Origin of the sequence: Tsukamurella pulmonis, from assembly GCF_900103175.1 — a bacterium.
In the GTDB taxonomy this organism is placed as follows: domain Bacteria; phylum Actinomycetota; class Actinomycetes; order Mycobacteriales; family Mycobacteriaceae; genus Tsukamurella; species Tsukamurella pulmonis.
Genome location: NZ_FNLF01000002.1, coordinates 2205157 through 2262544, shown reverse-complemented (window position 1 = coordinate 2262544; position 57388 = coordinate 2205157). Strand labels below are relative to the sequence as shown.

51 protein-coding genes (1 of these 51 cut by a window edge) are annotated in these 57388 nt (G+C 72.0%); 16 read left to right on the top strand and 35 right to left on the bottom strand.

Features of this window, described 5'->3' with window-relative positions; translation table 11 throughout:
- On the top strand, positions 1-918 hold the full coding sequence (locus BLQ62_RS11085) for an ABC transporter substrate-binding protein (RefSeq protein WP_068565449.1): 918 nt from the start codon (positions 1-3) through the stop codon (positions 916-918).
- A 1-nt stretch (position 919) separates the two neighbouring features.
- Positions 920-1924: an LLM class flavin-dependent oxidoreductase gene (locus BLQ62_RS11080; protein ID WP_068565452.1), complete on the top strand. Its 1005-nt coding sequence runs from the start codon at positions 920-922 to the stop codon at positions 1922-1924.
- Here BLQ62_RS11080 and BLQ62_RS11075 read toward each other — a convergent pair.
- From BLQ62_RS11075 to BLQ62_RS11055, 5 genes are all read right to left on the bottom strand, one after another.
- The gene (locus tag BLQ62_RS11075; RefSeq protein ID WP_068565454.1) at positions 1921-3546 is read right to left on the bottom strand and encodes a class I adenylate-forming enzyme family protein; all 1626 of its coding nucleotides are present in this window, start codon (positions 3544-3546) and stop codon (positions 1921-1923) included. The two genes, BLQ62_RS11080 and BLQ62_RS11075, sit on opposite strands and share 4 nt — an antisense overlap.
- Positions 3547-3601: 55 nt before the next feature.
- Positions 3602-4954 (bottom strand): LLM class flavin-dependent oxidoreductase, encoded by a 1353-nt coding sequence (locus BLQ62_RS11070; RefSeq protein WP_068534896.1) that lies wholly within the window; start codon positions 4952-4954, stop codon positions 3602-3604.
- A complete protein-coding gene (locus tag BLQ62_RS11065) occupies positions 4939-5967 on the bottom strand; it encodes an MsnO8 family LLM class oxidoreductase (RefSeq protein WP_068565455.1) in 1029 nt (342 codons plus the stop codon). The genes BLQ62_RS11070 and BLQ62_RS11065 overlap by 16 nt, the downstream gene beginning before the upstream one ends.
- Positions 5967-7061 carry an LLM class flavin-dependent oxidoreductase gene (locus tag BLQ62_RS11060; RefSeq protein WP_068565456.1) on the bottom strand — a complete coding sequence of 365 codons (1095 nt, stop codon included), beginning with the start codon at positions 7059-7061 and terminating at the stop codon, positions 5967-5969. Before BLQ62_RS11060 ends, BLQ62_RS11065 begins: the two co-directional genes overlap by 1 nt.
- 74 nt (positions 7062-7135) lie before the next feature.
- Positions 7136-7597, bottom strand: a complete 462-nt coding sequence (locus tag BLQ62_RS11055) for a cupin domain-containing protein (RefSeq protein WP_068565457.1) — start codon at positions 7595-7597, stop codon at positions 7136-7138.
- A gap of 83 nt (positions 7598-7680) precedes the next feature.
- Between BLQ62_RS11055 and BLQ62_RS11050 the strand changes: the two genes are divergently transcribed.
- Positions 7681-8181, top strand: coding sequence for a MarR family winged helix-turn-helix transcriptional regulator (locus tag BLQ62_RS11050; RefSeq protein ID WP_231857592.1), 501 nt, complete (start codon positions 7681-7683; stop codon positions 8179-8181).
- Here the strand turns inward: BLQ62_RS11050 and BLQ62_RS11045 are convergent.
- The 9 genes from BLQ62_RS11045 to BLQ62_RS11005 form a co-directional block, all read right to left on the bottom strand.
- Positions 8158-8586: a prepilin peptidase gene (locus BLQ62_RS11045; RefSeq protein WP_231857593.1), complete on the bottom strand. Its 429-nt coding sequence runs from the start codon at positions 8584-8586 to the stop codon at positions 8158-8160. The genes BLQ62_RS11050 and BLQ62_RS11045 overlap by 24 nt on opposite strands.
- A 12-nt stretch (positions 8587-8598) precedes the next feature.
- Positions 8599-9012, bottom strand: coding sequence for an acyl-CoA thioesterase (locus tag BLQ62_RS11040; RefSeq protein WP_068534906.1), 414 nt, complete (start codon positions 9010-9012; stop codon positions 8599-8601).
- On the bottom strand, positions 9009-9830 hold the full coding sequence (locus BLQ62_RS11035) for a shikimate dehydrogenase (protein WP_082756432.1): 822 nt from the start codon (positions 9828-9830) through the stop codon (positions 9009-9011). The genes BLQ62_RS11040 and BLQ62_RS11035 overlap by 4 nt, the downstream gene beginning before the upstream one ends.
- Entirely contained in the window at positions 9827-11086 is a 1260-nt protein-coding gene (locus BLQ62_RS11030) for an endolytic transglycosylase MltG (RefSeq protein ID WP_068534909.1), read from the bottom strand. Before BLQ62_RS11030 ends, BLQ62_RS11035 begins: the two co-directional genes overlap by 4 nt.
- The gene (gene ruvX / locus BLQ62_RS11025) at positions 11083-11571 is read right to left on the bottom strand and encodes a Holliday junction resolvase RuvX (protein WP_068534912.1); all 489 of its coding nucleotides are present in this window, start codon (positions 11569-11571) and stop codon (positions 11083-11085) included. The genes BLQ62_RS11030 and ruvX overlap by 4 nt, the downstream gene beginning before the upstream one ends.
- Positions 11572-11573: 2 nt before the next feature.
- Positions 11574-14246 carry an alanine--tRNA ligase gene (alaS, locus tag BLQ62_RS11020; protein WP_068565458.1) on the bottom strand — a complete coding sequence of 891 codons (2673 nt, stop codon included), beginning with the start codon at positions 14244-14246 and terminating at the stop codon, positions 11574-11576.
- Positions 14247-14359: 113 nt separating this feature from the next.
- Positions 14360-15730, bottom strand: coding sequence for a replication-associated recombination protein A (locus BLQ62_RS11015; RefSeq protein WP_068565459.1), 1371 nt, complete (start codon positions 15728-15730; stop codon positions 14360-14362).
- A gap of 25 nt (positions 15731-15755) precedes the next feature.
- A complete protein-coding gene (locus BLQ62_RS11010; RefSeq protein ID WP_133298861.1) occupies positions 15756-16862 on the bottom strand; it encodes a hypothetical protein in 1107 nt (368 codons plus the stop codon).
- Between the two features lie 10 nt (positions 16863-16872).
- Positions 16873-17193 carry an ArsR/SmtB family transcription factor gene (locus BLQ62_RS11005; RefSeq protein WP_068565461.1) on the bottom strand — a complete coding sequence of 107 codons (321 nt, stop codon included), beginning with the start codon at positions 17191-17193 and terminating at the stop codon, positions 16873-16875.
- 53 nt (positions 17194-17246) lie between these two features.
- On the opposite strand from BLQ62_RS11005, the gene BLQ62_RS11000 reads away from it, so the two are divergent.
- Genes BLQ62_RS11000 through BLQ62_RS10980 form a run of 5 tightly spaced genes read left to right on the top strand, consistent with a single transcriptional unit; the run spans position 17247 to position 22024 of the window.
- Positions 17247-18824, top strand: coding sequence for an ABC transporter substrate-binding protein (locus BLQ62_RS11000; protein ID WP_068565462.1), 1578 nt, complete (start codon positions 17247-17249; stop codon positions 18822-18824).
- Positions 18797-19819: an ABC transporter permease gene (locus BLQ62_RS10995; RefSeq protein ID WP_082756552.1), complete on the top strand. Its 1023-nt coding sequence runs from the start codon at positions 18797-18799 to the stop codon at positions 19817-19819. Before BLQ62_RS11000 ends, BLQ62_RS10995 begins: the two co-directional genes overlap by 28 nt.
- Positions 19816-20619: an ABC transporter permease gene (locus BLQ62_RS10990; protein WP_082756435.1), complete on the top strand. Its 804-nt coding sequence runs from the start codon at positions 19816-19818 to the stop codon at positions 20617-20619. Before BLQ62_RS10995 ends, BLQ62_RS10990 begins: the two co-directional genes overlap by 4 nt.
- A complete protein-coding gene (locus tag BLQ62_RS10985) occupies positions 20616-21350 on the top strand; it encodes an ATP-binding cassette domain-containing protein (RefSeq protein ID WP_068566234.1) in 735 nt (244 codons plus the stop codon). Before BLQ62_RS10990 ends, BLQ62_RS10985 begins: the two co-directional genes overlap by 4 nt.
- Positions 21347-22024, top strand: a complete 678-nt coding sequence (locus tag BLQ62_RS10980) for an ABC transporter ATP-binding protein (RefSeq protein ID WP_068565464.1) — start codon at positions 21347-21349, stop codon at positions 22022-22024. The genes BLQ62_RS10985 and BLQ62_RS10980 overlap by 4 nt, the downstream gene beginning before the upstream one ends.
- Here the strand turns inward: BLQ62_RS10980 and BLQ62_RS10975 are convergent.
- The 3 genes from BLQ62_RS10975 to aspS all read right to left on the bottom strand — a co-directional run bounded on the left by BLQ62_RS10975 (position 21964) and on the right by aspS (position 27203).
- The gene (locus BLQ62_RS10975) at positions 21964-22878 is read right to left on the bottom strand and encodes a transglutaminase family protein (RefSeq protein WP_068534934.1); all 915 of its coding nucleotides are present in this window, start codon (positions 22876-22878) and stop codon (positions 21964-21966) included. The two genes, BLQ62_RS10980 and BLQ62_RS10975, sit on opposite strands and share 61 nt — an antisense overlap.
- Positions 22869-25325 (bottom strand): circularly permuted type 2 ATP-grasp protein, encoded by a 2457-nt coding sequence (locus BLQ62_RS10970; RefSeq protein ID WP_068565465.1) that lies wholly within the window; start codon positions 25323-25325, stop codon positions 22869-22871. Before BLQ62_RS10970 ends, BLQ62_RS10975 begins: the two co-directional genes overlap by 10 nt.
- Before the next feature lie 75 nt (positions 25326-25400).
- Positions 25401-27203, bottom strand: coding sequence for an aspartate--tRNA ligase (aspS, locus tag BLQ62_RS10965; RefSeq protein ID WP_068565466.1), 1803 nt, complete (start codon positions 27201-27203; stop codon positions 25401-25403).
- 97 nt (positions 27204-27300) lie between these two features.
- Between aspS and ypfJ the strand changes: the two genes are divergently transcribed.
- Both ypfJ and BLQ62_RS10955 read left to right on the top strand, forming a co-directional pair.
- Positions 27301-28200 (top strand): KPN_02809 family neutral zinc metallopeptidase, encoded by a 900-nt coding sequence (gene ypfJ, locus BLQ62_RS10960; protein WP_068565467.1) that lies wholly within the window; start codon positions 27301-27303, stop codon positions 28198-28200.
- 123 nt (positions 28201-28323) lie between these two features.
- Positions 28324-29958: a DUF885 domain-containing protein gene (locus BLQ62_RS10955; RefSeq protein WP_068565468.1), complete on the top strand. Its 1635-nt coding sequence runs from the start codon at positions 28324-28326 to the stop codon at positions 29956-29958.
- A 35-nt stretch (positions 29959-29993) separates the two neighbouring features.
- Here the strand turns inward: BLQ62_RS10955 and BLQ62_RS10950 are convergent, their stop codons facing one another.
- Positions 29994-30875, bottom strand: a complete 882-nt coding sequence (locus tag BLQ62_RS10950) for a diacylglycerol/lipid kinase family protein (RefSeq protein ID WP_082756437.1) — start codon at positions 30873-30875, stop codon at positions 29994-29996.
- Positions 30872-32461, bottom strand: a complete 1590-nt coding sequence (locus BLQ62_RS10945) for an FAD-binding oxidoreductase (RefSeq protein WP_068565470.1) — start codon at positions 32459-32461, stop codon at positions 30872-30874. The genes BLQ62_RS10950 and BLQ62_RS10945 overlap by 4 nt, the downstream gene beginning before the upstream one ends.
- A gap of 15 nt (positions 32462-32476) precedes the next feature.
- Here BLQ62_RS10945 and BLQ62_RS10940 point away from each other — a divergent pair, with 15 nt between their 5' ends.
- The gene (locus tag BLQ62_RS10940) at positions 32477-33085 is read left to right on the top strand and encodes a TetR/AcrR family transcriptional regulator (protein WP_068565471.1); all 609 of its coding nucleotides are present in this window, start codon (positions 32477-32479) and stop codon (positions 33083-33085) included.
- Positions 33082-34632, top strand: a complete 1551-nt coding sequence (locus BLQ62_RS10935; RefSeq protein WP_082756439.1) for a glycerol-3-phosphate dehydrogenase/oxidase — start codon at positions 33082-33084, stop codon at positions 34630-34632. The genes BLQ62_RS10940 and BLQ62_RS10935 overlap by 4 nt, the downstream gene beginning before the upstream one ends.
- Here BLQ62_RS10935 and BLQ62_RS10930 read toward each other — a convergent pair.
- The 6 genes from BLQ62_RS10930 to BLQ62_RS10905 form a co-directional block, all read right to left on the bottom strand.
- Positions 34626-35780, bottom strand: a complete 1155-nt coding sequence (locus BLQ62_RS10930; protein ID WP_068565472.1) for a GTP-binding protein — start codon at positions 35778-35780, stop codon at positions 34626-34628. The two genes, BLQ62_RS10935 and BLQ62_RS10930, sit on opposite strands and share 7 nt — an antisense overlap.
- Before the next feature lie 48 nt (positions 35781-35828).
- A complete protein-coding gene (locus tag BLQ62_RS10925) occupies positions 35829-36314 on the bottom strand; it encodes an SRPBCC family protein (protein ID WP_068534956.1) in 486 nt (161 codons plus the stop codon).
- 75 nt (positions 36315-36389) lie between these two features.
- The gene (locus BLQ62_RS10920; protein WP_068565473.1) at positions 36390-37430 is read right to left on the bottom strand and encodes an Rv2578c family radical SAM protein; all 1041 of its coding nucleotides are present in this window, start codon (positions 37428-37430) and stop codon (positions 36390-36392) included.
- A gap of 54 nt (positions 37431-37484) precedes the next feature.
- Positions 37485-38177 (bottom strand): hypothetical protein, encoded by a 693-nt coding sequence (locus BLQ62_RS10915; RefSeq protein ID WP_068534961.1) that lies wholly within the window; start codon positions 38175-38177, stop codon positions 37485-37487.
- 5 nt (positions 38178-38182) lie between these two features.
- Positions 38183-39481 carry a histidine--tRNA ligase gene (hisS, locus tag BLQ62_RS10910; RefSeq protein WP_068565474.1) on the bottom strand — a complete coding sequence of 433 codons (1299 nt, stop codon included), beginning with the start codon at positions 39479-39481 and terminating at the stop codon, positions 38183-38185.
- Complete coding sequence (locus BLQ62_RS10905) at positions 39478-40215, bottom strand: MBL fold metallo-hydrolase (protein ID WP_068534967.1); 738 nt, start codon at positions 40213-40215, stop codon at positions 39478-39480. Before BLQ62_RS10905 ends, hisS begins: the two co-directional genes overlap by 4 nt.
- A 108-nt stretch (positions 40216-40323) precedes the next feature.
- On the opposite strand from BLQ62_RS10905, the gene BLQ62_RS10900 reads away from it, so the two are divergent.
- Positions 40324-41454 (top strand): peptidylprolyl isomerase, encoded by a 1131-nt coding sequence (locus tag BLQ62_RS10900; protein WP_068534970.1) that lies wholly within the window; start codon positions 40324-40326, stop codon positions 41452-41454.
- A gap of 82 nt (positions 41455-41536) precedes the next feature.
- Here BLQ62_RS10900 and BLQ62_RS10895 read toward each other — a convergent pair whose 3' ends face one another.
- From BLQ62_RS10895 to BLQ62_RS10870, 6 genes are all read right to left on the bottom strand, one after another.
- The gene (locus tag BLQ62_RS10895) at positions 41537-43879 is read right to left on the bottom strand and encodes a RelA/SpoT family protein (RefSeq protein ID WP_068565479.1); all 2343 of its coding nucleotides are present in this window, start codon (positions 43877-43879) and stop codon (positions 41537-41539) included.
- Positions 43880-43918: 39 nt separating this feature from the next.
- The gene (locus BLQ62_RS10890) at positions 43919-44479 is read right to left on the bottom strand and encodes an adenine phosphoribosyltransferase (RefSeq protein WP_068534976.1); all 561 of its coding nucleotides are present in this window, start codon (positions 44477-44479) and stop codon (positions 43919-43921) included.
- Entirely contained in the window at positions 44472-45608 is a 1137-nt protein-coding gene (gene secF, locus BLQ62_RS10885) for a protein translocase subunit SecF (RefSeq protein ID WP_170842908.1), read from the bottom strand. The genes BLQ62_RS10890 and secF overlap by 8 nt, the downstream gene beginning before the upstream one ends.
- A 2-nt stretch (positions 45609-45610) precedes the next feature.
- The gene (secD, locus tag BLQ62_RS10880; protein WP_068534982.1) at positions 45611-47167 is read right to left on the bottom strand and encodes a protein translocase subunit SecD; all 1557 of its coding nucleotides are present in this window, start codon (positions 47165-47167) and stop codon (positions 45611-45613) included.
- 85 nt (positions 47168-47252) lie between these two features.
- On the bottom strand, positions 47253-47591 hold the full coding sequence (yajC, locus tag BLQ62_RS10875) for a preprotein translocase subunit YajC (protein ID WP_068534984.1): 339 nt from the start codon (positions 47589-47591) through the stop codon (positions 47253-47255).
- Between the two features lie 96 nt (positions 47592-47687).
- On the bottom strand, positions 47688-49796 hold the full coding sequence (locus BLQ62_RS10870) for a DEAD/DEAH box helicase (protein ID WP_068565481.1): 2109 nt from the start codon (positions 49794-49796) through the stop codon (positions 47688-47690).
- Between the two features lie 85 nt (positions 49797-49881).
- Between BLQ62_RS10870 and BLQ62_RS10865 the strand changes: the two genes are divergently transcribed.
- The 3 genes from BLQ62_RS10865 (at position 49882) to BLQ62_RS10855 (ending at position 53698) form a co-directional block, all read left to right on the top strand.
- Positions 49882-50304, top strand: a complete 423-nt coding sequence (locus tag BLQ62_RS10865) for a hypothetical protein (RefSeq protein ID WP_068565482.1) — start codon at positions 49882-49884, stop codon at positions 50302-50304.
- A 167-nt stretch (positions 50305-50471) separates the two neighbouring features.
- Positions 50472-51728 (top strand): glycosyltransferase, encoded by a 1257-nt coding sequence (locus BLQ62_RS10860; RefSeq protein ID WP_068565483.1) that lies wholly within the window; start codon positions 50472-50474, stop codon positions 51726-51728.
- Positions 51725-53698 (top strand): glycosyltransferase family 39 protein, encoded by a 1974-nt coding sequence (locus tag BLQ62_RS10855; protein WP_068565484.1) that lies wholly within the window; start codon positions 51725-51727, stop codon positions 53696-53698. Before BLQ62_RS10860 ends, BLQ62_RS10855 begins: the two co-directional genes overlap by 4 nt.
- A 1-nt stretch (position 53699) precedes the next feature.
- Here the strand turns inward: BLQ62_RS10855 and ruvB are convergent, their stop codons facing one another.
- The 4 genes from ruvB to BLQ62_RS10835 all read right to left on the bottom strand — a co-directional run.
- Positions 53700-54737, bottom strand: coding sequence for a Holliday junction branch migration DNA helicase RuvB (ruvB, locus tag BLQ62_RS10850; protein WP_068566250.1), 1038 nt, complete (start codon positions 54735-54737; stop codon positions 53700-53702).
- A 55-nt stretch (positions 54738-54792) separates the two neighbouring features.
- Positions 54793-55392, bottom strand: a complete 600-nt coding sequence (ruvA, locus tag BLQ62_RS10845) for a Holliday junction branch migration protein RuvA (RefSeq protein ID WP_068565485.1) — start codon at positions 55390-55392, stop codon at positions 54793-54795.
- Positions 55389-55976 carry a crossover junction endodeoxyribonuclease RuvC gene (locus BLQ62_RS10840; RefSeq protein WP_068535003.1) on the bottom strand — a complete coding sequence of 196 codons (588 nt, stop codon included), beginning with the start codon at positions 55974-55976 and terminating at the stop codon, positions 55389-55391. Before BLQ62_RS10840 ends, ruvA begins: the two co-directional genes overlap by 4 nt.
- Before the next feature lie 91 nt (positions 55977-56067).
- Positions 56068-57388 carry the 3' portion of a VanW family protein gene (locus BLQ62_RS10835; RefSeq protein WP_068565486.1) on the bottom strand. It continues 383 nt past the right edge of the window, so the window shows 1321 of its 1704 coding nt (coding positions 384-1704); its start codon lies off the right edge, out of view; it ends in the stop codon at positions 56068-56070.

The window sequence follows — 57388 nt, the reverse complement described above, 5'->3', positions numbered from 1 at the left end:
ATGCGCAGCCGCGCCCTGCTCGCCCTGCCCCTGATCGCCGCCGCGACCGTTCTCGCGGCGTGCGGCGGCTCGTCCGATCCCGCCGCGGAGAGCTCGAGCTACCCGATCCCGACGCAGGACGTGGTCTCGTCCGTGGCCGCGGATCCCACCGCCCAGGCACTGCTTCCGGCCGGCACGAAGGAACTGACGCTCGGGCTCACCCGGCAGCCCGGCATCAACAATCTTCCGCACGGCGGCGAGGTCCCGGACGGCAACCCGGTGGGCCTCGACGTGGACCTGCGCAACGCCGTCGCGAGGGCACTCGGCGTGACGTGGAAGCAGGAGATCGGCACGTTCTCCACCATCATCCCCGGCGTGCAGAACGGCCGGTACCAGGTGGGGCAGGGCAACTTCGGTGTCACCAAGCCCCGGCTGGAGATCGTCGACTTCGCGACGTACCTCAACGACGGCCAGTCCTTCGTCGGCTCCTCGAACTCCGGCCTGACGAACGTGAAGACGCTCGAGGACCTGTGCGGTAAGCGGATCGTCACCGGCTCGGGCACCACCTTCCAACAGATCCTGGAGAAGGGGACGCAGCAGTGCACGGCGAAGGGCAAGCGCGCGTACACGGTGCAGTACCTCGACGATCAGGGCGCCGTCATCCTGAGCCTGCAGAACAACAAGGTGGACGCCTACTTCGGGCCGACGCTCTCGCTGCGCTACCTGGTGGACAAGGTGCCGGGCACGAAGTTCCTCGGCGAGTACTCCACGACCGTCGTCGGTTTCGTCACCGCGAAGGGCTCCCCCATCGCGCCCGCGATCACGCAGGCGATCAACACGCTCATCGCGCGCGGCGAGTACCAGAAGCTGTTCGAGAAGTGGAACGTCCCGACCTCGGCGCTGCCGAAGTCCGAGATCAACCCGGCCGCGGGGTTCTGACGTGACGATCGCATCGCTGGCCTTCCTCACCCCCGGCAACTACGCCGACGACGATCCCGCCTCCGGACTCGAGGACACGCTGCGGCTCATCGAGTTCGGCGAACGCCTCGGCTATCGCGGTGCCTGGGTGCGCCAACGCCACCTGGAGCACGGGATCTCCTCCGCCGCCGTCTTCCTCGGAGCGGCCTCCCAGCGCACCGCGACCATCGAGCTGGGCACGGCCGTCATCCCGATCGGCTACGAGAACCCGTTCCGGCTCGCGGAGGATCTTTCGCTCGCGGACGCCCTCTCCCGCGGGCGGATCCAGGCCGGGTTCTCCACCGGCAAGCCGCACGCCGACCTGCTCGAGGATCTCGTCTTCGAGCACCGCCCGACCGAGACCGGGCACGCGCGGGTGGCGCGCACGGTCGAGCACCTGCGCGGCGCGTACCTCGGCGACGAGGAGACCCGGATCGAGTCGCCGGGCAACGTGCAGCGCCCCCGGCTGCAGCCGCACAGCCCGGAGCTGGCGGACCGCTCCTGGTACGGCGGAACATCGCTCGGTTCGGCGCGGTGGACCGGCGAGGCCGGCCTGCACCTGCTGACCGGCAACATCGTCTCCGCGGCCGGCATCGACTCCGACGACTTCGGCACGGTCCAGGCCACCCTGATCGACGCCTTCCGCGCCGCGGGCGGAACCGGCAAGCGGGTCGCGGTCGGCCGGGTGATCGTGCCGACGGACAGCGCCGACCGGGCCACCGCCGCGCGGTACCGGGAGTACGCCCGGTCCCGCTACGACCGCACGCTCGCGGCGCACGGCGAGAAGCGCACCCTGTTCGCCGAGGATCTCGTGGGGCCGATCGCGGAGATCGCCGAGCGGCTGGCCGCCGACCCCGCGTTCACCCCGGATTCCGGGCCCGTCACCGAGTTCCGGCTCGAACTGCCCTACGAGTTCGACGTCCGCGACTACGAGCAGATCCTCACCGACGCGCGCGGGCTACTGCCGGCGCTGTCCTCGGCGGCCTAGGTCCGGGTCTCGCGCAGCGTCCGGACGAGGTTCTTCTGGATCTTGCCGGTCGCGGTCTTCGGGAGGGCCTCGACGAAGACGATCTCCTTGGGCGCCTTGAATCCCGCGAGGTTCTGGCGGGCGTACTCGAGCAGCGCCTCCCCGTCGGGCTCCCCCGCCGGGGTGGTCACGACGAACGCGGTCACGGCCTCGCCCCAGCGCTCGTGCGGGGTGCCGACGACCGCGACCTCCGCGACGATGTCGTGCCCGAGCAGTACCCGCTCGACCTCCACCGAGGAGACGTTCTCACCACCGGACTTGATGATGTCCTTGGCGCGGTCGGTGAAGTAGACGACGCCCTCGTCGTCGAGGTAGCCGATGTCGCCGCCGTGGAACCAGCCGTGCGCGAAGGCCTCTGCGTTCGCGGCCGCGTTGTTCCAGTAGCCCTCCATGAGCTGCGGTGCCCGGTAGACGATCTCGCCGATCTCGCCGTGCGGGAGCAGGGCGCCGTCGTCTCCCATGATCGCGATGTCGGTGGAGACGGTGGCCGGCCCCCAGGAATCGTCCTTGACGCCCTGATGCCCCGCCCACTGCAGCTCGGAGGCGGGGGTGGTCTCGGTCTGGCCGGAGCCGAGAATGATCGCGGCCGAGGCGAACCGGGAGCGCAGTGCGGACAGCAGCTCGGCGGGCATGGGCGCCATCGCGTACATGCCCGCCACCAGCGACGAGGTGTTCTCGTCGTTCAGTTCCGGGCGGGCCAACAACGCCGCCCACATCATCGGCAGCAGGGTGATGTGGGTGACCCGGTGGTCGACGAAGGCGCGCGCCAGCTTCTCGGGGTCGAATCCCCGCAGCAGCACCGCGGTCCCGCCGGTGATGAGCGTCGGCATGAGCAGTGCGTCGAGTGCGGTGACGTGGAAGAGCGGCAGCGCGATCGGCTGGATCACGGGTTGCACGTCGGGCCGCAGGCCCAGACCCAATGCGGACGACAGGGCTGAGATGTGCACCGCGACATGGCTGGTGACCACGCCCTTCGGCCGGGCGGTGGTGCCGGAGGTGTAGAGGCAGTGCAGGATGTCGCGGTCCTCGACGATGGTCTCCACCACGGCGTCGTCGGCATCGGCGAGGTCGGTGAAGGCGATCGACGGGACGCCGCCCACCTCCGGCGGGATCGCGCCGTCGGCGTTGGCGACCACGAAGACCTCCCCCACCTCGTGGTCGGCGGCGCCGAGCGCCGCGGTCAGGGCGGGCGTGAAGACGTCCTCGGTGATGATGCCGCGCACCCCGCTGTCCCCGAGCTGGTACGCCACGTCGCCGGGGGCGAGCAGCAGGTTCAGCGGCATCGCCACCACGCCGAGCTTGGCGCACGCGAACACCGAGACCACGAATTCCCAGCGGTTCTGCATCTGCAGCGCCAGGGCGTCCCCGCGCTGGTAGCCGCGCGCCTGCAAGCCACGGGCAACGGCGTTGGCGCGGCTCTCGAGTTGCCGGTAGGTGACCGAGTGGTCACCGTCGACCAGCGCGACCCGATCACCGAAGGAACGGGCGCCGCGCGTGGGCAGATCGCCCAGGCACACGCGGTGGGTGAGGTTGACCACGAGGGGGTCGACACCGGACAGATCGGGGCGCATCGCTCGGCTCATGGCCGCACCGTAGCCCGTTCGCCGCGGGTGCGCGGACGGAACCGGTGAAGACGGCCTAACCGACCCGGCGGGCGCCCTCGGCGTCCCCCGGAATCGGCAGTCCGAGGTGCTCCCGGAGCGTCGTGCCCTCGTATTCGGTGCGGAAGGCGCCGCGCTCCTGGAGCAGCGGGACGACACCGTCGATGAACTCGTCGAGACCGGTCGGTGTCAGGTGCGGCACCAGGATGAAGCCGTCCGCGGCGTCGGCCTGGATGAAGGTGTCGATCTCGTCGGCCACCTGCTGCGCCGTGCCCACGAACTGCGGCCGGGTGTTGAGCTCGATCACCAGCTCGCGGATCGACAGACCACCGGCCTCGGCGCGGGATCGATAGGCGGCGACGATCTCCCGCGGATCGGCATGCAGCACCCGGCCCTTGACCGCCGGGGCGTCGTAGACCGGATCCACGTCGGGCAGCGGACCGTCGGGGTCGAAGGACTGCAGCTCGCGTCCCCAGACCTGTTCGAGGAAGTTGAGCGCGGTCTGCGGGCTCACCTGGCGCCGACGGATGTCGCGCGCCTTCTCCCGCGCCTCGTCGGGCGTATCGCCGATGACGGCCGCGGCGCCGGGGAACACCTTGAGGTGCTCCGGATTCCGGCCGCGATCGGCGGCACGGCGTTTGACGTCGGCGTAGAAGGTGCGACCGCTGTCGAGGGAGCCGTGGCGGGTGAAGATCGCATCGGCCTGCGCGGCGGCGAAGTCCCGCCCCTCACCGGAGTCACCCGCCTGCAACAGGACCGGATGCCCCTGCGGAGACGGCGGCAGGGGTGCGTCGCCGCGGACGTCGAACTGCGCGCCGTGGTGCACCACTTCGCCGCGCCCCCATCCGTCCCAGAACTTCCGTGCGACGGTGATGAACTCGTCGGCCCGGCGGTACCGGTCGGCGTGCGCGAGGAAGCCACCGCGCCGGAAGTTCTCCCCGGTGAAGGCGTCCGAGCTGGTGACCATGTTCCACGCCGCACGCCCGGCACTGAGGTGATCGAGCGTCGCGAACTGCCGCGCCACGTCGAAGGGCTCGTTGAAGGTCGTGTTGATGGTGCCGGCCAGGCCGATCCGCTCGGTGACCGCGGCCAGCGCCGAGAGCACCGTGAACGTGTCCGGGCGGCCGACGACGTCGAGGTCGTGGATGCGCCCGAGGTGCTCGCGCAGCCGCAGCCCCTCGGCGAGGAAGAAGAAGTCGAACTTCGCGCGCTCGGCGACCCGTGCGAGGTGTACGAACGACTCGAAGTCCACTTGGCTGCGCGCCGCGGGGTCCGACCACACGGTGTTGTGGTTCACGCCCGGGAAGTGCGCGGCCAGGTGGATCGGCTTGCGCTGCGCGCCCTCCCGCACCGGGACATCGGAGAAGCGATCCGTCACAACAGTCCCCATTCCTTGGCCAGGAGTTCGTGGCTGCGCAGGCGCGCGGCGTGATCGTGCGTCACCGATGTGATCACGAGCTCATCGGCGCCGGTGCGCTCGACGAGTGCCCGGAGTCCGTCGGCGACGCGGCCGGGCTCGCCGACGAACTGGGTGTCGGTGCGGTCGGCGACCCGGGCCCGTTGCGCGTCGGTGAGCGTCGCGCTGTCATGCGGGTAGGCGATCGCGCCGGTGCCGTAGCGGATCGAATGCACCCACGCTGGAAATCCCGCCGCCAGCTCGCGGGCCTGGGTGTCGCTCTCGCCCACCACGACGTCGGCGCTCACCACCAGGTGGGGTGCGGCGAGTCGCTCGGAGGGCCGGAAGGCCTCGCGGTACGCCTGCGCCGCCTCGACCGTGGTCGCGGGGCTGACGTGGTAGTTCGCGACGAAGGGCAGTCCGCGGGCACCGGCGAGCCGGGCGCTCTCACCCGCGCTGCTGCCGAAGATCCATACGGGCGCCTCGGTCGCCGCCTCGGCGACCGGGGATCGCAGGGCGTGCCCGTCGGCGGAGAACGTGCCGCCGATCAGCGCGAGCACGTCGTCGACCTGCTGGGTGTAGCTCGGCGGCTCGGCGTTCGGGTGGTAGAGCTGCTCGTAGCCCGCGACGATCGCCGGATTGGGTGCGGGCGCTCCGGCCGGCGGCGTGCGCAGGCGTTGGCCGGTACGGCCGAGGCCGATGTCCACGCGGCCGGGGTGCAGTGCCGCGAGCACGCCGAAGGCGTCGGCGACGGCCGGGGCCGTGGTGAAGCCGATGAGCACCGCCGCGGAGCCCACACGGATGCGACTGGTGGCGGCCAGGATCTCACCGATGAGCACGGCGGGGGCGGCGCTGGCGACGTGCGCGAAGTGGTGCTCGGCCACCCAGTACCGGCCGTATCCCCAGTCCTCGGCGCGGCGCGCGAGATCCAGGGTGTTGCGCAGCGCGTCCGACGGGCTGCTCCCCTCCGGGATCGGTGCGAGGTCGAGGACGTTCAGCCCGGTCATCAGGCCCCCTTCACAGTGACGAAGCGATTGACCGCAGGAGCCAGGCCGAGGATCTCGCGCAGCGTTCCGGAGCGGGGAGCGCCGGGCAGCAGCGGCGCGAAGGCCGCACGCAGCCGCGGCAGGTCGATGGCGTTGACGCCGGGGCGCAGCCGCGCACCGTCGAAGCCGAGCGAGCGCCACCGCTCGACGGTGGCGGCGAGGGACTCCCCCGTCCCCGCGAAGACGACGGTGTCGTCGGCGGCGGGCTCGCGGCGGTCGAGCTTGTCGATGCGGCGCAGAGCCGTCCGCTCGGAGTCGGCGAGGTGGACGGTGACGTCCACGAGCAGGAGCGGGGTCCCGGCCGCGCGCAGTCGTCGCGCGGTGTCGGCGAGTTGCTCGTCGGAGGCGGCCGGAACGAGGGCGACATCCGCGTCCGCGGCGACGGTCTCGGAGGCGCCGTCGCCGACGCGGACGATCACCGGGGGCCGGCCCTGCGGGGGTCGCGGCGTGATCGACGGCCCCTTGACCGAGAAGTTCTCGCCCTGGAAGTCGATGTAGTGCAATCGGTCCCGGTCGATGTAGCGGCCGGTCGAGACGTCCTTGATCACGGCCTCGTCCTCCCAACTGTCCCAGAGATCGCGGAGCACCTCGATGTACTCCCGGGCCTCGGCGGCGCGGGACGCCTCGTCCTGGGGAGCCTTGCGACCGAACAACGGGGCGTCCGCTGGGGCGCCGGTGGTGGACGGCAGCACCCCGGCACGGCCACCGCTCACGTAGTCGAGCGTCGCGATCGCTTTGGAGGCGTGGAAGGGTTCGGTGTGCGTGGCGGTCACCGTGGGGACCAGACCGATCCGGCCGACCGCGGGCCCGACGCGCGCGGCGAGCAGGGTGGCGTCGAAGCGGCCGGAGAGGCGATCCCGCGCGGTGAGCGAGAACGAGTCCTCGAAACTGACGAAGTCGGCGGCGGCCGCCTCCGCGGAGCGGGCCAGCCCAACCCAGTGCTCCGCGGAGGTGGCCTCCAGTGGATCCGCGCCGACCTCCGCGAACGCTGCGGGATGCCAGCCGAACGGCTCAAGGGCGATCCCGAGGACAGGGCGTGAGGTAGGCGCGGTCACGGATTCGACGGTAGGCGTCCGGGATTCGCCTGTGACCCCTTGCGCTCACCGTGGGTGCAAGGGAATCGGCCTTATCAGCCGCGGGGGCGATCTCGCCAGAGCGGACTGTCGACGAAGTGGTTGTCGTACTCGTCCTGAGCGGCCAGGAGGTCCGCCGGCGTCGCCGCACCGGACGCGAAGGATTGCAGAAGGCGGAAGTAGCCGAACCTCTCGACACCGGGCGTGAGCACGATCAGAGCTGACGCGGACGTCGACGCAGGGGCGGCGAAGGCGTGCACGGTGTTCGGTGCGATCACCGCGAGCTCGCCCTCCTCGACCAGAGCGAGCTCGTCGCCCACGAGCATCTCCAGCGCACCGTCGAGCACGGCGAAGATCTCGGTCGACATCGTGTGGAAGTGCGGCGATGCGCCATCGGTACCTGCGGGCAGGTGCACACGTTGCACACTGGCGGCACCGCCGGTCGCCGAAGCGTCGGCGAGGAGCGCGATCTGCGGGCCCGAGCCGCCGCCGAGCGTCTCCGGTTTCCTGACGAACATGCGACCTCCAAGTAGTTACATTGCTAATTAGTTAGATCATTAACCATCTAATGACTTCGGTCAACACGTAGTAATCTCCCTCCGTGCACGACGTCGACGCCGCCATGTTCCAGTGGCGCAACGAGTATCCCGATCTCGACATCCTCCCGATGAGCATCATCGGCAGGTTGGCCCAGTTCGAGGCGGTGGCCCGCGCCGCGATCGAGGGTCCCCTCGAGAGCGCGGGGCTGCGCCGAGGGGAATTCGACGTGCTGGCGACACTGCGCCGGTCCGGGGAGCCGTTCGCGCTCACTCCCGCGACCCTGGCCGATCAGCTCCTGATCACCCGCGCGGGCCTCACCTCACGCCTCGACCGGCTCGAGTCGGCGGAACTGATCACCCGCACCCCGGACCCGACCGACGGGCGGGGCAAACGCGTCACGCTCACCGAGGCCGGGCGCGCACTCATCGAACGGCTCCTGCCCGGGCACGTCGAACGGGTGCGCGGCATGCTCGCCCCCTTGTCCGACGAGGATCTGCGCTCGTTCGACTCCCTGCTGCGGAGCCTGACGGCGCTCCCGTCATCCGGCGACGAGGACCGCTAGGGCCGACGCGCACATGGCCGGGCCGTGCGGCACCGTCCGGTCGCGGATCGCGAGCGCCCAGGCCACGGTGAGTACCTGCGCCCCGAGGACCGCGAGGAGGACGGCGGGCACGCCGAGCACGGCGCCGAGGACCGCACCGAGCGCGGGAGCGAGCTTCACATCTCCGGCGCCCATCCCACGCGCGAGGAACGCCGCACCGTTCACCGCCGTCCACAGGGCGGCGCCGAATGCGGGAGCCGCGTCATCGTCGAGCAGTGCCCAGGCGGCGCCGGCGACGGCGAGGAGCGCGGCGGGGAGCGTGAGCACGTTCGGAAGGCGACGCTCGCGCACGTCGAACCAGCACAGCGCGGCGCACCACGCGACGAACGACGCGAGGATCAAACCCCCGAAGAGCCCCCACTCCACGGGCCCAGTCTGTCAGGCTTGCAACGCCTCGCGCAGCGCATCCGGGATCGGGATGGAGCCCGAGCCGTCGGTGGCGATCACGGCGTAGACGATGCGCCCCGCGACGGCCTCCGTCGGCTCGGCGGCGTCGAGGTCGGTGACGAACACGAACTCGATCGTGAAGCTCTTGGTGCCGATCCGGCCGGTGCGCAGGACGAGCTCGGTGTCGCCCTCATCGGTCAGCCCCGCGGCGTAGTCGAGCTCGACGTGCACCACCTGCGAGTCGTAGCCGGCGGCGAGCATCGCCTCGTAGGGCGTGCCGCGATCGGCGTAGAACTCGCCGATCGCCGTGTCGACGTAGCCGAGGTACCACATGTTGAACATGACGCCCTGGCGGTCGATCTCGTAGTACCGCGGCCGGAAGCGGTACCGGAAGTCGGTGGTCATCGCGCCTTCCTCGCGGCGGCCAGCGCCGCCGTCATCGCCTCCCGCGGCGCCGCCTGGCCGGTGAACCACTCGGACTGCCGGAACGCCTGGTGCAGGAGCATCGTCAGGCCGCCTGCGGTGCGCGCGCCCTTCGACTCCGCGGCCGCCACCAGCAGAGTGGGCCACGGATCATAGGCGACGTCGGCCACCGCGGGCGCCGCCGAGGACAGCGCATCCGTCAACGGGAAGTCGTCGGACTGGGCGGCTCCGGGCAGGGTCGAGACGACCACGTCGGCCTGCGGAACGGCCGCGGCGGTCAGCGGGGCCCAGTCCGCGGTGAGGCCGAACGTCTCGGCACACGCGAGCGCCCCCTGGGCGCGCTCCTCCGAGCGGGCGAGCACCGTCGTGCGGGTGAAGCCCCGGTCGGCGAGCGCGGCGAACACCGGACGCGCCGTACCGCCGGCGCCGACGACGACGGCGGACTCCCCCGTCGCCCCGCACTCGGCGAGGAGGCCGTCGGCACCGTCGACGTCGGTGCAGTCCGCGAGCCAGCCGGATTCGGTGCGGACCAGCGTGTTGGCGGAACCGACGACGACCGCGCGGTCGGTGCGCTCGGTCGCGAACTCCAGCGCGGCGAACTTGCCCGGCATGGTCACCGAGACGCCGACCCACTCGGGCCCGAAGCCGCCGACGAGGCCGGGCAGCGCCTCCGCGTCGCACTCGATCCGCTCGTAGGTCCAGTCCAGGCCGAGCGCGGCGAACGCCGCGCCGTGCAGGACGGGCGAGAGCGAGTGGCTGATCGGCGAGCCGAGCACGGCCGCGCGCCGCGCCCCGGTCACGGGCCGCAGCCCACCGTGAGGAACTTGGTGTCGCACGCCTTCTGCCGGTTGCGCTCGTGCTGCGCGAAGTCGTCCGTGAACAGCGTCGTGCCCTTGTTGTCGACGGTGACGAAGTACAGCCAGGGGCCGGGCGTGGGGTTCTCGGTCGCGACGAGGGCGTCGGTGCCGACGGCGCCGATCGGCGTGGCGGGAAGCCCCGTCTTGGCGTAGGTGTTCCACTCGGTCTTCTTGAGCAGCTTCTCGCCTGCCACGTCGATGCCGGTGACGGCCTCGCCGTAGTTGACCGTGGAGTCCATCTCCAGCTTCTGGTTCTTCGCGAGCCGGTTGAGGATGACGCGGGCGACCTTGGGGTAGTCGTCGGCCTGGTTGACCTCGCGCTCGACGATCGACGCCGACACCAGCACCTGGTACGGCGCGAGCTTGGCCGCGGAGGAGCGGCTCGCCGTCAGCAGCCCCTGCGCTTCGTACTGCTTGGCGGAGGCGGTGATCAGCTGGCGCAGGATCGCCTGCGGCGTCCCCGACGGGTCGATCTGGTCCCAGACACCGGGCGCGATCAGGCCCTCGAGGCGACGATGGTCGCCCTTGAGCCGGGTGACCGTGGCGGCGGCCCACTCCGGCACGCCGAGATCCGTGACGGTCGAGCTGGACGCGACCTTGACGAAGTCCGCCTTCGGCGTCTGCTTCTTCACGCCGTCGACCGTGTGCGCGGTGGCGGCGGAGAGCTGACTGAAGATGCCGGGCGAGACCTTGTTGTCCTTGTTGCGCTTGTCATCGAGGACCGCGCCGGCCGGGACGTTGAGCATGCCCACGCGATGCGTCCGCGCCGGATCCACGAGCATGGTCACGACGTCCGCCGCGGGCAGCGACTTGCGCAGCTCGTAGTAGCCGGCCGAGATCGGCTTATCGCCCGCGGCGCGGTTGAACGCGCCGACCGACTTCACCACGCCGGCGTCGACGAGGTTCTGTGCGAAGTCCGAGTTGTTCTGCCCGATGACGTGCACCACGACCTCGGGGCCGGCCTGCCCGGAGGGGTAGTCCTCCGGCGCCGCGGCACCGCCGAACAGGGACCCGCGCACCGTCCACAGCACGCCACCGACCACGACCAGGAAGACCACGAGCATCGAGAGCAGCGCGAAGCGCCGCCGGCGCTTGATCCGCGCGCGCTGCGCGGCCCGTCGCCGCTCGGCGCGGGTGGACCGCCGCTCACCGCCGACCGACACCGGGTCGGCGCGCTCGTAGTTCCACCCGTCGCTCACTCGTCGACCTCCTCGTGGCCGGGCACCGGCCTACGCTCATCGAGCCACCCCTGCAGGATGGCCACCGCAGCGGCTTGATCGATCACCGCTCGCTGCTCCTTCGCCCGCACCCCGTTCTCGCGCAGCGCCCGCTGCGCGGTGACGGTGGTGAAGCGCTCATCGAAAAAACATACCCGTGGTGGCGTTGCGTTCGCCGCACCGAGAACACCGGCGAGCCGCCGGGCGAAGCCCTCCGCCATCTTCGCCGACGAGCCGCGCTCGCCACGCAGGGTCCGCGGCAACCCGATGACGATCTCCACCGGCTCGTAGTCGACGACCAACTGCGCGATCCGCCGCAGGTCCGAGCCGTCCTTGGCGGCGCGCACCGTCTCGACGGGCGTCGCCAGGATCCCGTCGGGATCCGAGACGGCCACGCCGATGCGGGCCTTGCCCACGTCGAGCGCCAGCCGCCGGCCCCGCTCCCAGGCGGCGTCCGCTCCGCTCACCGTCAGGCGCCGACCGTCCGCGCGACCTCGGACCGGACCGCCGAGAGCGCACCGTCGACACCGGAGGCGTCCGATCCCGCTCCCTGCGCCATGTCGGCCTTGCCGCCGCCGCGGCCGCCCACCGACGGGGCGGCGGCCTTGACGACGTCACCCGCCTTGACACCCAGATCCTGCGCGGCGTCGTTGGCGGCCACCACGAACGGCACCTTCTCGCCGTCGACGGCGAAGAGGGCGATGACGGCGGGCTCCGCGCCGAGGCGGCCCTTGAGCTGGGTGACCAGGCCGCGCAGATCGCCGGCGGTGACGCCCTGCGGCGCCTTCGCCGCGACGAGCCGGACGGCGCCGACCCGCTCGGGGCTCGAGGCGAGCTCGGCGAGCGCTGAGAGCGCGGCCTGCGCGCGCAGCTTCTCGAGCTCCTTCTCGGCGTCCTTGAGGCGGGTGACCAGCGACTCGACACGCGCCGGCACCTCCTCCGACGGCACCTTGAGGGAGCTGGACAGCGCGGAGACGAGTGCGTGCTCCTTGGCGAGGTACTTCTGCGAATCGAGGCCGACGTAGGCCTCCACGCGGCGCACGCCCGAGCCGACGGAGCTCTCACCGAGCACGGTGACGGGACCGACGAGGCCGGAACTGGCGACGTGGGTGCCGCCGCACAGTTCCATCGAGAACGGCCCGCCGATCTCGACGACGCGCACGCGATCGCCGTAGTTCTCGCCGAACAGCGCCATCGCGCCGCGCCGCTTGGCGGTCTCCAGGTCGGTGACGTCGGTGTGCACCGCGTAGTCGGCCTGCACGGCCTCGTTGGTGACCCGCTCGATGTCGCTGCGCTGATCGTCGCTCAGGCCGCCCGACCAGCGGAAGTCGAAGCGCAGATAGCCCGGCTTGTTGAGAGAGCCGGCCTGCACGGCGTTGGGGCCGAGCACCTGGCGCAGCGCGGCGTGCACGAGGTGGGTGCCGGAATGCCCCTGGGTGCTGCCGTGGCGGTGCCCCTCGTCGACGGCGACGGTCACGGTGTCGCCCTCGAAGACCTCACCGGAGGCGACGGTGCCCTGGTGGCGCCACAGCGTCTTGGCGACGCGCTGCACGTCGGTGACCACGATCTGCGCGCCGGCGGCGGTGGTGATGGTGCCGATGTCGGCGAGCTGGCCGCCGGCCTCCGCGTAGAGCGGGCTGCGGTCGAGCACGATCTCCACGTCCTCGCCCTGCTTCACCACGGGCACGCGGACGCCGTCGCGGACCAGCCCGAGCACCTGGGCGTCGGAGACCAGCTCGTCGAAGCCGGTGAACTCGGTGGGGCCGCGATCGAGGAACTCGCGGAACACCGACAGATCGGCGAGCGCCGACTTGCGGGAGTTCGCATCGTCCTTGGCGCGCTGGCGCTGCTCGGCCATGAGTGCGCGGAAGCCGTCCTCGTCGACGGTGAGCCCGGCCTCGGAGGCCATCTCGAGCGTGAGGTCGATCGGGAAGCCGTAGGTGTCGTGCAGGGTGAAGGCGTCGTCGCCCGAGAGCTCCGTCTTCCCCGACGACTTGGTGGAGTCGACGGCGTTGCCGAAGAGCGTCGTGCCCTGCTCGAGCGTCTTGAGGAAGGCCTGCTCCTCGCCGGTGGCGACGGTGCGGATGCGCTGCGCGTCGTCGGCGAGCGAGGGGTAGGACGGCGACATGGTCGCGATGACGGTGTCGACGAAGACGCCCATCGTCTCGCCCGTGGCGCCGAGCAGGCGGGCCGAGCGGACGACGCGGCGCAGCAGCCGGCGCAGTACGTAGCCGCGGCCGTCGTTGCCCGGGTTGACGCCGTCTTCGATGAGCATGACGGCCGTGCGGGTGTGGTCGGCGATGACGCGGAAGAGGCGGTCGTGCTCGGCGTCGCCGGCGTTGTAGCGCTGGCCGGTGAGCTCCTGCGCGCGGTCGATCACCGGGCGCAGCAGGTCGGTGTCGTAGACGTTGTCGACGCCCTGCAGCAGGAAGGCGACGCGCTCGACACCCATGCCGGTGTCGATGTTCTTCTTCGGGAGTTCCCCGAGGATCTCGAAGTTCTCCTTGCCACCGCCCTGGCCGCGCTCGTTCTGCATGAAGACGAGGTTCCAGATCTCGATGTAGCGGTCCTCGTCGGCCTCGGGGCCGCCCGGGGCGCCGTACTCGGGGCCGCGGTCGTAGAAGATCTCCGAGCAGGGTCCGGCCGGGCCGGGGATTCCCATCGACCAGTAGTTGTCCTTCATGCCGCGGCGCTGGATGCGCTCGGGCACCTGGCCGACCTCGAGCCACAGGTCGCGGGCCTCGTCGTCGTCGAGGTAGACGGTCGACCACAGGCGCTCGGGATCCATCCCGAAGCCGCCCTCGTCGACGGGGTTCGTCAGCAGGGACCAGGCGAAGCGGATCGCATCGCGCTTGAAGTAGTCGCCGAAACTGAAGTTGCCCGCCATCTGGAAGAAGGTGTTGTGCCGCGTGGTGATGCCGACCTCTTCGATGTCGAGCGTGCGCACGCACTTCTGGATCGACGTGGCGCGATCGTAGGGCGGGGTCTGCTGGCCCAGGAAGAAGGGGACGAAGGGCACCATGCCCGCGATGACGAACAGCTGATTCGGGTCGTTGAGGACCAGCGAGGCACTCGGCACCTGGGTGTGTCCGGCCTTGACGAAGTGGTCCGTGAACCGCTTCCGAATCTCATGGGTCTGCACAGCGATCCTTCACGTTTCTGAAATGTCATCGGGCGTTACAGCGACCCGACCACCTTACCGACGCGCCACGCCCCCTCGCACGTGCGTTCCTCGGCCGCCGTCCGCCGGTGCCTCTACCGCCGCCGGAGTATCCCGCGCAACCGCGTGACCCGCGGGCCGATCTCGCGCTCGAAGCCGTGGTCGGTGGGGCTGTAGTAGTCGACGCCCACCAGATCGTCGGGCGGGTACTGCTGCGCGGCGACGCCGCCGGGGACGTGGTGCGGATAGACGTAGCCCTGCGCGTTGCCGAGCTTCTCGGCGCCCGCGTAGTGCCCGTCGCGCAGGTGCGGCGGCACCGGGCCCGCCTTGCCCGCCGCCACGTCGCCCATCGCGGCGCCGATGGCGGCGACGACCCCGTCGGACTTCGGCGCCGACGCGAGGTGGATCGTGGCCTGCGCCAGCGCGAGCCGCGCCTCGGGCATGCCGATCAACTGGACGGCCTGCGCGGCGGCCGTCGCGACGAGCAGCGCCTGCGGGTCGGCCATGCCGATGTCCTCGGAGGCGTGCACCACGAGACGTCGCGCGATGAACCGCGGGTCCTCGCCCGCCGAGATCATCCGGGCCAGGTAGTGCAGCGCCGCGTCGACGTCCGAACCGCGGATCGACTTGATGAAGGCGCTGATCACGTCGTAGTGCTGATCGCCCGCGCGGTCGTAGCGCACGGCTGCGGTGTCGATCGACGACTCGACCGCCTCGAGGGTGATCTCGTCGCCGCCCTCCCCCAACGTCACGTCGGCGGCGGCTTCGAGTGCGGTCAGCGAGCGCCGGGCGTCGCCGCCGGCGAGGCGCACCAGGTGCTCGCGGGCCTCGTCGGCGATGGTGAGCGCACCGTCGTACCCCCGCGGGTCGGTCAGGGCGCGATCGATGAGCTCGGAGATGTGCGGGGGCTCGAGCGGCCGCAACTGCAGGATCAGAGACCGCGAGAGCAGCGGCGAGACCACGGAGAAGCTGGGGTTCTCCGTGGTGGCCGCGACGAGCAGCACGACCCGGTTCTCGACGGCCGCGAGCAGGGCGTCCTGCTGTGCCTTGGAGAACCGGTGCACCTCGTCGATGAACAGGACCGTCTGCTCGTCGACGAGCAGACGCCGGCGCGCCAGCTCGATGACGGCGCGCACGTCCTTCACGCCCGCGGAGAGCGCGGACAGCGCCTCGAACCGGCGTCCCGTCGCGCCGGAGATGAGCGAGGCGATCGTCGTCTTCCCGGTGCCGGGCGGGCCGTAGAGGATCACGCTCGCCGCGCCGGCACCGTCGATCAGGCGGCGCAGCGGGGTGCCCGGTCCGAGCAGGTGCTCCTGGCCGAGGACCTCGTCGAGGTCGCGGGGGCGCATGCGCACGGCGAGCGGGGTGCCCGCGTGGGTGGGGACGAACTCGACCGGCCCGCGGGCCGACGGTGCTTCGGGTGGCGCTCCGAGATCCCCGTCGTCGCCGAACAGGGAACCGGTCACCGGAGGCGGACCTCCGCGGGGCGGGTCATAGCGCGCGGACCTCCGCGGCGGCGGCGACGGCGAAGTCGTGCACGCGGGGGTCGGCGGCGGCCAGCCGGTCCCACCGGGCGGCGAGATCGTCGTTGGACCAGGCGGGCAGGCTGTCGAGATGGCCGGCGTCGATGCGGCTGGCGGAGTCCAGGCCGAGCGCCCAGTAGGTGGCGAGCGTCAGCCAGGCCAGCTTCGCGGTGGTCACGTGCCGGCGGAGCGCGACGTCGTCGGCCAGCCGGGGCCACAGGCGCACGACCTCGGAGCGCCACGCCTCCACGATCGCGACGTCGAGGTCCGGGTCGTGGCCGTCCTCGATGCAGTCGGGGTAGGTCAGCAGGACGTACGCCACGTCCAGCGCGCCGTCGCGGAAGCCCGCCCACTCGTAGTCGAGGAAGCGCACCGCGCCGCCCACGACGTGCGTGTTGTCGGGGCCGACGTCGGACGGGCTGAAGGCGCGGAACGGTCCCTCGGTGAACAGGGCGACCGCGGCGTCGAGAACGGCGCGGGTGGCCTCGTCGACACCGCCGAGCGCCGCGGGCACCGCGTCGGCGGCGCGGGCCGCCTCGCCGGCGACCGGGTCGTTGCGGGAGTCGGTGTGCTCGCGGCGCGCGAGTACCGACAGGTCGCGCTCGCGCCCGTAGGTGCCCGCGTGCATGCGGCCGAGCGCCTGCGCCCACGCCGAGAGCACGGTGGCCGCGCCCGACGACGGGGTGCGGCGGAGCAGGTCCCCCATGGTCTCGCCCTCGCCGAGGTCCTGCAGCACGAGGATGCGCTCCTCGGCGTCGGAGGCGAGCAGCTGCGGACCCGGGCGGGCATCGACCGGCAGAGCGGTCGCGAACTTGTACGCCGCGCCCTCGCGGGCGAAGGCCTCGGAGTGGTCCTTGTCGGTGTGATCGGCGGCGCGCAGCTGCTTGATCACGACGGACCGCGGGAGCAGAGGGTTGTTGTGCAGCACCCGGACCCGCATCACGAGGGTGCGCCCGGAACCACCCAGATCCTCGGGTTCGCCCAGTTCGACGGATGCGCCGACCCGGCGACCCAGCAGGCCCTCCACCGCAGTGAGGGCCGCCCTCGTCGTCTCGTATCCCAGCGCGGCAACCATCTCCTCCAACCTACCCCAGCGGCTCGTCCGGGGTGGCTGCGTGATGAGCGCCGAGGATGTCGTGCAGGATCCGGTGCACGATCGCATCGTTCCGCAGGAAGTAGCGCACGACGCGGCCGTCGCGTTCGGCGCTGACCCACCCCGCGTGGCGCAGCACCCGCAGCGCCTGCGAGGCGGCGTTCTCCCCGATCCCCGCGCGCGCGGCGAGCTCCCCGACGCCGAGCCCGGGACGGGCGTGCATGGCGGTGAGCAGCCGCAACCGCGTCTCGTCACCGAGCAGGGCGAATCTCGCCGCCCACTCGCTCGGGTCCTCGACATCGACCTCCGTCATCGAAACCCCGCTCCATCCGACATCTTTGCAATTGGACAGATATAGTCCTCCGCATGCGCAGAGCCCGCCGTGTCCTCGGCTTTCTCACGATAGCCGCCCTCGCGACGTCGGCCTGCTCCTCCGCGCCCGCGTCCGACGGGGATCGCCTGGTCCTGGCGGAGACGCAGGAGCTCGGCGCCTTCAACCCGCTCCTGGGCTACGGCGAGCTCGGGGTGTCCCCGCTCTACGACGGGCTGTACCGGCCCGACGCACCGTCGGACACCGCGGTCCCGAACCTGGTCCCCGCGCTCGCCGACGCCGCACCCCAGCGGATCGCCCCGCGTACCTGGCGGATCGCCCTGCGCTCCGGGGTCACCTTCTCCGACGGCAGCCGCTTCGACGCCGCCGACGTGGTCGCCACCTACGACGCCGCCCGTGCGCCCGCGGTCGCCGCCGACATCGCCACCCACGTCGCGCCGGTCGAGGAGGTCACGGCCGACGGCGAGAACGCGGTCACCGTCCGCCTGACCACCGACGCCGATCCGACCCCCTACCTGCTCCTGGGCATCGTGCCGTCCGAGCGGGTCGAGACACGGCCCGCCGCGCAGTGGTCGCTCAACCGCGATCCCGTGGGCACGGGCCCGTACCGTCTCGAATCCGTCGCGAACGACCAGGCGGTGCTCGTCGCGCGCACCGACCGCGGCGAACCGCCGGCCGTGCGCCGGGTGGTCTACACCCTGGTCGCCGACGACAACGCCCGCGCCCAGCGGATCCGGGCCGGGGAGATCGACGGGGCCTCCCTCCCGCCCAAGCTCGCCGCGTCGCTCGACGGGCGAGGCGACGTGCGGACCGTGACCGTCAAGTCGTCCGACTGGCGCGGCGTCTCGCTGCCCTCCGGGAACCGGTTCGCCGCCGACCCCGCCGCGCGGCGGGCGATGAACCTCGGCGTCGACCGCGCCGCCCTCGTCTCCGGCGTCCTGGGTGGCGCCGGTGAGCCCGCGAGCACGCCCTACTCGTCCGTGTACGGCGCCGCGTACGAGCCCGCCGCGCAATTCGGCTTCGACCAGGACACGGCCCGCCGGCTCCTGGACGAGGCCGGCTGGCTCACCGGTCCCGACGGCACCCGTGCCCGCGACGGGCAGAGCGCCGCGTTCCCACTGCTCTACAACGCCTCCGACTCGGTGCGTCGCGATCTCGCCGTCGCGTTCGCGGCCGCCATGAAGCCGCTCGGCATCGTCGTCACGCCGCAGGGCAGCAGCTGGGACGACATCGAGAAGCGCACCGGTGACGCCGCGGTCCTGCTCGCCGGCGGCGAGACGCCGTTCAGCATCGACTCGCAGGGCTACGACGCGCTGCACACCCGGGTGCCGGCCTCCTCGCCGTACAGCAATCCGGGGAACTACACCGCGCCCGGCCTCGACGGTCTGCTCGATCGCGCCCGCGAGCTGACCCCCGGCCCGGCGAAGGACGAGGCGTACCGACGGATCCAGCTGGCCTACGCCGCCGAACCCTCCGGGGTCTTCCTCGCTCACCTGCATCACGTCTACGCCGTGCGGTCCCCGGGCTGGACGTTCGCCGCGCCGATCCTCGAGCCCCACTCGCACGGCGTGAGCTGGGGCCCGTGGTGGAATCTGCCCTCGTGGCGACGCTGAGCCCGGAGCGGCGCAGGCGGCGCGGCCCTGCGATCGGCCGCCTGCTGGTGACCCGCGCCGCCGTCGCGGTGCCCCTTCTGGGCATCGTGTCGCTCGCGCTGTTCGCGCTCGCGGACCTGTCCCCCTTCGATCCGCTCGCGACCTACCTCGGCGCCGACTACCAGTCCGCGACACAGTCGCAGCGCGAGGCGGCCCGCGCCGCGTACGGCCTGAACACGACGTGGTGGTCGGCGTGGTGGCACTGGATCAGCGGGCTCCCGTCGGGGGACCTCGGCTGGTCGGCGACGCAGCGCCGGCCGGTGACGGAGGTGCTCGCCGCGGGCCTGCCGTTCACGCTGGGCCTGTCGGCGGCCGCACTGACCCTCGCCGCGATGCTGGCGCTCGTGCTCGGTGGGATCGCGGGAATGCGGCGCGGCAGCGCGCTCGACCGCGCCGTCTCGGGCCTGGCCACCGCGCTGGCGGCCACGCCGCCCTTCGTCATCTCCCTGGTACTGGTCGCGGTCTTCGCCGTGGCGCTGCGCGCGCTGCCCACCTCGGGCGCACGCGGCCCGGGCGACCCGTACACGCTCGGCGGGATCCTCACGCACGCCGTGCTCCCGCTCATCACGCTGACGCTCTCGCAGGTGCCGTGGCTGCTGTTGTCCATGCGCTCCGCCGTGGTGGACGCCGCCGAGTCCGATGCCGTGCGCGGGGCGCGCAGCCGCGGGATCAGCGGCCCCGGCCTGCTCCGCCGGCACATCGCGCCCGTCGCGGTACTACCGACGCTGGCTCTGCTCGGCACGCGCCTGCCGGAGGTCATCGCGGGCGCGGCCGTCGTCGAGGTGGTCTTCAGCTGGCCCGGACTGGCCGCCACCCTCGTGGACGCGGCGACGGCGCTCGACTTCCCGCTCTTCGCCGCGCTGTCGCTGCTCGCGGCGGCCGCCGTCCTGATCGGCTCCGCGGCGTCCGACGCCGCCGCGATCTGGCTGGATCCGCGGATCGAGATGGCCGGATGAGGCGCGCCGCGCCCTGGGCGGTGCTGGCCGCGCTCGTCGTGGCCGCGCTGGCCGTGCCGTACCTGGCCGGTCCGCAGACGGCGGACTTCGGGGACGCCCTGCTCCCTCCTGGCTCCGGCACCGCACTCGGCACCGACCACTCCGGCTACGACATCGCGGTGCGCACGGCCTCGGCCCTGCGGATCTCCCTCCTGCTCGCCGCCGTCTGCGCGGCCCTGTCGACACTGCTCGGCCTGCTCGTGGGCACGGCCGCCGCCGCAGTGGGCGGGTGGTTCGATGCGACGCTCATGCGGCTCGTGGACGGCGTGAACGCACTGCCCCATCTGGTGGTGGGCGTGGTCATCGCGGCACTCTGGCGCGGGGATCCCGTTGCGATCGTGGCGTCCATCGCGCTCACGCACTGGCCGGCCGTCGCCCGCGTCGTGCGGGCCGAGCTGCTCTCGACGGTCTCGTCGGGGTGGGTGGAGTCCTCGCGCCTGGCGGGCGCGAGCCGGCTGTTCGTGGCGCGGCGGCACCTGCTGCCCGCGGTGAGCAGCCAGGCGCTGGTGGCGGCCGTCGTGCTGCTGCCGCACGCCGTCTGGCACGAGAGCACGCTCTCATTCCTGGGGGTCGGCCTGTCCCCCGACCGGGCGAGCCTGGGATCGCAACTCGGCCAGGCCCGGGGCGACGTCCTCACCGGGGCCTGGTGGACGCTGGCGGTGCCCGGCGCCGCCCTCGTCCTGACGGCGCTCGCGTGCGCGGCCTGCGGCGCGAGCCTGCGGCGCGCGACGGCCGCACCGACCCCACAGGTGTGGCGATGACGGCCGCGATCCGCGCACTGACCGTGCGCGCCGGCGCGGCGACGGTGCTCGACTCCGTCGACCTCGATCTGCGGGCCGGAACGCTCACCGCGCTGGTCGGCGAGTCCGGGTGCGGCAAGTCGATGGTCGCGTCGGCACTGTGCGGACTGCTCCCGGCCGGGACCGCCGCCACGGGCGAGGTGACGGTGGCCGGACGGGCGCTCGGGCAGGGCGACGCGGCGTGGTCCGCGGTGCGCGGGCACGTGGTGGGCGTGGTGCCGCAGTCGCCGGTCACCTCGTTCACCCCGGTCCGCACGCTGGGCTCGCAACTCGACGAGGTGATCCGCACGCTCGACGGCACGCGCTCGCCCGCGCAGCTCTGCGCGGCGGCGGGCCTGCCCGCGGACGCCCTGCCGCTGTACCCGCACGAGCTGTCCGGCGGGATGGCGCAACGCGCGGCCGTGGCCGCGGCGGTCGCCGGCGCACCGTCGGTGGTGCTGGCCGACGAGCCGACGTCCGCGCTGGACCCGGACACCGCTCGCGGGGTACTGCGGCTGCTGCGCGACCTGGCCGACGACGGCGCCGCCGTGCTGGTGATCACCCACGACCTGCCCTCGGTGCTCGCCGCCGGATGCGAGGGGGTGGCGGTGATGCGCGCCGGCCGGATCGTCGTGCAGGGATCGCCCGCGCGCGTGCGGGCGGCGGCCGTCACCGACGACTACATCGCCGCGTTCTTCGAGGAGGTCCGATGACCGTACTGCCGATCAGGGGCCGCGGCGTCGTGGTGCGCCGCGGCGGCCGCACCGTGCTCAACGGCGTCGACGTCGACGTCGAGCCCGGCATCTGGACCGGGGTCACCGGCCCCTCCGGCTCCGGCAAGACGACCCTGCTGCGCGTGCTGGCGGGGCTGCTCGCGCCCGACGCCGGCACCGTCGACCACGGTGGCGGTGCGCCCCGCCCCCGGCCCGGCGCGGTGGCGCTGCTCGCGCAGCACCCGCGAACGGTGTGCAACCCCCGGTGGACGGTGGCGCAGGTGATCGCCGAGCCCCTGCGCATCGCGGGCGCGCCCGTCGACCGCGGCGCCGTGGAGGACGCCGCGCGGCGCGCCACCCTGGACGCCGACCTGCTCGACCGGTTCCCGTCCCAGGTCAGCGACGGTCAGCTGCAGCGGGCCTGCGTGGCCCGCGTGCTGCTGCAGGAGCCCGCGTTCGTACTCGCCGACGAGCCGGTGGCGATGCTCGATCCGGTCGCGGCGCGGGCGGTGCTGCGGGTGCTCGACGAGCTCAGCGATGCCGGCACCGGGATCGTGCTGGTCAGCCACAACGGGCCGCTGGTGCGGGGCCGGTGCGCGAGCATCGTCGATGTTCAGTCGAGCGGCGCGACGTCCACGGAGACGCCGATCTTCGAGCCGCTCGAATCGGTGTAGATGACGCCGCGCAGCGGCGGCACGTCCTCGTAATCGCGGCCGAACGCGACGCTCACGTGGCGCTCGTCGACGAACTTGTTGTTGGTGGGGTCGAACGGCAGCCACACGTCGCCGGGCAGCCAGACCGCGGCCCAGGCGTGCGTGGCACCGGCACCGACCACCCGGTCCTGGCCGGGCGGCGGCTCGGTGGCGAGGTAGCCGGAGACGTAGCGCGCGGCGAGCCCCTTGGACCTCAGGCACGCGATGGCCACGCGGGCGAAGTCCTGGCACACGCCCTCGCGCCGCTCCATCACGGTGCCGACGCGGGTCGAGACGTTGGTGGCGCCGGACTTGTAGGCGAAGTCGGTGTAGATCCGGGTGGTCAGCTCCTCGATGGCCTCCACCAGCGGCTTGCCCGGCGTGAAGATCGCGTCCGCGTAGGCGCGCACGGCGTCGTCGATCTCGGGTGGTCGCTGATCGAGGCGGTACTGCGCGGCGATCGCGCCCGCCTCGCCGACGGGCCGCGCCAACTCCCAGGGCGCCAGGGCGGGGCCCTCGTCGGTGATCGACCGGTCCAGCGGGTCGACCTCGACGAGCGATTCACCGCGCACCAGCAGCCGGGTGTGCGGGGTGGTGACGTGGAAGTAGGTGTCGGTGTTGCCGAAGGCGTCGACGCCCTCGGAACGGTCCGACGGCTCCGGCCCGATGGTGATGGCGTGCTCGGCGACCCGCTGGTCGGGCAGCTCGCGCGGCGAGAGGTAGCAGCGGCCGAAGCTGGAGGTGACCTCGGCGTCGTAGGTGTAGGTGGTCTCGTGCACCACCCGGTAGCGGCGGGTCGAGGAGTCCTCGGTCCGCCGGGAGAAACTCAGGCCCACGACTGCACCCCCACCCAGATCGGGCGCGCGGCGGCGGGCGGCGCGAAGCGGGTGCGCTCCAGCACGTCCGAGACCTCGCGCAGCCCCTCGTCCACCGCGTCGAGCAGTGCTTCCAGCTCCGACCGCCGACCGTCGACGACGGTCTCCGCGTCGTCCGGATCGAACCTGCCGAGCCGGGCCAGCGCCTCCCCGACGGTGCGCTCGCAGCTCGCGCTGCGCAGTTCGTCGGGCAGCTGCGCCAAGTCGGTCGACAGCGCGGTCAGCGCGGCGACGAGCGATCGCGGGTTGGTGGCGTCGAGGAACATCAGCTCGACGGCGGCGCCCGCCCGCAGCACCGCGCGATGGCGCCGCCGGTAGGTGACCGACGACTCGCAGCTGACCAGGTAGGCGTCGAGCAGCCCCGCCTCGATCTCGGCGGGGTTCTCCGGCACGACCATCGCGCGGGTGACCGCGCTGAGCTGCAGTGCCCGCTCGATCCGACGGCCGGCGTCCATCATCAGCCACGCCGGGTCCTGCACCAGCGACTCGCGGCCGAGGCCCGCGAACGCGAGCAGCGAGACCAGCACCTCACCGAGGGTCTGATCGAGTTGTTCGCCGCCGTCGTCGGTATCGGCGGCGAGCCGCCCGAGCGAGCGCTCCGCGCCGCTGAGCACGAGCCACGTGTCCGTGGACATCTGATCGCGCACCGCCCGCAGGCAGGCGCGCAACCGGATCCCGGAGTGGGCGACGCTGCCGGGCACGTCGATGTCCAGCGTCAGCCGCCGCAGCCGCGCGAGCACGTCCGTCTGCTCGGTGCCCTCGACGAGGATCGGCCCGAGTTGCTCGGTGACCGTGGCCGCGACCACCGCGTCGAGCAGCGGCTGCAGCACGTCCGCGCCGGCCTGCCACGGGCGGTGCCGGAACTCCCGGCTGCGGTCGTGCGCCATCGACAGCAACCGGACGGTGGCCTCGGCGCGCTCGGCGTAGCGGCCGATCCAGAACTGATCGGAGAGCACGCGCGGTGTGGCGACCGGACCGCTCGGCGCGGAGCCGACGCGGCCGGAGCGCGGCGCGGTCGCCACGCGCGCGGGTGCGCGCACGTCGTCGGGGGTGGGCACCCACACGTCGCGGGCGGCGGACGAGTGCAGCAGGGCGCCGCCGGCACCGTCGAGCAGGACCTGGCCGAGCCCGCCCGGCAGCACCGTGTAGCCGGACTCCTGGGCCAGGGAGAACACGCGCAGCGCGAAGCCCCGGTCGACGACCGCGCCGCCGTCGATGGCGGGCCGCGCGGTGAACGGGACGAGCGTCTTGACGCACCACACCGCCGGATCCGCGGCCACCCGGGCGCGCAGCTCGTCCGCGCGGGCGGTCGTGAGATCGGCGCCCACCAGGCGCTCGCCGGTGGCGAAGTTCAGGACGAGCCGGTCCTCGAGCGGACCGTCGATCGCGGCCCGCCCGGCGGGGGTCGCGGCGTGCAGGGTGGGCGTCGACGGGAGCAGCAGGTCCTCGTCGAGCAGGTCGCGGCACAGCTGCGGCAGGTAGGCGTGCAGGGCGGGGTTCTCGAGCACCCCGGAACCGAGGGTGTTGACGACGGTGACGGCGCCGCGCGTCATCATCTCCACCAGGCCGACGACGCCGAGCTGCGAGTCGGTGCGCAGGTCCAGCGGATCGGAGAACTCGGAGTCGACGCGGCGCAGGATCACGTGCACGCGCTTCATGCGGCCGAGGGCCCGCATGAAGACGCCGCCGTCGCGCACCGTCAGGTCCGAGGCCTCGACGAGCGGGAAACCGAGGACGGAGGCGAGGTACGCCTGGTCGAAGGCGGTCTCCGAGAAGGCGCCCGGGCTGAGCACCACGACGGTCGGGTCGTCGACGCCGGGCGGGGCCGCCTCGATCAGCTGCACCCGCAGGGCGGCGGCGAACGAGGACACCGGGCGCGGGGTCTCCTCGCGGAGCTCGCGCGGCAGCGCGCGGGAGGTGACGCGGCGATCGGCGAGCGCGTACCCGACGCCCGACGGTGCCTGGGTCCGGTCGCTGGTGACGGCGTACCCCGCGGCGTCGCCGCCGGCGACCTCGCCCACGTCGACCGCGTGCAGGAACAGCGATCGCGGCCCGGGCGACGGGACGCCGACGGCCCGGCGGATGTAGCCGGGGTGCGCGAACACCACCTCCGGCGGGACGAGGCCGCTGCGCAGCGTCCGCTGATCGCCGTAGAAGTCCTTGAGTACGGCGTCCAGCAGCAGCGAGCGCTGCGCGACGCCGCGCGCGAGGGCGTCCCACTCGTCGGCGCCGAGCAGCACCGGCAGCGGGTCCAGCCGCCACGGTCCCGGTTCGGCGGGCTCCGCGTGCGGGGTCAGCGCGTCGAGGGCGTTGTAGGTGATGCCCTCGTCGTCGATGAGGCCGCGGACCCGCGCCGAGAGCCGGCGCAGGCCCGCCCCGTCGAAGGCGTGCAGTCGCTCGATGCTCATCGCACCCGTCCGTCCGGTCGGGTCGGCGGCGGTACCGCGCCGAGCGGACTGGTCACCCGGAAGTGGCGCACGCGGCTACTTCTGTTCGGCGACCTGGTCCGCGCCGGCCGGCTCCGGCTTCTTCGGCTTCGCGTCCATGCCGGACTCGCGGCGCTGCTGCACCGTGATGGCAGCGGGCGCGTCGGTGAGCGGGTCGACGCCGCCGCCCGACTTCGGGAACGCGATGACCTCGCGGATCGACGGCGCGCCGGCGAGCAGCGAGACCACGCGGTCCCAGCCGAAGGCGATGCCGCCGTGCGGCGGAGCGCCGTAGGAGAAGGCGTCGAGCAGGAAGCCGAACTTCTCGCGGGCCTGCTCCTCGTCGATGCCCATCACCTTGAAGACGCGCTCCTGGACGTCCTGACGGTGGATGCGGATCGAGCCGCCGCCGATCTCGTTGCCGTTGCAGACGATGTCGTAGGCGTAGGCCAGCGCGCTGCCCGGGTCGGTGTCGAAGGTGTCGATCGACTCCGGCTTGGGGCTGGTGAAGGCGTGGTGCACCGCGGTCCAGGCGCCGTCGCCCACGGCCACGTCGCCCGAGGCGGTGGCGTCGTCGGCGGGCTCGAACAGCGGCGCGTCGACGACCCAGGTGAAGGCCCAGTCGCCGTCCTTGATCAGGCCCAGCTTCTCGGCGATCTCCCCGCGCGCGGCGCCGAGCAGGGCGCGCATGGGCTTGGTCGCGCCGGCGGCGAAGAACACGCAGTCGCCCGGCTGGGCACCCACGTGCGCCGCGAGGCCCGCGCGCTCGTCGTCCGAGAGGTTCTTGGCGACGGGGCCGGTGAGCTCGCCGTCCTCGCCGATCAGCACGTAGGCGAGGCCGCGGGCACCGCGCTGCTTGGCCCACTCCTGCCAGGCGTCGAGCTGGCGGCGGGGCTGGCTCGCGCCGCCCGGCATGACCACGGCGCCCACGTACTGCGACTGGAACACCCGGAACGGGGTGTCCTTGAAGTACTCGGTGCACTCGACCAGCTCGAGGCCGAAGCGCAGGTCCGGCTTGTCGGAACCGAAGCGGCGCATGGCCTCCGCGTAGGTCAGACGCGGGATCGGGGTGGGGATCTCGTGCCCGATCAGCGACCAGAGCGCCTTGACGATCTGCTCGCCGAGGGCGATCACGTCCTCCTGGTCCACGAAGCTCATCTCGATGTCGAGCTGGGTGAACTCGGGCTGCCGGTCGGCGCGGAAGTCCTCGTCGCGGTAGCAGCGGGCGATCTGGTAGTACCGCTCCATGCCGGCCACCATGAGCAACTGCTTGAACAGCTGCGGGCTCTGCGGCAGGGCGTAGAAGGTGCCGGGGCGCAGGCGCGCGGGCACGAGGAAGTCGCGGGCGCCCTCCGGGGTGGAGCGGGTGAGCGTCGGCGTCTCGATCTCGGTGAAGTCGTTGAGCGCGAGGATGTTGCGCGCCACGGCGTTGGCCTGGCTGCGCAGCTTGATCGCCGCGGCGGGGCCCTCACGGCGCAGGTCCAGGTAGCGGTACTTCAGGCGCGCCTCCTCACCCGGCTCCTCGTCGAGCTGGAAGGGCAGCGGCGCCGACTCGTTGAGCACGCCGAGCTCGGTGACGTTGACCTCGATGGCGCCGGACGGCAGGTTCGGGTTCTCGCTGCCCTCGGGCCGCTTCTCGACGGTGCCGGTCACGAGCACGCAGTACTCGGAGCGCAGCCGGTGCGCCTGCTCGGCGACGTCGGACTCGCGGAAGACGACCTGGGCGACGCCCGAGCTGTCGCGCAGGTCGATGAAGATCACTCCGCCGTGGTCACGCCGCCGCGCCACCCAGCCCGCGAGGGTGACGACGGTGCCGGCATCCTCCGCACGCAACGATCCGGCCAGGTGAGTGCGCAGCACTTTCGGGGTGTCCTTTCGACAGGGAATCTTTCAGCGCCTGTCATGTTACGGGGCGATCCGGTTCACGATCCCACCCCACTCATGCAAAGCTATCGGCATGACCTTTCGGGATAACGGTCCGCTGGACACCAGCGGAGTGAGCGCCGGCGGCGGCGTCGGCCGCGGCGTAGTGATCGGCGGCGGCGGTATCGGCACCGTGATCATCGGTCTCCTCATCTACTTCCTCACCGGCGGCACCGGCGGCGACCCGAACTCGGCGGCGCCCGCGGGCCCCGGAGCCGGCGCCGGGAACTCCTTGAGCCAGTCCGAGCAGGACCTCAACCGCAAGATCGCGGCGTGCACGCCGCAACTGGCGAACACCGACACCACGTGCCGGATCGTGGCCACCACGAACTCCCTGAACCAGGTGTGGCCCCAACTTCTGCGCGGCTACACCAAACCCAAGGGCGGAACGCGGATCATGCCGGTCGGAGCGAACTCGATCAACACCGCCTGCGGTGTGGCGGGCGCCGACACCGGGCCGTTCTACTGCCCCGGTGATCAGGTCGCCGTGTTCCAGTTGGACTTCATGGACCGCGTGATCACGAAGCTCGGCGGCTCCAACGCGGCCTTCGCGCAGGAGTACATCGTCGCGCACGAGTGGGGCCACCACGTGCAGAACCTGCTCGGCGACATCGACAAGGCCCAGCAGGGCCGGGGCGCGGAGGGCGGCTCCGTCCGCGTCGAACTGCAGGCCGACTGTTACGCGGGGGTGTGGGCGTCGAAGGCGGACAAGGGCGAGAACGCACTGCTCGAGCCGCTGACCCAGGACCAGATCAGCACCGCCATCCAGACCGCGCAGGCGATCGGCGACGACACGATCCAGCGCAACGCCGGCCGCAACGTCAACCCCGAATCGTTCTCGCACGGCACCTCGGAGCAGCGCGTGCGCTGGTTCACGAAGGGCTACCAGACCGGCGCTCCTGCGCAGTGCGACACCTTCTCGGGCGCCATCTGATCCGGAACACGGCCGGCGACGCGCGTACTCCGCCCCCGGGGTGCGCGCGTCGCTGCCTTTCCTGCACACCGCCGTTCACGCTCGACCGCACACCGTGCGACGGCGCCGCCTAGGCTGAACACCATGGCTGCTTCCACTCCCGCGGGAACCCCGATCGACGCGCTGGCGGACCGTCTCGCACTCCGACTGGCGGAGGTCGATCCGATCGAGGCGACCGCGGTGGGCATCACCGACTTCGACGACCGGCTCACCGACTTCTCCCCCGCGGGCGTCGGCGCCCGCGCCGCCGTCGCGCGCGAGACGCTGGCGGAACTGGCGACGCTGACGCCGGAGTCGGACGCCGATCGGGTGACCGCCGACGCGCTGCGCGAGCGCCTGGGCGTGGAGATCGAGCTCGCCGACGCCGGGCGGACCGTCGGCGACCTCAACGTGATCGCCTCACCGCTGCAGGCCGTCCGGGACGTCTTCGACCTCATGCCCGACGGTGACCCGCGTCTGGCCGATCGGCTCGCCGCCGTCCCCGCCGCGGTGGAATCGGCGATCTCGGGGTTGCGCGCCCGCCTCGCCGAGGGCGCGTGGCCGTTCCCCGCACTGCAGGTCGCCGAGGTGCTCGCCCAGGCGAGGGAGGCCGGGGAACAGGTCGCGGCGAATGCTGCCCGGATCGGCGGCGAGGCTCCGTCGGGCCTGACGGAGGCGATCGGCGCAGCCTTCGCACGCTTCGCGGAGGTCCTCGAGACGGAGATCGCCCCGGCCGCGATCGCGGTGGACGAACCCGGTGGTCTGGGCGTCGGCCGCGAGGTCTATCCGCTCTACTCGCGGCTGTTCCTGGGGACGGCCGTCGATATGGAGGAGACGTACGCCTGGGGGCAGGAACTCCTGGCGTCGATCGTCGCCGAGCAGCAGGAGGTCGCGGCCCGCCTGTACCCGGGCGCGAGCGTCGCCGAGACGCTCGCGAAGCTCGACACCGAGCCCCGCTACACGCTGCACGGCACCGATGCGCTCCGCGAGTGGATGCAACGCACCTCGGACGAGTCGGTCGCGGCGCTCGCGGGGACGCACTTCGACATCCCCGCGCAGTTGCATCACCTGGACTGCCGCATCGCGCCGAGCACCAACGGCGGCATCTACTACACCGGCCCGTCCGCGGACCTGACCCGGCCGGGTGCGATGTGGTGGTCGGTTCCCCAGGGCGTCACCGAGTTCCACACCTGGCAGGAGAAGACGACCGTCTACCACGAGGGCGTGCCCGGCCATCACCTGCAGATCGGGCAGGCCGTGATCGCGCCGCTCAACCGCTGGCGGGGGCTCTATTCGTTCACCTCCGGTCACGGCGAGGGCTGGGCGCTCTACGCCGAGCGCCTCATGCGCGACCTGGGCTTCCTGGACGACGACGGCGACCTCATGGGCATGCTCGACTCGCAGCGGCTACGCGCCGCGCGCGTGGTGCTCGACATCGGCATGCACTGCGGCTTCGCGGCGCCCGCCGAGGTCGGCGGCGGCGCATGGACGTACGAGAAGGGCTGGTCGTTCCTGCGCTCGCACGTCGCGATGTCGGACGAGCAACTGCGCTTCGAGTACCACCGCTACCTCGGCTGGCCGGGGCAGGCGCCCTCGTACTCGGTGGGCCAGCGCGTGTGGCAGCACACCCGCGACGCCTACCTCGCCGCTCACCCGGGATCGACGATCAAGGACTTCCACCGCGACGCCCTGGCGCTCGGCGGCATGGGCCTGGACACCCTGCGCGCCGCGATCGTCTAGAGCTCGCCGCAGCGGTACCGCGCCCGGCCCACAGGTCAGCGGGGCACGAGCACCGGCAGCACGGCCTTGCGGATCCGGACGGTGACGGGAAGTTCCTGGAGGTAATCGCCGTCCGCGTGCACGGGGATGGCGCGGTCGGCGCTGACCACGACCTCCTGGCCGCTGAACGTCAGGACCTCCGCCCGCGCGACATGTGCACCGGTCTTCGCCTCCCCCATCGCGCCGATGAGCTTGAGCTTGTTGCCCGCGCCGTCGACGGCGAGCACGTCGATGCGGCCGTTGTCGGAGGACGCGGCCGGGACCATGTGCAGGCCGCTGCCGTACCAGCCGGAGTTCGCGACGATCACCATGTGCACCGGGCCCTCGTGGACGGCACCGTCGACCTCGATGCGGAATCGGGCGGGCCTCCACCGCAGCGCGGCGATCGCAGGCGCGACCCGGTAGGCCAGCGGGCCCATCCAGCGGAGCCGGTTGATCATCTCGGTCGCCACCGAATCGAGCCCGACGTAGACGTTGCCGACGGCGATCTCGTCACCGACGGCGAGCACGTCGAGATCGCGGCGGCGACCGTCGGTGAGGACGTCGGCGAGGGCGGACGGCTCGTCGGGGATCCGGAGGTGGCGGGCCATGTCGTTACCGCGGCCGGCGGTGATGATGCCCATCGGCGCGCCGGGCACCCGAAGCACACCGGTCGCGACCTCCCGGATCTGCCCGTCGCCGCCGACGGCGACGGTGAGCGCGCCGGACTCCGCCGCCTCCTGCGCGAGGCGCCGGGCGTCGTCCCCGGAGACGGATTCGACGACGGCGGTGGACACGTCCCGTCGGGCCAGTTCCTCGGCGACGGCGGCCCAGCGGGTGCGGGCGATCCCGCCGCCGGAGATCGGATTGAGGACCGCGATGACGTCGGTGCCGGTCACGGGAGCAGGATCCCCGGGTTCAGCACGCCCTGCGGGTCGAGGGCGTCCTTGACCGCGCGCAGCGCCGTCACCTGGACCTCGCCGATCTCCTCCAGGTAGGTGGAGCGGTGATCGGTGCCGACCGCGTGGTGGTGGGTGATCGACGCGCCGGCCGCGCGGATCGCGGTGTTCGCCGCCGCCTTCGCCGCGCCCCACTGGGCGAGCGGATCCTCGAGCGCCTTGCTGATCACGGTGAAGTAGAGCGAGGCGCCCGTCGGGTAGACGTGCGAGATGTGGCACATGACCACGGCGGGAGTGCCCTGCTCCCCCAGTGCGGTGGTCAGGGCCGTGGTCACGTCGGCCTTGAGTCGCTCGAGGTTGGACCAGAAGGTCACGGTCTCGAGCGTCTCGACCAGCGCACCCGCATCGAGCAGCGGATCGCGCAGGTACGGGCCGCGGAAACGTCCGGCGCGCCAGGCCTCGCCCGGGTCCTCGCCGAGGAACTCGCCGCCCAGCTCTGCCAGGCGGGCCGAGACGTAGCCGTCGCGGCAGTCGACGTCCGGCTCGTCCCCCTCGAAGCCGACGATCATCAGGCAGCCGCCGACGGCGGCCTTGCCCGCGGCACCGGGATCGGCGAGGTTCAGGCCCGTCTCGGCCTCGTCGGACAGGCGCAGCACCGTCGGGCGGACCGCCCCCTGCGCGAGCACGCGCATGGCCTTCGCGCCGGCCGCGAAGTCGGGGAAGCGCCAGCCGTAGAACCGGCGGACCGTCGGCACCGGGTGCACCCGCACGCGGACGGCGGTGACCACGCCGAAGGCACCCTCCGAGCCCAGGAAGAGCTGGCGCAGGTCGGGGCCGGCGGCCGACTTGGGGGCGGTCCCGATCTCGGTCGCGCCCTGCGGGGTCGCGACGGTGAGCCCGACGACCATCTCGTCGAACCGGCCGTAGCCGATGGACGACTGTCCGGCGGAGCGGGTCACGGCGCAGCCGCCGATGGTCGCGCCCTCGTACGACTGCGGGAAGTGGCCGAGCTCGAAACCGTGCTCGGCGAGGAGCCGCTCGGCCTCGGGCAGCCGGGTGCCGGCCGCCAGCGTGGCGATCTGGGAGACCTCGTCGAGCGCGAGCAGGCCCGTGAGGCCGCGCAGGTCCAGCGCGACGACGGGGCGGGTCCGCTCGGGCGCGAGGCCGCCGGTCACGGAGGTGCCACCCGCGAAGGGGCTCAGCGTCAGGTCCTTGGCACCGCAGACGGCCAGCACCTCGGCCACCTGGTCCGCCGCGGTGGGCGTGACGACCGCATCGGGGGCGTCGGAGGTGTCACCGGCACGGAACTTGAGCAGGTCCGGCGTGGAGTAGCCGCGCAGATGCGCCAGACGGGTAGCGTCGTCGGTGGCGACCGTCACACCCGTCTTCTGCAGCGCCGCGAGCGCGCGACCGGAGAGCCGGGAGGGCATGAGGAAGGGCTGCTCGGGAGCCCCCGGGCCACCCTCGATGCCCAGCATGGTGAGCGCACCGAGCACGGAATCGGACAGATGCATCGGTTGGGCGGGGTCACCCCAGCGCCCCGGCTCGAAAGCGACGACGGGCAGATCCACCTCGGACGAAGTCATGATACATTTGTACACATGATGTCGCAGGATCTCAATCCCCGAGGGTCGTCCGCCCGCGGCCCGGCCAACTCCGTCGACGACGAGCACATCCTCGACGCCGCCCGAGACCTGATGTCCACGATCGGCATCCGCCGCACCACCATGGCCGACGTCGCCCGCGCCGCCCAGGTCTCCCGCGCCACGCTCTACCGCCGGTACCCGAACGTGCAGGCTCTCGCCGTCGCCGTCACCACCCGCGAGTTCGTCGCCGCACTGTCCTCCGTGGGACTGTTCGACGGTGCCACCGGTCGCGAGACCATCGCGCGCACCGTCGTGCACGTGACCTCCGCGGCGCGCTCGCACCCGCTACTGCGACGGATCGTCGAGCTCGACCCCGACTTCCTCATGCCGTACATGCTCCACCGCACCGGCCGCACGTCGCGTGCGCAGCTCGAGGCGATCACGGGTGGTATCGCCGCCGGGCAGGCCGACGGCAGCGTCCGCGCCGGCGATCCCGCCGAGCTGGCCGCCGTGGTGCTGCAGCTGGCGTGGTCCTCGGCGTTCACCGGCCCGGTGTTCACCGAGTCCGCCGACCTGCTCGACGCGCAGCTCTTCGACCTCATCGACCGGTACCTGCAGTCGTGAGCGCCGCGATCGAGGCCCTCGCGCCCGCCACCCGTCTCTCCGCAGCCCGTCGCTCGGCGGATCTCGCCGCGCTGCACGCGGATCCGTCCGTCGATCTGCTCGTGATCGGCGGCGGCGTCACCGGTACCGGCGTCGCGCTCGACGCGGCCTCGCGCGGCCTGCGGGTGGCGCTCGTCGACAAGCACGACCTGGCCTTCGGCACCAGCCGCTGGTCCTCGAAGCTGGTGCACGGCGGCCTGCGCTACCTCGCCTCGGGCGCCGTGGGCATCGCCTACGAGAGCGCCGTCGAGCGCGACGCGCTGATCCGGTTCATCGCCCCGCACCTGACTCGCCCACTGCCGCAGGTGGTCCCACTGCTCGGGGACGTCTCCCGGCGCGACGCGGCGCTCACGCGGGTCGGATTCCTGGCCGGGGACGCACTGCGCCTCGCCGCCCGCACCCCCTCGTCCGAGCTGGCACGCTCGCGCCGCATCTCCCCCGCCGAGGTCATCGCCCTGGCGCCCACGGTGCGCCGCGAGGGCCTGCGCGGCGGCCTGCTCAACTGGGACGGCCAGCTCACCGACGACGCCCGGCTGACCGTCGGCATCGCGCGCACCGCCGCGCGACACGGCGCCGTGATCCTCACGCACTGCGCGGCCTCCGAGGCCACCGGCACGTCCGCGACCATCACCGACGAGCTGACCGGCTATTCGATCGCGGTGCGCGCCAAGGCCGTCGTCAACGCGACGGGCGTGTGGTCGGGCACCGTCGATCCCGCGATCTCGCTGCGGCCCAGCCGCGGCACGCACCTGGTGTTCCGGCAGGAGAGCTTCGGCGGGCTGACCGCGGGCCTGACGGTGCCGGTGCCGAACTCCTTCGGCCGGTACGTCTTCGCGCTGCCGCAACCGGACGGGCGCGTCTACGTGGGCCTGACGGACGAGGAGGCCGACGGTCCGCTGCCGGACGTCCCGACCCCGTCCGACGCCGAGATCGACTTCCTGCTCGCGACGGTCGGCCTCGCGCTCGGCACCCCGCTGACCCGCGACGACGTCGTGGGCACGTTCGCGGGCCTGCGCCCCCTGCTCGATTCGGGCGAGGGGCGGACGGCCGACGTCTCGCGCAAGCACGCGGTGCTCACCCGCGACGACGGCATGGTGACGGTGGTCGGCGGCAAGCTCACGACGTACCGCCGGATGGCGCAGGACGCGGTGGACGCGGCCCTCGCCACGTCAGGACTGTCCGCGGACCCGTGCATCACGCGCACACTCCCCCTCGTCGGCGCCGCGCCGCGGGAGGCGCTGGCGCGCATCGACGCGCCGGAGCGGCTGATCCGCGCGTACGGCACCGAGGCCACCGTGGTCCGCGCACTCGGCGAGGCGGAGCCCGCACTCGCCGCGCCCGTCGCCCCGGGCACCGAGATCACCGGCGCGGAGCTGCTTTTCGGCGCGCTCGTCGAGGGCGCGGTCACTCCCGAGGACCTGCTCGAGCGGCGCACGCGCCTGTCGCTCATCCCGGAGGTGGCCGAGGCCGCCGCGGATGCCGCGCAATCCGCCCTCGCGGCTCAGTGACGGTGCGCCGGCACGTTCCACGCCGGTAGCCGGTCCGGGTACCGCACCCACGCGGCGGGCCCCTCCGCCACCTCGTCGTCGGTGAGCAGGGCGCGATCGAGCAGCGCCCGCATCCGCGCGGCGTCGAGGCGCACGCCGATGAAAACCAGCTCCTGCTGCGGCGCACCGTCGACCTGGGACCAGTACGCGGCGGGTTCGATCGTGAGGTTGGGGCCGGCCTGCGACCACACGCCGACCAGGTCGGGACGGCTGGCGATCCAGCAGAAGCCCTTGCTGCGGAGCACCGCCCGGACCTCGCCCAGCGATTCCAGCAGCCGCTGCGGATGGAACGGCCGGTCGGCCCGGTAGGCGGTCGAGGAGATGCCATACTCCTCCGTCTCGGGCGTGTGCCCACCGATCACCTCGTCGTCCCAGCCGGCGACCGAGGACGCCGCGTCGTGGTCGAACAGGCCGGTGCCGATCACCTCGCCGAGCGCGATCTCGCCGCGCGCGAGCGGCCGCACGCGGGCACGGGGATTCAGGCGGCGCACCGTCGCTTCGACGGCGCCACCGGCCGCAGCGGAGACGAGGTCGAGCTTGCTGATGAGCACGACGTCGGCGAACTCCACCTGGTCGATCAGCAGGTCGGCGATGGAGCGCTCATCGCCGGCGGCAGCGCCGAGGCCGCGCTCGGCGAGGCCGGCACCCCGGGCGATCTCCCCCAGGAACGTGCTGGCGTCGACGACGGTGACCATCGTGTCGAGCGCGGCGAGGTCGCCGAGCCGGCTGCCGTCGTCGAAGGTCCAGTCGAAAGTCGCGGCGACGGGCATCGGCTCGGAGATGCCCGTGGACTCGATCACGAGGTGATCGAACCGCGGTCGGCCGTCAGGGGTGCGCTGGCGCGCGATCGCTCCGACCGCGTCGACGAGGTCCTCCCGCAGGGTGCAGCAGATGCAGCCGTTGCTGAGCTCGACGAGCTTCTCCTCGGTGCGGTCGAAGCCGCCGAGATCGACGAGCGCGGCGTCGACGTTGACCTCACTCATGTCGTTGACGATCACGGCGATCCGCAGGCCGTCGCGGTTCGTCAGGAGGTGGTTGAGCAGCGTGGTCTTGCCGGCGCCGAGGAAGCCGGAGAGGACGGTGACGGGCAGCGGGGCGTGAGTGGGCATGCTGTTAATAGTAATCATTTCCATTAATAGCGCGAGGCGCCCCCTCGGTCAACCGCCGTAGTGCACCGCCATCGCCGGGTAGTAGTCGTCGAAATCCGGTGCAGGATCACCGCTCTCGACGGCGACCAGCGCGTCGAGGTAGTACTCCCACCCCGGCCCGACCTCGGCGGCGTTCGCCGCATCGTCGAGATGGTGCACGAAGGTGAGGCGGGTACGCCCACCGTCGCGCTCGACGAGCGCCTCGAGATCCCATTCGCCGTACTCGTCCTTCGCGTGCACGCGCAGCCGGCGGGGCGGCTCGCACACGGTGATGGTCATGGGCATCACGGGCGCACCGTCCTCGAAGCCCATCGTCACCTGCACGACGGAGCCGGCGCCGGGCTCCCCCGTCCAGGCGCCGAACCACCGCGCCGTGCGTCCCGGCTCGGTGATCGAGGCCCAGACGTCCTCGACATCGGCGTCGAAGTAGCGCTCGAGGATCAGATCGCGCCCACCGCCGGTGGGCTCCACGCGCCCTGTCGCCTGCTTCGTCACGCCGTTCCCCGTTCGTGCGTTCCGCCGATCTCGTGCGTCGCATCCACCCCGCGGGCGTTGTCCCGGCGCGCGCGTCTAGAACAGGGACTCCTGCAGATCCGGGGCGGCAGCGCCGTGGGATCGCGGCGTGCGCGGGACGCGCTGCGGCGGTCTCGCATACGGGTCCTCCAGGCGCGTGAGCCCGTACTCGTCGAGCATCGGCGCGACCCGCGCACGCAGGTGCGTCCGATACTCCGCGGAGACGCGACCCGTGGCACCGTAGAGCTGCCGATAGCGCCGCACCAGCATCGGGTGGTTCTCCGAGAGCCACCCGAGGAACCAATCCCGATACCGCCCCGTGAGGTTCAGCGCCATCACCGACGCACTGGCCGCGCCCGCGTCCGCGAGCGCGGCGATGAGCGCCCGCAACGAGGCCGCGTCGTCGGTCAGATACGGCACGACCGGCGCGACCATGACGTGGCAGTCGAAACCGGCGTCGGCGATGGCGCGGATGAGATCGAGCCGCGCCTCCGGCTTGGGCGCGCCGGGCTCGAGCGAGCGCTGCAGTTCCGGGTCGAGCAGCGCGAGCGAAACCGAGAGCTGGACGGGGACGCGCGTGGCCGCGGTGGCGAGCAAGGGCAGGTCACGACGCAGGAGCGTGCCCTTGGTGAGGATCGAGATCGGCGAGCCGGCGCCGGCGAGGGCACCGATCACGCCGGGCATCAGGCGATAGCGCCCCTCGGCGCGCTGATAGGGATCGGTGTTGGTGCCGAGCGCCACGGGCTCGCCCCGCCAGGACGCGCGCCGCAACTCCTTCTTGAGCACCGAGACGAGGTTGGTCTTCACCACGATCTGCGAGTCGAAGTCACCGCCCGCATCGAATTCCAGGTACTCGTGGCTCGATCGCGCGAAGCAGTACGTGCAGGCGTGCGTGCACCCGCGGTACGGGTTGACGGTCCAGTTGAACGGCATCGCCGAGGACTCGGGCACCTTGTTCAGCGCGCTCTTGCACAGCACCTCGTGGAAGGTGATGCCCTCGAATTCGGGCGTCGTGACGGTGCGCCCGACCCCTTCGAGGCCGGGCAGCGCACGCACGCCCGAACCGGCATCACCGAGTAGCTGACCATCCCATCGCACACAGTCAGTCGAACATTTTGTTCGAGCGCAGTCAAGCGTTCGAACACCGCGCGTCTACCACGGCGGGCGGGCGATCTCGTCCACCTCGTCGGCCGTGAAGACGAGTTCCTCCGCACCGCCGACCTCGCGCGCGATCCCCGCCGCCCGGAACAACGGGCGGTCCCGCATCGGCATCGACGAGGCCTGGGCGCGCGACTGCTCCGCGAGCACCCGCGCGACGTCGCGCACCTCGGGCCGGCGGTGGCGATCGAGCGCCTCCGCGAGCCGCCGAGTGCCCAGCATCGGCAGCTCACGGCCGCGGACGCGCCCGCGGGCGGTGCCCTCGTACAGCGCGATCGGCAGGCGCACGGTCGTCCTGCCCTGCCGCAGCCGGAGCGAGACCTGCGCGAACCGGGCCACCTCGGCGACGAGGTCCACCTCGTCGGCGTCCATGAGGTTCATCCGGCGGGTGCGCAGCGTCCGGCGCGTGAGCACGCGGTGATCGAGCACCACGCGGCGACGCGCGACGCCGAGGTAGCCGCCCACCCCGGGCGCCGCACCGGCGATCAGCACCGCGGTGCCCCACCCCGGGCCGGCGAGCACCGCCACCACGACGGCGACGACGACCGTCACCGCGAGCCCCACAGCGAGGGCGCGGCGCACCTTCGGCAGCATCAGCCGCGGCGGGATCAGATCCACATCGACGGCGTCCTCCGCGCTCAACTCCCGCGGGTCGCGGGCGCCGGGCTCGGCGGGACTGGACGACACGCGGACTACCCCGCGCTCTCGGAGCTCTCGGTCACGATCACGTCCACGACGGTATCGATCGCGACCGCGCGCTGCTCGCCCTTCGCGAGATCCTTGAGCATCACCACGCCCTGCTCGAGCTCGGAATCCCCCAGGATCAGGGCGAATCGGGCACCTGAGCGGTCCGCCGCCTTCATGGCGCCCTTCATGGCGCGGTTGCCGTACGCCATGTCCGAGGCGATGCCGGCGCCGCGCAGGCGACCGAGCAGCGGCACCATCGCATCGCGCGCGGCGTCGCCCAGCGGCACGCCGAAGGCGACCACGCGGGCCGCGGACGGGGCCCGCTTGCCCTCCGCCGCGAGCGCCAGCAGGGTGCGGTCGACACCGAGACCGAAGCCGACGCCGGTGACGCCCTCGCGTCCGCCCAGCTGCTCGACGAGGCCGTCGTAGCGGCCGCCGCCGCCGATGCCGGACTGCGCGCCGAGGCCGTCGTGGACGAACTCGAAGCACGTCTTGGTGTAGTAGTCGAGGCCGCGGACCAGCCGCGGGTTCACCACGTACGGCACGCCGAGTGCGTCGAGGTAGCCGAGCACCTTCTCGAAGTGCTCCTTGGGTTCCGGCGTGAGATTGTCGATCATCAGCGGCGCGTCGGCCGTCATGGCCCGCACCTCGGGCCGCTTGTCGTCGAGCACGCGCAGCGGGTTGATCTCGGCGCGGCGCCGCGTCTCCTCGTCGAGGTCGAGCGCGAACAGGAACTCCAGCAGCTTCTCCCGGTACGGCGGCCGGCAGGTGCCGTCGCCGAGGCTCGAGACCTCCAGGCGGAACCCGTCGAGACCCACACTGCGGTAGGCGCGGTCGGCGACGGCGATCACCTCGGCGTCGAGCGCGGGGTCGTCGACACCGATGGCTTCGATGCCCACCTGCTGCAGCTGCCGGTACCGGCCCTCCTGCGGACGCTCGTACCGGAAGAAGGGCCCGGCGTAGGCGGCCTTGACCGGCAGCTGTCCACGGTCGAGGCCGTGCTGCAGCACGGCGCGGACCACGCCGGCCGTGCCCTCGGGGCGCAGCGTCACCGAGCGCTCACCGCGGTCGGCGAAGGTGTACATCTCCTTCGCGACGACGTCCGTCGACTCGCCCACGCCGCGCGCGAAGAGCGTGGTGTCCTCGAAGATCGGCAGTTCGATGTAGCCGTAACCGGCCTCGGCGGTCGCGCGCAGCAGCGCGGTCCGCACGGCGAGGAAGTCGGCGGAGCTGTTCTTCTCCCCCGACGGCACCGGGATGTAGTCGGGAATGCCCTTCGGGGCCTGGAAACTACCGGCGCTCACAGTCCGTAACGTCCTTTCCGCTCCCCCGGCGTCTGCGTGCCGGTGAGTCCCTGCAGGAACGGGTTCGAGGCCCGCTCCCGTCCGATGGTGGTGGCCGGGCCGTGGCCGGGCAGGACGACGGTGTCGTCCCGCAGCGGCAACAGCTTCGCCGCGATCGAGCTCAGCAGCCGTTCGTGGCTGCCGCCGGGCAGATCGGTGCGGCCGATCGAGCCCTGGAAGAGCACATCACCGTCGAAGGCGACGGTGACCGTCTCACCCTCGACGGGGGTACCCGCACCGTCGACCGCGGGGGCCTCGGTGGTGAAGACGATCGAGCCCGCGGAGTGACCGGGCGCGTGATCGACGCCGAAGGTGATCCCGGCGAGCGTGACGGGCTCGCCGTCGACGAGGTCGATCACCTTCTGCGGTTCGATGAAGACCTGGTCACCGATCATCGCGCCGAGGGCGGCGCCGATGCCGACGGCCGGATCGGCGAGCATCGGGCGGTCGTCCGCATGGATGTAGACGGGAATGCCGTACTCGTCGGCGAACGGCTGTGCCGTCCATGTGTGGTCGAGGTGCCCGTGCGTGAGCAGGACGGCCACCGGGTTCAGCCGGTGCTCTGCGAGCAGCGCTTTCAGCGGCGCGACAGCGTCCTGACCGGGGTCGATGACGACGGCGTCGGAGTCCGGCCCGGCAGCGACGACGTAGCAGTTGGTCTGGAACACCCCCGCGGGGAATCCGGTGATCAGCATCCGACCATTGTGGCACCAGACCCGGTGACGGCGTCTTTCAGGTTTAACTGGCAGACTTGGCGATCAGTTGTGCCCGCCGGATGTCGGTTATGAGGAGGTCGTCACACCGTGCCGAGCAATGAGGAACGCCGCCAGGCAGCCCGCGAGAAGCTGGCGAAGCAGAACGAGCGGCGGGAGACCGACGCGCGCAAGCGCAAGGTCAAGGCCATCGGGGCCGGTGTCGCGGTGGTCGCGGTCGCGGCCGCCGTCGCCGCGTACATCTGGGTTCCGGCGGGGCCGCGCGCACCTCTGCGCGTCGCGGCGGAGAACAAGTACAACTCCCTCCACGTGACCTGTGACTTCGGCGATCGCGATCCGGCCGCGGACGCCCGTAAGAGCATCGCCTCCCAGAAGCAGCAGATCGCCGAGATGCGCACCCAGATCGCCGATGCGCGCAAGCGCGTGCCCACGATGCCCGCCGATCAGAGGGCGCCCCTCGAGGAGCAGATCACCGCGGCGGCCGAGAGGGCCGACAGCGGCGAGCGACTGATCGGCGAGGCCGAGAAGCAGTTGCCGAAGCTCGACCAGCTCGCCGAGCGCAACAAGTCGCTGACCAAGCCCGAGGGCAAGGACATCCCGAACACCGGCACCATGACGGGCACCATCACCACCAACGCGGGACCGATCGGCTTCGAGCTCGACCGCTCGAAGGCTCCCTGCAACGTGGAGACCTTCGCCACTCTCATGCAGGCCAAGTACTTCGACGGCACCAGCTGCCATCGCGAGACCGCCAATGAGGCCGCGGACAAGAAGAGCGGCCTGTTCGTACTGCAGTGCGGCGACCCCTCGGGCACCGGCCTGGGCGGCCCCAGCTGGACCTCCCCCGACGAGGCCCCCGGCTTCCTCGAGCCCGCCCCCGGGCAGAGCAACCCGATGCAGCCCTCGCAGAACGTGATCTACCCGGCCGGGACGATCGCCGTCGCGAACGCGAACCAGCAGCCCAACCCGCAGACGGGTGACCCGGGCACCTCCAACACCGGCTCGAGCCAGTTCTTCCTCGTCTACAAGGACACCACGCTGCCCGCGAACTACTCGGTCATCGGCAAGACCGATGACGCGGGCCTGACGGTCCTGCAGCAGATCGCCAAGAAGGGCATCGTCCCCAAGGAGGGCGATCCCGCTCCGAAGCCGGGCGAGCCCGTCACCGACGGCAAGCCCAAGGAACCGGTGAACATCGCGACCATGAAGCTCGACGAATAACCGACACGACGCAGGAAGGCCCCCGCTCCGGCGGGGGCCTTCCTGCGTTCCTGCGCAGCCTGCACGAGGCCGCGATTCCGCGCTATTGCGCGGAGGTGACGCGGTAGACGTCGTAGACGCCCTCCACGTTGCGCACGACGTTGAGCACATGACCGAGGTGCTTGGGATCGCCCATCTCGAAGGTGAAGCGCGACACCGCGACCCGATCGCGCGAGGTGGTCACGGACGCGGAGAGGATGTTCACCTTCTCGTCGGCCAGCACCTTCGTGACGTCCGAGAGCAGGCGGTGCCGGTCGAGGGCCTCCACCTGGATCGCCACGAGGAACACCGACGAGGCGGACGGCGCCCACTTCACATCGAGGAAGCGCTCCGGCTCCTTGCGGAGCTCCGCGACATTGGTGCAGTCCGTGCGGTGCACGCTCACTCCGCCGCCGCGCGTGACGAAGCCGACGATCTCGTCGCCCGGCACCGGGGTGCAGCACTTGGCGAGCTTGGCGAGCACGCCCGGCTGCCCGGTGACGAGCACGCCCACGTCGGTCGACGCCGTCGGGCCCGAGAGGGTCGACGGGGTGCTGCGCTCGGCGAGCTCCTCCGTGGCCTCCTCGATGCCGCCCAGCTGCTCGAGCATCCGCTGCACGACCGTGTGCGCCGACACCTGATGCTCGCCGACGGCCGTGTAGAGCGCCGAGACGTCCGCGTAGCGCAGTTCCTTGGCGATGCCCGCCATCGACTCGGCGTTCGTCAGGCGTCGCAGCGGGAGGCCCGAACGGCGCACCTCCTTGGCGATGGCGTCGCGGCCGTTCTCCAACGCCTCCTCGCGGCGTTCCTTGGCGAACCACTGCCGGATCTTGGCCTTGGCCCGCGGGGAGACGACGAAGGACTGCCAGTCGCGCGACGGGCCGGCGTTCTCGGCCTTACTCGTGAAGACCTCCACCACCTCGCCGTTCTCGAGCTTGCGCTCGAGCGCGACGAGCCGCCCGTTGACGCGCGCGCCGATGCACCGGTGACCGACCTCGGTGTGCACGGCGTAGGCGAAGTCCACGGGGGTGCTGCCCGCGGGCAGCGTGATCACGTCGCCCTTGGGGGTGAAGACGAAGATCTCCTTGACCGCGAGGTCGTAGCGGAGCGACTCGAGGAACTCCCCCGGGTCCGCCGCCTCACGCTGCCAGTCGAGGAGTTGGCGCATCCACGCCATGTCGTCGACCTCGGCCAGGTCCGAGCCCTTGGCCCCGCCGCCGGCGCGGCCCTTGGTCTCCTTGTAGCGCCAGTGCGCGGCGATGCCGAACTCGGCGGTGCGGTGCATCTCGCGGGTGCGGATCTGCACCTCGAGGGGCTTGCCCTCCGGGCCGATCACCGTCGTGTGCAGGGACTGGTAGACGCCGTAGCGGGGCTGGGCGATGTAGTCCTTGAACCGCCCCGCCATCGGCTGCCACAGGGAGTGCACGGTGCCGACGGCGGCGTAGCAGTCGCGCACCTCGTCGCAGAGGATCCGCACGCCGACCAGGTCGTGGATGTCGTCGAAGTCCCGGCCCTTGACGATCATCTTCTGGTAGATCGACCAGTAGTGCTTGGGGCGGCCCTGCACGTCGGCCACGATCCGCTGCGCTGCCAGCGCGCCGTTGATCTCGGCGCGCACCGCGGCCAGGTAGGTGTCGCGCGACGGTGCCCGGTCGGCCACGAGCCGCACGATCTCGTCGTACTTCTTCGGGTGCAGGATGGCGAACGCCAGGTCCTCGAGCTCCCACTTCACGGTCGCCATGCCGAGGCGGTGCGCGAGCGGGGCGATCACCTCGAGGGTCTCGCGGGCCTTGCGGGCCTGCTTCTCCGGCGGAAGGAAGCGCATGGTGCGCATGTTGTGCAGCCGATCGGCGACCTTGATGACCAGGACGCGCGGGTCGCGCGCCATGGCGATGATCATCTTGCGGATGGTCTCCGCCTCGGCGGCGCTGCCGAGGGCCACCTTGTCGAGCTTGGTGACGCCGTCCACCAGGTGGGCGACCTCGGGTCCGAACTCCGCGGTCAGCTGCTCGAGCGAGTAGCCCGTGTCCTCGACGGTGTCGTGCAGGAGCGCGGCGACGAGGGTGGTGGTGTCCATGCCCAACTCGGCGAGGATGGTCGCGACGGCGAGCGGGTGCGTGATGTACGGGTCGCCCGACTTGCGCATCTGGCTGGCGTGGCGCTGCTCGGCGACGTCGTAGGCACGCTCGATGAGGGCGACATCGGCCTTGGGGTAGACCTCGCGATGCAGTGCGACCAGCGGCTCGAGTACGGGCCGCACATGGTTGCGGGTGCCGGTCATCCGGCGGGCGAGCCGTGCACGCACCCGCCGGGTGGTGGACCCCGTGGTCTCCAGGTTGGGCGGACCGGGCTGGCCCGCCGCCGTGGGGGTCCGCGCGGCGTCGGACCCTTGAGACTGCAACGACATGGTGCCTCCCCGCCCCGGACGACGAACTGGACTAGAGATTCAGCCTACCGAGATCGCCGAGACCGTGATGCCACCGCCGGGCAATTGCTGCAGTCGCCCGCGTCCGCCGAGCGCCTCGAGGTCCAGGACCACCGACACCCGCTCGACGATCGCACCCGCGCGCCGCAGCAGCGCCACGGCCGCGCCGACGGTGCCGCCCGTGGCGAGCACGTCGTCGACGATGAGGATCCGCCTGCCCTCGAGCTCGATGCCCTCGGCAGGCACCTCGAGCGCCGCGGAACCGTATTCGAGCTGGTACTCCTCGCGCAGCACCGGCGGCGGCAGCTTGCCGGCCTTGCGGACGGCGAGGGTGCCGACTCCGAGGCGCAGGGCGACGCCGGACCCCAGCAGGAATCCGCGGGCGTCGAGCCCGGCCACCAGATCGACCGAGCGGGCACCGTCGTCGTCGCGGCCCGCCGCGGCGAGCCCGTCGATGACCGCCGCGAGGGCGGCACCGTCGGCGAAGACGGGCGTGAGATCGGCGAAGACGACGCCCGGCTCCGGGAAGTCCGCGACGTGCCGCGTGTGCGCGGCGACGGCCGCGCGCGCCGCGTCAGTCACGACGGCGGCCGCGCTTGGTCTGCGGACGGGCCGGGGCCTTGTCGAGGCGCACCGCGCCGGCGTCGGTGGCGGCGAGGGCGTCGGCCGCCTCGCCCGCCTCGGCGCGTGCGCGGCGTGCCAGGACCTTCTCGTTGTGCGCCTTGTACTGCGGACGACGCTCCTTGAGCGTGACCAGCAGCGGCGCGGCGAAGAAGACGGACGAGTAGGTACCGACGAGAACACCGACGAGCTGGATCAGGCCGAGGTCCATCAGCGTGCCGACACCCAGTACGCCGGCAGCGACCACCATCAGCGCGATGATCGGCAGCGCTGAGATCACGGTGGTGTTGATCGAGCGCATGAGTGTCTGGTTGATCGCCAGGTTCGCCTGCTCGGCGTAGGTGCGCCGGCTGGTGTTGAGCACGCCGCGCACGTTCTCGTCCACCTTGTCGAAGACGACGACGGTGTCGTAGAGCGAGAAGCCGAGAATGGTCAGCAGGCCGATCACGGTGGCGGGGCTGACCTCGAAGCCGGACCAGGCGTAGACGCCGGCCGTCACCACCACGTCGAAGAACAGCGAGGCGAGCGCGGCGAGCGCCATGTCCCATTCGCGGAAGCGCAGCGCGATGTAGATCGTCACCAGCACGAGGAAGACCGCGAGCGCGAGGAGACCGCGCTGGGTGATCTGATCGCCCCAGGTGGAGCTCACACCGGAGAAGCTGATGCTGTTCGGTGCCGGCTTACCGTCGCGCCCCGGTGGCTCGAACGCCTGATAGAGGGCATCCCGCGCCTGAGTGATCTGGTTGTTGGAGAGTTCGGAGAGCGCCACCTGGTAGGTCTGCGCGGCCCCGGTGCCGGCGGTCTGCACGGCCGACGGCTCGACGCCGGTGGCGCTGCGGACGGTCTCGCGGACCTTGGCGGTGTCCACCTGGGCGTTCCCGACGGGGAACGAGATCTGGGTGCCACCCTCGAAGTCGATGCTGAACTTGAAGCCGGGGATCAGGATGCCGAGGATGGCGATCACGATGATGATGCCGGTCGCGAGGTAGTACCGGTTGCGCTTACCGACGATGTCGAACGCGCCGGTGCCCGTGTAGAGCTTGGTGAAGAAGGACGCCTTCTTCTCGTTCGCAATGCTGGTATCGGTCATGCTCACGCCTCCCCGGTGGTAGCGGCGGCCCGCTTGCGCTCACGGCCGATCGCGGCCACGGCGCCGAGGCCGTTCATCGACGGCTTGGCGAAGAAGTCGGTCTTGGACGCGAAGTACACCAACGGGTGCGTGACGAGGAAGACGATGACGACGTCGAGGATGGTCGACAGGCCGAGCGTGAACGCGAAGCCCTGCACGTCGCCGACGGCGAGCACGTAGAGCACGACGGCCGAGAGCAGCGAGACCGCGTTACCCGTCCAGATGGTGCGCCGGGCGCTGGCCCAGCCACGTGGCACCGCGGACCGGAAACTTCGGCCCTCTCTGATCTCGTCCTTGATCCGCTCGAAGTAGACGACGAAGGAGTCGGCGGTCATGCCGATGCCGATGATGATGCCGGCGATGCCCGCGAGATCGAGCGAGTAACCGATCCACCGACCGAGCAGCACGAGCAGGCCGTAGAGCAGGGCGACCGACAGTGCCAGCGACAGCGCGACGAGCACGCCGAGCGCGCGGTAGTACGCCAACGCGTAGATCAGCACCAGGATCAGGCCGATCACGCCGGCGATGAGGCCCGCCTTGAGCGACTCGAAGCCGAGCGTGGCGCTCACGGTCTGCGCGGTGCCGGGCTTGAAGGACAGCGGCAGCGAGCCGTACTTGAGCACGCCCGCGAGGTCCGCGGCCGACTGCTGATTGAAGTCACCCGTGATCTGCGTCTGCCCGCCGGTGATGGGACCGTTGATGTTCGGTGCGGTGATCACCTGCGAGTCGAGCACGAACGCCGCCTGCTTGCCCACGTTCTTCGACGTGAAGTCGGCCCACACGCGGGAGGCCTCGCCGGTGAACTCCAGCGTCACGACGTACTGGACGCCGTTCTGCGGGATGCCCGAGGAGGCGTTCTTGATGGACTGGCCGTCGATGATCGCGGGAGCCAGGGTGTACACCGAACGCGGCTGGCCCTCCTTGCGGTCCTCGGGCCGGTCGCAGGTGATCAGGGGCTTGGTCGGGTCGTCGTTGCCGGCCAGGGGGTCCGACGGTGCGTTGCAGTTCAGGCTCTCCATGGCCTTCTTCTGCACGGCCGGATCGGTCGACTGGCGGGTGTCCCGCGCCTCCTTGATCGCCTTCTGGGCGGCCTCGGGATCCGACATGTCGGGGGTGGGGGTGTTGACCGCCGCGGCCGGCTGCGAGCCCAGCACGGGCCGCACGTTCAGGCGTGCCGTCTGGCCGAGCGTGCGAGCCTGGTCGCCCTCGGTGCCGGGCACCGTGATCACCAGGTTGCGGCCGTTGATCTTCACTTCGGAACCGGACACGCCGAGCCCGTTGACGCGCTTGTTGATGATGTCGCGCGCCTGCTCCATCTTCTCGGTGTCGGGCGCCTTGCCGTCGGGCGTGACGGCCTGCAGCACGACGGAGGTGCCGCCCTGCAGGTCGATGCCCAGCTTGGGTGTGGGCTCCCGGTCCCCGGTGAAGAACACCAGGCCGAAGACCGCGAGCAAGATCAGCCCGAAGGCGATGAGGAGCCGCGACTCGGTGCGGTCGCTACTCGATGATTTCCTGGCCACGGGCGGTTACGACTCCTCGGCGTGAAGAACTCCCCCGACGGTTGTCCGCCGGAGAAGGTCGTCGGTGATGACGGTGGTGCTTCGGTCAGCGGTCCTCGGAACGCTTGTCCAGATCGATGTGGCCCTCGTCGTCCGTGATGGTCTCGATCGACGGGGCGCCGAGCTCCTCGGGGGTCAGGATCTTGGCGACGGCGCGGCGCACCCAGGTGGTGGTGATGCCCGGCGCGATCTCCAGGTCGACGGTGTCCTCGCCGAGGCCGACGACGGTGCCGTAGAGCCCGGTGCTGGTCATGACCTTGGTGCCCACGGTGAGGCCGGCCTGCATCTCCATCGTCTCGTTCATCTGCTTCTTCTGCTTCCGGAACTGGAAGAACAGGAAGACGAGCATGAGGACGAGCAGGAGGGGCAGGATCAGGTTCGGCATGGTTCTCCTCGGTGGTGTGGCCGCGGACGCTCCGCAGCCTCGCCGCCCGGGTGTTAGGCAGCACTCGGTGTTCCAGTGTTCCATATCTCGCGGAACTCAGGCGGGACGGTGCACCACCAGCGGGAGGACCACCGTCGCCCCGGCCTCCCGGAGCCGGGCCGCGGCGACCGTGACCGCCCAGCCCGTGCCGGATTCGTCGACGACGAGCAGCACCGAACGACCGCGCACCGATCCGGCGGCGGCTCCGACCTCGATCGCGTCCAGCCAGTGCGCCGCCTCCTGGGCACCCGAGGCGTCCCGCCCCGGTGCCGGGCCGCGCGGCACGGGCAGCGTCACCCGGTCCAGTCGGCCGACCTCGGCGATGCGGTCGGCCACGGGCTCGACCGGTGCCGGGCGGTCCGTCAGCTGGAGCGAGGCCACCACCTCGGGCCGAGCGCGCCACTGATCGCGCCACCGCGAGAGCGCGGCGACTGCGGCGTCCCCCAGGTCGGCGATGGCCTGCTGATCGCCGCCGCGAGCCGCCCCCAGCGTGCCCGTCCACTCGGGGGCATCGGCGAAGACCAGCACCCGGCCGGGCTCGGCCGCGAGATCGGGCTGGATCCGGCCCTTGCGCCCCGCGACGCCGCCGGGCCACATCTTGCGCGGCTCGAGCACCTGGCTCTGGGCCCGCAGCGCGCCCGCCACGGCGCGGGCGGTGTCCGGCGGGACCGGATCGCCGAGCCCGTCGGGAACGTGACCGAGACACACGGAGCACCGGCCGCACGGAGCGGCCTCGGGGTCGTCCAGCGACTCGGTCAACAACTGCATCAGGCACCGCTCGCCGCGGGTGTACGCCCGCATGATGTCGGCCTCGCGCCGGCGAGTGGCGACGATCCCCTCGTAGTGCGCCGCGTCGTACTGCCAGGGCGCGCCCGTGGCGCGGTAGCCGCCCTCGACGCGCTCCACCGCACCGTCGACCGCGAGTTGCTTGAGCATGAGATCGATGCGGGTGCGACGCAGGCCGGTGGCCGCCTCGAGCGCGATGGCCGAGAGCCCCTCCCCGGACTCGTCCTCGGCGAGGGCGCCCAGCACCCGGTCCATCTGTTGCGGATCCGGGATGGTGGCCGTGGCGAAGTAGTCCCACACCCCCGCGTCCGATTCCGAGGGCAGCAGCGCGACGACGGCGTGGTCGATGGCGCGGCCTGCACGACCGACCTGCTGGTAGTACGAGACCGGCGAGGGCGGCGAACCGACGTGCACCACGAAGCCCAGGTCCGGCTTGTCGAAGCCCATCCCCAGGGCCGAGGTGGCGATCAGGGCCTTGATCTCGTTGGCGCGCAACGCGTCCTCCAGCCTGGCCCGCGTGTCCGGATCCAGCTTGCCGGTGTAGGCGGCAACCGGATAGCCGGGGCCGTGCACGGCCCGGACACCGTCCACGAGGCGCTCGGCGTCCGCCACCGTCAGCGCGTAGACGATGCCGGATCCCGGCAGGTCCGGCAGGTGCTGCGAGACCCACGCGTACCGCGTGATCGGGGCCAGGGCGGGCAGCACGTTGAGCTGCAGCGAGCGGCGTGCCAGCGGACCGCGCAGCACGAGGGTGGCGTCGCCCAGCTGGGCCGCCACATCGTCGGTGACCCGCGCGTTCGCGGTGGCGGTGGTGGCGAGTACCGGGGTCTGCGGGTGCAGGCGGGTGAGCACGTCCGAGACGCGGCGGTAGTCGGGACGGAAGTCGTGCCCCCAGTCGGACACCGCGTGCGCCTCGTCGATCACCAGCAAGCCGAGCGATCCCTCGAGCGCGTCGAGGACGCGACGACCGAAGGACGGGTTCGCGAGCCGCTCGGGCGAAACGAGGAGCACATCGATCTCGCCGGCGGCGAGCGCCGCCTCGATCGCGTTCCACTCCTCGAAGTTCGACGAGTTGAGCGTGGCGGCCCGCAGGCCCGCCCGCTCGGCGGCGGCCACCTGGTCGCGCATGAGCGACAGCAGCGGCGAGACGATGAGCGCCGGCCCCGCCCCCTCGGCCCGGCGCAGCGCCGTGGCCACCCAGTACACCGCGGACTTGCCCCACCCCGTGGCCTGCACCACCAGCACCCGCGCGGCGGGCTCGAGCAGGGCGGCGACCGCGGTCTCCTGATCGCCGCGCAGCGCGGCATCGGGCCCGGCCAGGGCCTCGATCACCCGCCGGGCGCGCTCCGCCCGCTCTCCCGTGAGCATTCGTTCCGTCATCGCCGAGACTCCCCTGATCGGTTGCACCCCGAGGCTAGACGGCCCCACCGACATGCGCCGTCGCGGCGGTCCTAGCATCGGAGCCGTGAACACCGTCGCCGCAGCGCTGACCTTCGTCTGGCTCGGAATGATCCTGGCGATCTCGTTCCTCGAGGCGCCGATCAAGTTCCGCGCGCCCGGGATCACGGTCCCGCTCGGGGTGGGCATCGGGCGGCTCGTCTTCCGCGCCCTCAACGCGTGCGAGGCGGTGCTGGCCCTCGGCGTCGCCATCGCGCTCGCCGTGGGGCCGCACCGGCCCGTCACCGTCGTCCTCCTGGTCCTCGCGGCGGCGGACCTGGCGGGCTGCGTCGTACTGCGACGCGTGATGGACCGCCGCGTGATCGGCGCGACCGCATCCCACGCCATCGGCGACGAGATGCCCCGCAACCGAATGCATTTCGGCTACATCGGGCTCGAGGTGGTCAAGGTCGGTCTCCTGATCGCGCTCGGCGCGGCCGCCCTGGGCTGACGCCGGTTCCCGCGCCGCACGCTCGTCCCGGAGGATCGGCGCGCCGCCGTTGATCGCGTGCACCCCGAGGGGCTTCGACCGTTGCGTCGGGGCGCCGGAGTCGTATCCCAGCAGGTCCACAGACGTGCGGCAGGGTAGCCCCAGCGGGCCGATCGAGGGTTGCTGCCATGACCACCGATACCGCCACCGACCGCACCGTCGCGCCCGCCGGCGCACGACCGGACGGCACTCCGCCCACTCCGCTCCTCGACATCGTGATCCCCGTCTACAACGAGTCCCACACGATCGCGCACTGCATCCACACGCTGCGGGCCTACATCGACGACGAACTGCACCTGCCCGCACGGATCACCATCGCCGACAACGCCAGTACCGACGACACGCTCGACCGGGCACGGGCGCTGGCCGCCGCCGACGCCGGCGTGCAGGTGGTGCACCTCGACGCGAAGGGCCGCGGGCGAGCCCTGCGCCGGGTCTGGGCCGAGTCCGACGCCCGCGTGCTGGTCTACATGGACGTGGACCTGTCGACCGATCTCAACGCACTGCTCCCGCTCGTCGCGCCGTTGCTGTCCGGGCACAGCGATCTCGCCATCGGCACCCGTCTCGGGCGGGGAGCGAACGTGGTGCGGGGCCCCAAGCGCGAGTTCATCTCCCGCGGCTACAACCTGCTCCTGCACACCGCGCTGCGGGTCCGGTTCTCCGACGCCCAGTGCGGATTCAAGGCCATTCGCACGGACGTCGCGAGGGAGCTCCTGCCGCTGGTGCAGGACGGCGAGTGGTTCTTCGACACCGAGCTGCTGGTCCTCGCCGAGCGGGCCGGGCTGCGCATCCACGAGGTGCCCGTGGACTGGACCGACGACCCGGACAGCCGCGTCGACATCGCCGACACGGTGCGCAAGGACCTGCGCGGCGTCGTCCGGGTGGGCCGCGCGCTCGCCGGCGGCGCGCTGCCCCTCGACGACGTGCGCCGCGCGCTCGGCAGGGAGGAGCCGCAGCTGGCGGGCGTGCCGCACAACCTGGTCGGCCAGCTCGCAAGGTTCGCCGCCGTCGGGGTGGCCAGCACCGCCGCGTACGCGCTGCTCTACCTCCTCCTGCATCCGCTGATCGGGGCGCAGGGCGCGAACTTCACCGCACTGCTCGTCACCGCGGTGGGCAACATCGCCGCCAACCGCGCGTTCACCTTCGGCGTGCGCGGCCGTGCAGGGGCCGCGCGCCACCACCTGCAGGGGCTCGTGGTGTTCCTGCTCACCTGGGCGCTCACCGCCGGCAGCCTGTCCGTCCTCGACCACGTCGCCCCCGACGCGGGCCGGGGGCTCCAACTGGCCGTGCTCGTGGTGGCGAACCTGGTCGCGACCGTTACCCGGTTCCTGGGACTGCGCCTGATCTTCCGCTCCGCCACCGGCGAGCAGGCGGAGCTCCGGTGAGCAAGACCCGCGAGCGCAGCGCGATCGCCGTCCTCCTCACGGGGACGGCGATCGCCTACCTCTGGGCCCTCGGCCGCGCGGGCTGGGCGAACGCCTTCTACTCCGCCGCCGTCCAGGCCGGCACCGTGAGCTGGAAGGCGATGTTCTTCGGCAGCTCCGACGGTGCGAACTCGATCACCGTCGACAAGCCGCCCGCCTCGTTGTGGGTGATGGAGGTGTCCACTCGCCTGTTCGGTGTGAACACCTGGGCGATGCTCGTTCCGCAGGCCCTCCTCGGGGTGGCCTGCGTCGCGCTGCTGTACGCAACGGTGCGCCGTCGGTTCGGCCCCGGCGCCGGCCTCCTCGCCGGATTGTTCCTCGCGGTGACCCCGGTGGCGGCCATGATGTTCCGGTTCAACAACCCGGACGCCCTCCTGGTCCTGCTGATGATCGCCGCGACGTGGGCGATGCTGCGCGCGGTCGAGGACGGGCGCTGGCGATGGCTGATCGCGTGCGGCGCGTTCGTGGGCCTCGGATTCCTGACCAAGCAGCTGGCCGTGATGCTGATCGTCCCCGGCCTGGCGCTGGCGTACCTGGTCGCGGGCCCGCCGAGGCTCGGCAAGCGCGTCGTGCAGCTCGTTGCCGCGGGCGGCGCGATGGTCGTCGCCGCCGGGTGGTGGTTGCTCGCGGTCGAGTTGTGGCCCGCCTCGTCGCGGCCGTGGATCGGCGGTTCGCAGAGCAACTCCATCCTCGAGCTCACGCTCGGCTACAACGGCCTCGGCCGCCTCAACGGCGACGAGACGGGCAGCGTCGGCCCCGGTCGGAGCGGCATGGAGATCCCCGCGGGGCTCGAGCTGCCGGCCGGGTTGGACATGCCCGGGCGCGGCGGCGCGGGGATGTTCGGCGACGCGGGCATCCTGCGCATGGTCGACCCCGCGCAGGCCGGCCAGATCGCCTGGCTGCTCCCCGCGGCGCTGATCGCGATCGTTCTCGTCCTCGCACTGCGACGCCACGCCCCGCGCACGGACGGCGATCGGGCCGCGGTGATCGCCTGGGGCGGGTGGCTGCTCGTCACCGGAATCACGTTCAGCTGGATGGCGGGGATCTTCCACGCGTACTACACCGTGGCCCTGGCACCCGCGATCGCGGCGCTCGTCGCGATCGGGACAGTGGTCGGATGGCGCGCCCGCGAGCGACCCTGGGTGCGCGTGGTCGCCGCCCTCGCCGTGGCTGCGAGCGGCGCGACGGCCTGGTACATCCTCGACCTGACGCCCGACTGGAATCCGTGGCTGCGCTGGACGATCGCCGCAGCGGCCGCCGTCTCGACGGTGGCGATCCTCGCCACGCTGCTCCCCGCCGTCGGGCGGGAACGGCGCCTGGTCGGTGCCATCGCGGCGACCGCGCTGTTCACGGCGATCGCCGGGCAGGTGGCCTTCACCGCCGAGACCATCGCATCGCCGCGACAGGGCGCCATCGTCTCCGCGGGACCGTCGAGCGGGCACGGATTCGGCCCGGGCGGCGGCCGGACGGAGCGGCCCGGACGGGACGGACAGGGCGGCGCTCCCCGGTTCGACGGTGCCCGCGGCAGCGGTCCCGGCGGCGAGCGCGGGAGCGGCGGACCGTCGTTCCTGATGGGCAGCGCGCCCGGCCCCGCGGTGACCGCGCTCCTGCTCGCGGACGCGGACCGCTACACCTGGGTCGCAGCGACGGTCGGTGCGAACGCCGCCGCCGGCTACCAGCTCGCGACGGAGCAGCCCGTCATGCCGATCGGCGGATTCAACGGCACCGATCCGTCCCCCACCCTCGCGCAGTTCCAGCAGTACGTGCGCGACGGCAGGATCCACTACTTCCTCGCCGAATCGGGCGGCGGATTCGGCGGATTCGGAAGCTCGGGCACCGCCGCGGAGATCCGGGCGTGGGTGGAGAAGACGTTCCCGTCGCGCACCGTCGACGGGGTGTCCGCCTACGACCTGACGACGCCGACGAGCTGAGTCAGAACAGGCGCTCGTCGGGATCGAAGTCGCCGCGCACCTCGATGCCGGAGGCGAGCGCACCCGCGGGCGGCTCGAGGCCGAGGTGGTGCCAGGCCGCCATCGTCGCGACGCGGCCGCGTGGTGTGCGCGCCAGCATCCCGGCGCGCACGAGGAAGGGCTCGCACACCTCCTCGACGGTGCCGGGCTCCTCGCCGACGGCGACGGCGAGCGTGGAGACGCCCACGGGGCCGCCGCCGAAGCTGCGGATCAGGGCGCCGAGGACGGCGCGGTCGAGGCGGTCCAGGCCGAGCTCGTCGACGTCGTAGACCTTGAGCGCGGCGCGCGCCACGTCGACGGTGACGGTGCCGTCGGCGCGGACGTCGGCGAAGTCGCGGACGCGGCGCAGCAGGCGGTTGGCGATGCGGGGCGTGCCCCGGCTGCGACTGCCGATCTCCGCGGCCGCCTCGCGCTCGATCGTGATGCCGAGGATCTTCGCGCTGCGCTCGATGACCTGGACCAGGTCGGCGGTCTCGTAGAAATCCATGTGGGCGGTGAAGCCGAAGCGGTCGCGCAGCGGCCCGGTGAGTGCTCCGGACCGGGTGGTGGCGCCGACCAGGGTGAACGGCGCGACGTCGAGCGGGATGGAGGTGGCGCCGGGCCCCTTGCCGACCACCACGTCGACCCGGAAGTCCTCCATCGCGAGGTAGAGCATCTCCTCGGCGGGACGGGCCATGCGGTGGATCTCGTCGATGAACAGCACGTCGCCCTCGACGAGGTTCGAGAGCATCGCCGCCAGGTCGCCGGCACGTTCCAGGGCGGGCCCGGAGGTGACACGCAGGGCGGTGCCGAGCTCCCCGGCGATGATCATCGCGAGGCTAGTCTTGCCGAGCCCGGGCGGCCCGGAGAGCAGGATGTGGTCCGGGGTGCCGCCGCGGAGCTTCGCGCCGTGCAGGACCAGTTGCAACTGTTCGCGGACCTTCGGCTGCCCGATGAACTCGTCGAGCGACTTCGGCCGGAGGGATTCGGTGTCGTCCCCCGAGAGCGCCGCGGGGCCCATGATGCCCTCGGCGTCCTCGAACTCGCTGCCGGTCTCGTCGTCGTACTGCATCTACCTACCCGCGTCCCAACGACTTCAGGGCATCGCGCAACAGGTCCGAGACCGACTTGTCGGGCCCGGCCTCGACGGCGGCCGCGACAGCCGGCTCGGCCTGCTTCGGGGTGAACCCCAGGCCCTCGAGCGCGTCGAGCAGCTGCTGCGAGACGCCGCCGGCCGGTACCGTCGCCCCGGTTGGGCCGGCCGCGTCCGACGGTGCCGCACTGACCTTGTCCTTGAGCTCCACGTGGATCCGCTCGGCGACGCGCTTGCCGATTCCGGGGATCAAGCACAGCGTCTTGATGTCACCCGAGGCGATCGCGGTCTGCATCTGCGCCGGCTCGAGGACGGCGATCGCGGCCATCGCGAGCCGCGGCCCCACTCCCTGCACGGTCTGCAGCAGGTGGAACAGCTCCTGCTGCGGCCCGTCGGTGAAGCCGTACAGGGTCATCGAGTCCTCGCGCACCACCATCGAGGTGAGCAGCGAGCCCTCCGCGCCCCGGGAGAGCGCTCCCGCGGTCGCCGGGGCGACGAGCACCTTGTAGCCCACACCGGCGCACTCGACCACCACGTGATCGAGCCCGATGTGCCGTACCTCGCCGCGCAGCGATGCGATCATCGCACTCCCCCCGTCACCTTCTTCGCCGCGCGGCGCTGCGCCGCGAGACGCTGTTCGAAGACCTTCTTCTGTTCCGCCGCACGGCGTTCCGCCTCCGCCATGCGCGCGATCATCGGCGCACGCCAGCTGTGACAGACGGCGAGAGCGAGTGCGTCCGCCGCGTCCGCGGGTTCGGGCGCCTTCTGCAGCCCGAGGATCTTGGTGATCATCGCGGTGACCTGGGCCTTGCCCGCGTTACCGTTGCCGGTGACGGCCGCCTTGACCTCGGACGGGGTGTGGAAGTGCACGTCGATCCCGCGGCGGGCGGCGGCGAGAGCGACGACTCCGCCCGCCTGGGCCGTGCCCATGGCGGTGGAGACGTTGTGCTGAGCGAAGACCCGCTCGACGGCGATCACGTCGGGCTCGTGCGTGTCCATCCAGAACTCCGCCGCGGTCCAGACCGCCAGCAGCCGCTCCGCGAGGGGCATCGCGGCGGGCGTGCGCACCACGTCGACGTCGAGCGCCGTGACCTTGCGGCCCGCGCCCGTCTCGACCACCGACAGGCCACAGCGCGTGAGACCGGGGTCCACCCCCATCACCCGCATCGCCGCACCTCCGCACACTTCTCGAACACTCAAACCTTTGTTCGAGAGCATACCTGCCCCGTGCACCGGCGGGATGCAGCGACGCGCCTGCCTACTCGCAGATGACGGTCGGCACCGGGTCGTACTTGACGGTGCGGGTGTGGCGGGAGATCACGCCGCCGGACTTGGCGTCGGTGATCGTCCGGGTGTTGCTCGTGGTGAAGCCGGGCTGGCCGCTACTGGCGACGCAGTGCGGCCCCTTCGGCAGCCGAATGGTGTCCGGCTGCGTCGGCAGGCTGCGCGAGCCCGTGCTCGACGACACCTCGCGGGTCTTGGTGCTCCACATCCGGACGGACACCGAGGACGCGCCCGCAGTGGATTCGATGACGATGCCGTAGGGGGTGTCGTTGCGGAACTTCAGGTCGATCGCGCCCTCGAACACGGTGGCCTCCCGCGCCTCGGGGTACCGCGAGATGTAATAACTGTGCTCCGTGTGGCCCGCGTCCTCGAGGCCGGCGAAGTACGCGGCGTTGTAGAGCGTGGTCGCGAACTGCGAGATACCGCCGCCGACGGCCTTATCGGGGCGGCCGTTGTTGATGATCCCGGACTCCACGTACCCCTGCGCCGTGCCGCGCGGCCCGGTGTAACCGTTGAGCGAGAACGTCTCCCCGGGGAGCACCACGGCGCCGTTGACCTCCTGCGCGACCCTGCGGATGTTCACGCCGGAGGCATCGCTGAAGCCGCCTGTGGAGAACTCGCTGACCACCTCGCGCACCCCGAGCTCCTTCGCCCGCGCGGTGGTGACCTTCGGCTCGACGGACTTGAACTGCGCGGTCGCGGTCCTGCCCTGCGTGGAACGCTCGGTCACCGCCTTCGCGACGGCGTCGATCGTCGGGTCCCAGACCACCTCGCGGCCGGGGACGGCCTCGGTCACCGTCGGACTGCCGCCGGACAGGTCGAAGCTCGCGTCCTTCGGCTTGGCGACGGACGACTCCAGCCGGTCGCCGAGCACCTTCTTGGCGGCCTCCCGGTCCACCTGCGGGGCGAGGTTGCCGGCGCCGTCGGGCCGGAACGACAGGAACGTGCCGATGTCGGCTGCGGAGACCCGCCCGACGGTCCCGGCCGCCACCTGGTCCATGGCGTCGCGGCGCAGCACCACGTCGGAGGCGACGGCCTGCGCGGCCGCCCCGCCCGCGACGGCGCGGACCGTGTCCGCGGAGACGGTGGGGGTCACGGACTCCGTCGGCACCGTGATGTCGGTGGAATCCGGCCAGGCCGCGGCAACGGCTTCGGCGGCCTTGGCCGGGTCGATCCGGTCGCCGGCCTTGGGTTCGACGGGGACCGGTTTACCTGCCCGGAAGACGACGGCGCCGTCGCCCGCGGCGGACGTCAGCGTTCCCGACGCCTTCGTGATCGCCGCGTCGAAGACGGTG

What these genes read in the sequence shown, in the direction of transcription:
- BLQ62_RS11085 (WP_068565449.1), top strand. Translation starts at nt 1, where the DNA reads ATGCGCAGCCGCGCCCTGCTCGCCCTGCCCCTGATCGCCGCCGCGACC.
- BLQ62_RS11075 (WP_068565454.1), bottom strand. Translation starts at nt 3,546, where the DNA reads ATGAGCCGAGCGATGCGCCCCGATCTGTCCGGTGTCGACCCCCTCGTG.
- BLQ62_RS11070 (WP_068534896.1), bottom strand. Translation starts at nt 4,954, where the DNA reads ATGGGGACTGTTGTGACGGATCGCTTCTCCGATGTCCCGGTGCGGGAG.
- BLQ62_RS11065 (WP_068565455.1), bottom strand. Translation starts at nt 5,967, where the DNA reads ATGACCGGGCTGAACGTCCTCGACCTCGCACCGATCCCGGAGGGGAGC.
- BLQ62_RS11055 (WP_068565457.1), bottom strand. Translation starts at nt 7,597, where the DNA reads ATGTTCGTCAGGAAACCGGAGACGCTCGGCGGCGGCTCGGGCCCGCAG.
- BLQ62_RS11040 (WP_068534906.1), bottom strand. Translation starts at nt 9,012, where the DNA reads ATGACCACCGACTTCCGGTACCGCTTCCGGCCGCGGTACTACGAGATC.
- BLQ62_RS11010 (WP_133298861.1), bottom strand. Translation starts at nt 16,862, where the DNA reads ATGGTTGCCGCGCTGGGATACGAGACGACGAGGGCGGCCCTCACTGCG.
- BLQ62_RS11005 (WP_068565461.1), bottom strand. Translation starts at nt 17,193, where the DNA reads ATGACGGAGGTCGATGTCGAGGACCCGAGCGAGTGGGCGGCGAGATTC.
- BLQ62_RS11000 (WP_068565462.1), top strand. Translation starts at nt 17,247, where the DNA reads ATGCGCAGAGCCCGCCGTGTCCTCGGCTTTCTCACGATAGCCGCCCTC.
- BLQ62_RS10990 (WP_082756435.1), top strand. Translation starts at nt 19,816, where the DNA reads ATGAGGCGCGCCGCGCCCTGGGCGGTGCTGGCCGCGCTCGTCGTGGCC.
- BLQ62_RS10985 (WP_068566234.1), top strand. Translation starts at nt 20,616, where the DNA reads ATGACGGCCGCGATCCGCGCACTGACCGTGCGCGCCGGCGCGGCGACG.
- BLQ62_RS10980 (WP_068565464.1), top strand. Translation starts at nt 21,347, where the DNA reads ATGACCGTACTGCCGATCAGGGGCCGCGGCGTCGTGGTGCGCCGCGGC.
- BLQ62_RS10970 (WP_068565465.1), bottom strand. Translation starts at nt 25,325, where the DNA reads ATGAGCATCGAGCGACTGCACGCCTTCGACGGGGCGGGCCTGCGCCGG.
- ypfJ (WP_068565467.1), top strand. Translation starts at nt 27,301, where the DNA reads ATGACCTTTCGGGATAACGGTCCGCTGGACACCAGCGGAGTGAGCGCC.
- BLQ62_RS10955 (WP_068565468.1), top strand. Translation starts at nt 28,324, where the DNA reads ATGGCTGCTTCCACTCCCGCGGGAACCCCGATCGACGCGCTGGCGGAC.
- BLQ62_RS10945 (WP_068565470.1), bottom strand. Translation starts at nt 32,461, where the DNA reads ATGACTTCGTCCGAGGTGGATCTGCCCGTCGTCGCTTTCGAGCCGGGG.
- BLQ62_RS10940 (WP_068565471.1), top strand. Translation starts at nt 32,477, where the DNA reads ATGATGTCGCAGGATCTCAATCCCCGAGGGTCGTCCGCCCGCGGCCCG.
- BLQ62_RS10930 (WP_068565472.1), bottom strand. Translation starts at nt 35,780, where the DNA reads ATGCCCACTCACGCCCCGCTGCCCGTCACCGTCCTCTCCGGCTTCCTC.
- BLQ62_RS10905 (WP_068534967.1), bottom strand. Translation starts at nt 40,215, where the DNA reads ATGCTGATCACCGGATTCCCCGCGGGGGTGTTCCAGACCAACTGCTAC.
- BLQ62_RS10895 (WP_068565479.1), bottom strand. Translation starts at nt 43,879, where the DNA reads ATGTCGTTGCAGTCTCAAGGGTCCGACGCCGCGCGGACCCCCACGGCG.
- secF (WP_170842908.1), bottom strand. Translation starts at nt 45,608, where the DNA reads ATGACCGATACCAGCATTGCGAACGAGAAGAAGGCGTCCTTCTTCACC.
- yajC (WP_068534984.1), bottom strand. Translation starts at nt 47,591, where the DNA reads ATGCCGAACCTGATCCTGCCCCTCCTGCTCGTCCTCATGCTCGTCTTC.
- BLQ62_RS10870 (WP_068565481.1), bottom strand. Translation starts at nt 49,796, where the DNA reads ATGACGGAACGAATGCTCACGGGAGAGCGGGCGGAGCGCGCCCGGCGG.
- BLQ62_RS10860 (WP_068565483.1), top strand. Translation starts at nt 50,472, where the DNA reads ATGACCACCGATACCGCCACCGACCGCACCGTCGCGCCCGCCGGCGCA.
- ruvB (WP_068566250.1), bottom strand. Translation starts at nt 54,737, where the DNA reads ATGGGCCCCGCGGCGCTCTCGGGGGACGACACCGAATCCCTCCGGCCG.
- ruvA (WP_068565485.1), bottom strand. Translation starts at nt 55,392, where the DNA reads ATGATCGCATCGCTGCGCGGCGAGGTACGGCACATCGGGCTCGATCAC.
- BLQ62_RS10840 (WP_068535003.1), bottom strand. Translation starts at nt 55,976, where the DNA reads ATGCGGGTGATGGGGGTGGACCCCGGTCTCACGCGCTGTGGCCTGTCG.